The organism is Bartonella sp. MM73XJBT.G (genome assembly GCF_028618435.1).
Classification (GTDB): domain Bacteria; phylum Pseudomonadota; class Alphaproteobacteria; order Rhizobiales; family Rhizobiaceae; genus Bartonella.
This window is the reverse complement of the sequence record NZ_JAQISW010000015.1, coordinates 1-47,345: the sequence shown is the minus strand read 5'-3', so window position 1 is coordinate 47,345 and position 47,345 is coordinate 1. Positions and strand designations below refer to the sequence as shown.

Genomic DNA, 47,345 nt, shown 5'->3' with positions numbered 1-47,345 from the left:
TATTTGTAATTGTAACAAAAATGAGTGTTCAGATTTTTCTGAACACACTCAAATTAACGACATGACCTACGGTCATGAAAAAATAGCTTATGAAAAAACAGAGAAAAGCAAAACTGAAACCACTTTACCTCCAAAAAAGAATAAATCGCTTCAAATCAAACCAGAATTTTTAACTGAAGCATTGCCTAATGTTGCTATGTTTATGAAATATGGGCTGCAATCTGAAAGAGATTTAATTGGTTCTATGGAGTTTTTAGCTAAAATGAAGGGGATTTCTTCTCATGCTATTAAAGAAGCTAAAAAGCAAAAAAGTGCTTTCTTTGTATGATAAAAGAAAGCACTTCGGGGGGGGGGTAGGATCACAGCTTTACATATTTTCATCTAAAAAGCGGTCTTTTTTATCTTTTTTCCACAGAAAATACGTTGCTAGTCCGAGAATCGGTACACCCAATTTGACAAAAGGAAGATGTTGACTGAGAACAGCAAGGCTGGAAATAGTCGCATCTGTCATTAGTTTGTGGTTTTGTTCTTCGGTCTTTTTTTGTTGGTCATAGCGTTGATAAACTTTCAGAACCCTGTTGATTATAAACGCTAATCCTGCAAGAAAAAACCAAATTAAAAACATGGTACTGGCGGCAAAAAGTGGCTTCATAACAGTACATAACGCAAGAAAACCAATGATACATAAAAAAAGCAAAGCCATAAATAATGAAATGCCAATAAACCCACAGCAAATTGCTTGAAGGCGCATTTGCTTGACAGTGCTTTTTAGCCCTCCACCGACCAGATGGTTTAAAAGAGGAGCGATAAATTTATGCATGGCTTAACGACGCAGTAATTGAGAAAGAATAAAACCAACGCCTGCTGCAAACAAAACGCTTTTGCCAGGATTTTTGCGAATACATTGATTCATGGTTTGTTCAAGATCACTGATTTTATCTTTTGCTTGAGACATGATGTCTTCACTGTTTTCTTTCGCTGAGTGATACAGTTTTTCCGCTTTGTCTTTGACCTCATTGAATTTTTTTGCACCAAGATCTGTCAGTGTTGAGGTCATCCCTGAAACTTCATGACGTAACGTTTCAAGTTGTCCCTGGAGCTCGTTTTGTGGGTCTTTTTCTCCAGTTGTTTTATTTTTTTTTGTGTTTTTATTATTGTCCATGATGGTCTTTCCTTCTCTTGTATAGTTTTGTTGGTGTGTTCATCGTAATCATTTGCATTGGAGTGAAAACTTTTACTGCTTTTGTAACGCCAAAAGTTTTTTTTGGTTCCTTGTCTTTTTGTGCAATTTAAAATTGTTTTTGATAAAATAAATCTCATCGATCACTCAGCTTGTAAGAGGAGCTCTTGTCCTATTAAAGCATCTCCCTTTGGTGAAATTGCTTTTATGCCTTTGAACGCTTAAAGTATCTCCATGATCCTTTTGGCTTGTTTAAAAGAATGTGTCTCTTTTAATTATGAGAAGAGAATTTCAGAGCATTGTTTTTTAAGAGGAGAAGATCTTTTTCTTTAAGGGGTTCATTTTTGCTGTTTATCCCGAACAAATTATTCCATGCTGGCAAATATTTTATTGGGTTTATTCAAGAGCGGCTGAATTGAGATAAGCTTGCGAGATGAGGGGCTTATTCAACAGGAGTGATGATAAATTATTCTTATAAGTCAATGTGTTGTAAGTAGAAAAATAATGCGTTATTTTTATATTTTTATAAATTGAAACATCATGTGGGATATTTCTTATAAGTCTATCATTTTGCCAAATTTACGCAGTAAAGCGACTTAAGTTAAGATAAACTTGTGAAGGGGTATAAAAATTTCTTGAGTGATCTGGCTGGGGGAAAAGAGAATTTAGGAAATAAAACTATACTTGATTTATCAAGTTTTCTTTCTTAAGAAATGTGAAAGTGACGTTGAAGGGAAGTGGCAGTGTGGAATAGTGGTGCTCTGCGGATTGACGTTTCATCGCATAAAGAAGATTAAGACCACAAGAGTGTGAGACAGAAATGGAATCTGAAACAGTCCCTTTAGAGAGTCGTTCTGCTATATTGGTAGGACATGATTTTTCGCCTTTTTCTATGTTTATGGCTGCTGATTGGGTGGTGAAAGCTGTTATCATTTTGTTGTTACTTTCTTCTCTTGTGTCTTGGACAATTGCTTTTGTGAAAATTGTTGAGATCACTGTGGCAAAACGACGCGTGCGTCATGAACTCCGATTGGTTCTGAACGCTCAGACTCTCACGCGTTTGGCTGCGAGCTTGAAAGAAAGCAAAGGGGCTGGAATGTTTTTTCTCAAAGAAGTCCTTAAAGAGGTCTATCTTTCAACACAAGAGGTTCATTTTACTGCTTTCGAAGAGGTCAGTGAAAGCGCCGCTGAGAGAACCAATCCAAGGAAAAGTGCACAAACGCTTGAAGATATTCTCTTTTATGAGGAAAATAAGCAATATGGAGACGTTTCTCGCGATGTTTATGTTCGCGATGTTCATGAAGGTTTAAAAGAAAGGGTTCATTCGCTTTTGTCGCGTTGTTTGTTGGCTGCAACACGTCGTATTGCGTGTGGAAATGCTGTTCTTGCAACCATTGGCGCTATTGCGCCCTTTGTGGGGCTTTTTGCAACGGTTTGGGGAATTATGAATTCTTTTATTGGGATTGCTCAATCGCAAACAACGCGGCTTGATGTGGTTGCTCCTGGAATTGCTGAAGCCTTATTTGCAACGGCGATTGGGCTTTTTGTAGCGATCCCCGCCGTTGTTATGTATAATAGCCTTATGCGTGCTTTGAATGCTTATCGCAGTGATTTAGGTGATATTGCTGCTGCTCTTGAAAGGCTTTTGAGTCGTGAACTGGATCGACAAAAACAACAGAAAAGTCATAAAAAATGAAAGCAAGCTTTAATGATGATTTTGATTTCGATGAGAGTGGGTTGCACAGCGAAATCAATGTGACCCCTTTTATTGATGTTGTGTTGGTATTGCTGATTGTTTTTATGGTTGCTGCACCTTTGGCAACATCTGTCATTCCTGTTCAGCTTCCTTCGATAACGCAAGCACCTTCCGTGGTTCAACCAGATGAGCCTCTTTATGTCACTTTGCAAAAAGATCATTCTCTTTACATTGGCAATCATCTTATAGAACAAGCAGTTTTGAGGGAAACTTTGTTGAGGGAGACCAAGCAAAATTTAGAGACAAAAATTTTAATCAAAGCTGATAGTGAAATTGATTATGGCATTGTCATCGATTTATTAAATCAAATACGCATGGTTGGGTATAGTAAAATCGGTCTTGTCGGATTGCAAAACGCTTCCAATTTTGCCGCAAGAGATGGGGAAAATCATAAAACAGCAGATGAAACAAAGGGACTTGTTGTGACAGAGGGTGCTATTGATGGAGTGGGGACTAACGTGGTGGGTCATGTGACAGGCGGAAACAATGAGTGATACTGTTAAGGCTCATATTTCTGGAATGGCTTCTATCCCCATGATAAAAAAATAACTGATAAAAAAAATAGCTTTGTTGAAGGACGTAAAGCAACTTCATCAAAGTTATATCAAAGTCATAGAATGAAATTGATGAGGGGACTATCGTTGATTGATTCAACCAAAGGCGTATGCACTAGAAGCGTAAAATTGGTTTGATCGGATTGCAAAACGCTCTCAATCTTGCTGCAAGAGGGGCTCTATAAAGCAGCCGTGGTCATTGTTCTTTTTGTCTGAGTAGAGGTAAAGCTACGGCGTCCATGAATAAATGGTCATGTTTTTATAAAATAAGAATAAAAAAATCTATTGAGTGTTCCCATTTTAATGCCTTATAAAAGAGATCTTTATACTCTTCCAATGTTGCGGTCGCCCTTGGCACATGTGTTCATTATAATTATAGGCATTTTTAGTCTTTTTTTCGTCTTTATTTGTACGGACAACAGCGCTTGTAATGGATAAGAGACGTAGGTTATGATGGCTGTAAAAACAAATTGGCCGTGAGAAAATCTTATGGCATTTGGATCATTCATTTTACAAGACAATGAAGACAATGAATTTTACTCAAATCCTCTCAAGAGGATGTGTCTTCTAGATCATCGTAACCAATTGTTTTAGGGGGTTAGCGGGTATGTGAGGGGGGCGTTATGGAGAGGCTTTGTGCGTTTCAAGTGAAAAGCGTGGAAGAATGCGTGCTTTAAAAGCTCCAAGGGATCAAGAAAAGACATATTAGGAAAGACGTATTAGGGTATGTGAGAGGTTTTTGCTTCTCTTTAGGGGACATTATCAATCAAGGATCGCAGAACTTGCTTTTGCTTAGTGAGAAAGTTCTAAACCTTGTCCGTGAGCAAGATGCTGAATGAATAAAGTCGTGGGGTTGTGAAGATTTTGAAGAGATATAAGGAGAGGACGGATACAAGGCTTGTGCGTTTGATTACAAGGTGAGAGCCTTGGGCATAAATGGGCGCTGCTTTTCTTTAAAAGCTTAAGATGCCTCAAAAATTAAGGGTTCTGAAATAAGAATACATCAAATCAATTTTTCAAGCTGTTACGGTATCAGTATTATGATGACGTACTACGTAAAGAATTTCTCTAGATTTCAAAGGATTCCAAAACGTTAAGGGATCCCCCAAAGTTAAGAAATCCGGAAATGAAAGAATCTTTGAAATAAGCTCGTGTCGCTTTAGACTGTCCTTATTGTAATTTAAGTATGCCCTGTTGAACCAAAACCTCCTGTTCCACGGCTCTCTGCATGACTTTGACTGTCTTCTTGCGCTGGTTCAATGGCACAAACATTCACTTGAGTCACAGGGGCGATGACGGTTTGAGCAATGCGCATGCCTCGTTCAATAGAAAAGTCTTCCTGACCACAATTGATGAGAAGGACTTTGACTTCACCACGGTAATCACTATCAATCGTTCCTGGGGTATTAAGGCATGTGATGCCGTGTTTTAAAGCTAAACCAGAGCGTGGGCGTATTTGTGCTTCAAGCCCAGGTGATAAATGAAAAATAAGACCCGTTGGAATAAGAGCACGTTGTCCTGGCGAAAGGACGAGCGTTTCTTCTTCTCCAATGGCGGCCCGTAGATCAAGACCCGCAGAACCCGCTGTTGCGTAGTGAGGAAGTTCTAAGCCTTGTCCGTGTGCAAGACGCTGAACGAATAAAGTCACGGGGTGTGAAGATTTTGAAGAAACACAATTTTCTTGGTTGTTTAGTGGTGTTTTGGTTTCAGTATGCGGCATGATCAAGGCATTTCCAAAATATGAGATCTAGAAAAAAATGATACTTTAACAAAAGATATCCATAAAACAAGTCGATAAAGGTTTTTTGATACAGGTTGTCCCCAGAGCTTGGTTATTATCTTTTGTTAATCCACAAGACGCCAAAGCTCCATCAGCAGCATTTTCCAATAATGGTATCAGCAATGATATCAGCAAGAATGGCTTATGCCTATAAAGGAACACGGGCTTATTTAAAACTAAATGATTTGTTACAGGTGAGATTTTTTAGATACTACCGATAAGATTATCAAAGCATTAGTAAGAGCCTCTTTCAATAAAGGGATTGTCAATGATGATTTGATGTTCCGTTAAAAGGGGACGACCTATGAGATAGGCAAAATTATATGCGATAAGCGAAATTATGGAGACGTGTTTTTTTTAAATACTGCCGATAATAATCCCTGTAGCAAAAACCAAAGCCCCCCCAATGATGACTTGTAAAGAGGCGCGCCAAAAAGGGGTTGACATGTATTTGTTCTGGATCCAGACGATGGCGCCTAGTTCGAAAAAAACAATGATACAGGCAATTACTGTTGCAACATAAAAAGAATTGATCAAATAAGGAAGCGTATGACCTAAGCCGCCCAATGTTGTCATAATGCCGCTGGCAAGACCTCTTTTCAAAGGAGAACCACGCCCTGATAACTTCCCATCATCATGGGCTGCTTCTGTAAACCCCATTGAAAGTCCCGCCCCAATGGAAGCTGAGAGACCAATCAAAAAGGTTTGATGCGTTTCTCCTGTGGCAAATGCTGCGGCAAAAATGGGGGCAAGGGTGGAGACAGAGCCATCCATTAACCCAGCAAGACCTGGTTGAATCCATGTCAAAAGTGTTTGTTTTTGCGCTTTCGAGGTTTTTTTTATGGTGTGATTTGCTGCTGTTTTTTTAGGAGAGGGTTGGTTCCCCTTGTTTTTTATAAAAGAAGTTTGCTCACATAATCTATCCGCCGTGTGGGAACGGTTATGGCAAGAAAGACACAAAAGTTGCTTATAATTTTCAAGCTCTTTAAGCCCCATGGCGGTAAAAACCGCCGCTTCTTTAGAGGAATAAGGCTCTAGAGCTTTTGCATATTTTAAATAGAGTGCAGTCTGTTGTTCTTTTACTTTGAGCGCTTGAAGGAGAGTTTTTTGTGCTGAACGAAAGAACAGAGCCTTACGCCGTACAAATGAAAAAAACGATTTCAACATTCTCTGTTCCTTTACACTTTAGAATAATTCTAAAAGATTAATCAAAATAAACTGGAAGTCAACCTAAAAGTTACAAACTGAAAAAGTGCAAAAAGGTTGCGCTGAAAAAAAAAGAATGTGGTGCCACCATGAAAATAAAGCTGGAAAATCAAGTCAATAAAGGAGATTTATCCAAGGGTGTTGAGAGGAGCGCCCGTGAAAAAATTGAGAAAAAATATATTTTATTTTGTTAAAAGGAACATTTGAATGAAGCATTCTCATGGATTTAGACTTAAGAATGGATGAAAAGAAATAAGCCAGCACCATCATTTAGTTGATGCGTTCAAAAGACGATAGAAAAAGACGATAACACCTTTTTGAATTTTGAAATCGTTCTTTAAAAAAAGACCTTGTCTCAAGGGTAAAAGAGATTGATTTATAATGATAATTCATTGTTTGTACATTGAATGAGAGTCTCGAATAATGTAAGATTTTCTTATTCTAGACCTCTCTCCTGTTGAATTAATCAAAATCACTCGCTTGTACGTCAAAAGTGGGATGAATCTGTGGATAAAATTTGTATAAGATAAGGATTAACAATGACTCTTATTGAACCACCTTAATGTAAGGTCTGTCACAAAATCCACGAGCTAGCAAATATAATGATGGTGCCGGCGTGTTCTTTTATGAAGCGTAAAGATGGGGGCATTCAAGGATCTAAGCCCCTTTTCGCGAAAGTTCTTGTGAAGGGAAGAGCAGTAAGGCGCCCATGAAATAGTATAAATTTCCCCCGTGAAAGAATAAAGATCTCTTGAGTCTTCTCATTTTGATGCTTCTAAAAGAGCATGCCGGTACCATGACAACATCTTCGTTCCCACTGTTTGCGACAGTCTTTAGCACTATTCATTATAGGCATTTTAATTGGATCGTTTTACAGCCCGCATCCCATTTTAAGTGTAAGCTAGTCCTCTTATGATATTAGCATTGAGGTGGATTTATTGGCGTCTAACAAATTATCTTTTGTGCTGTGATTGGGATTGGTTTTAAAGGTTGGGGTGCAAAAGATATTATCATAGCAAATTAGTTTGATCACGTATGAAAATTGATGCTTTATGAAGGGTCATTTATCGCCTTGCAATGCGCCTTATATCTTGCATGAAAGCCCTAAATTCAGTAGGATTCTCTCGCTTCAAAACTTCTTATATCAAAATCATTTCCTTGTGAATCACAAGAAGGGAAATGTTGTAAACCACTTAAAAAGTGTAATAAATTCGGGAGGAAGTGCATAATCTCTCTGTGTAGTGAAGGAGATTGTTCTTAGCATTTTGAAAAAAACGTTCAGTTTTGTAGAAAAAAGCGGGAAAATATATGGAAATTGATAAAGGTTTAGAATTATGGCGACTTCTTAAAAAACTAACATTATCGCAGGCAGCACTTTTAATAGCTGGATTAAATCCAGGAAAATGTCGGTTTGTCAACAAAATAGAACCAGAAAAGGGTGATATTTACGAAGGTAATGTTCTTTTATCATTAGAAAATACTGCTAATTTCCGAGCAGTTTATCATGCCATCGTTCAAGCAGGAAAAGACTACCAGTTAACGATAGAATGGTCGTACTATAATTTTCAGGATTTTATAGATGCAGATTCCTCACATGTCCTCGTTGAAGATTTAAAAGAATGGCTTTTATCATATGGTCATCGCCCTGCATTTTTCTTTTCCGAGGGTGGTGCTGGTGAAGTGAAGGATCAAAAATATGCGTTTCAAGATCCAAATCATCCACGTTATGCTCCAAAGCTTGCTGCAGCTGTGGCGGTGTGGGAAGCAGTGAGCGAGGCTGCACTAGGTACAAGTGTTAAAGCAACGCTTGCGGAATGGCTGCAAGAGAATGGTAAAAAATATGTAAAGAAAAATGGTGAAGTAACAAAGGAGTTCATTGAGCAGGCTTCAAGTGTTGCCAATTGGGAAACTCGTGGTGGGGCTCCTTCGAAAAAAAACTAAGGTTTTTTTATCAGCAAAAAAAGAAAAAGATCACTAAAATTACGTCATTTTTTTTAATAATTTTGAGAATGTTTTCCTATTTAGGGGGGAGGTTTTTGTCTTTCTCCCCTAAGTTATAAGCAATTGTTTTTACATAAGAATAATTTTTATCGTATTTCAATGACTGTTTAGAGGGGGAAAAATAGACATTGTTGGGCAGTAAAACTTCCCCTCTCGTTTTCATAACTTAACCCTCTATTTTTATTATATTTTTTTTGGCATTGTTCAATTCGAATCAATTGAAATGAAGTTAAAAATGCACTGGAGTTTACAATGCTAAAAAAAATATTGTCTTTTTTTACAGGGCGCAAAAGCGCAAAAAAACCTCAAGGAAATATACCGATGAATGAATCGATATTGGAGCAGCCTGTGGCGGATGAGGTGGTGCGCAAATCATTTAGAATAGGTGTATTATCGTTTTGGTTAAAATTTGAACTTATTATTGTGATGGAAAAGATCAAAGCGTGACACCATGTGCGCGCTATAAGGAAAACTTCTTTTCTATTGCGGTTTAAGATTTTTCTTGAAAAATTTGCGCCATAGTAAAACCCGCTCTATGGCATTCCCTTAAAAAGATAGCTTATGCTTTATCATGATGAAAATACAAAAAAACGGCTGTATGGCTTGGTCACTCTGGAAGAATCTGTCGCTCATACAGATGATGAGCGATATTTTATCTTTTGCCTATTTATTTCTTACCAATGAAAAGTGATGAGCAAGCTTTTGTTCTATGGTGATGATGGTTAATGTTGAGGAATGATAATAGGGAATGGCCACTTGGGAATGAAGAGCTTTTAAGGCGATAGGGCAAAGGAGAATATATTCCGCTAAAGGGATGCGTTTCTTGAAAATAAAGTTGACCATTAAAATTACTTTTTTAAAATTTTTTTTGTCTATTCTTTATAGATGGTGAAAAAAGAGGCTTTGAGAGCATCAGAAATTTGGCAGTAAAGAAAATCAATTCAGTAGTTTGGCATAGTTTTTTATTTGAATAAAGCCATGGAGAGCTTTCTGTTTTGGAAGCTTTCTGCTTTTATGAGAAATATCCCCAGTTATCCAGAATTTTTCTGACTGTTATGGTTTTGTTTAGGTGAAGTCTTTTGCTTTTCATTGAAGTTTTTTGCAAAAAAAGGGGGATGAAAGGCAAAGAAATAATTTGAGGGCTGAAAATTTATTTGCTTTGTTGAAAGCTATGAGAGATGGGGTCGAGCATTGAAGTTTGAGGCAAATAGACAATATGATGTTCTTATATGGGGGAAACAGGTGGTGTGCTGATTTTTTCTTGGTGAGAGAAAGATGTGCTTCTCTCATTTTTTCTCTCTTGTGGAATGATATAGTTCCTAAACTTAAGCAGATGTTTGCGGTAGAAGGCGCGGGTGGAGGGCATAAAGCCTATTGATCAATAGACTTCTTTTTTGTGTCGTGCGTGATTGATATTTTTTAACACCTAAGGATTAGTTTTAATGATCTGTTGCTTTCTCGAAGGATATAGGCAACCATGTTAGGAGAATATACGCTGTTTATTGTGAAACAGTTTTCTAAAGGGAGAAGTGAAGGAGGTTATGAGCTTTACTGATTGGGTAAGTCTCTTTGTTTTAAGTTTGTGATCTTTACTTTTATGTGATGGTGGTTATGCTCTTATTGGATCGTTTAAATCAAAGGGGGAACTTAAATGACGAAAGGTGTGGTTTTCCACTCCTGCGTTCTCTCCTTGCGGAGAAGCGGATACCGTTACGGATGTCCGTATATGTTTTCCTATATATGCTTATTTTTTAAAAAGCCAAAGGTGTAAAGGGGGTAAATGTTTAAGCATAAGAGCAACAACCTTATGAAATTCTTCCTCTGATAACCTTGGGATGCCATGTGAGCGAACTAAGATGGTTTACCGAAACGGTTGTCGCATAATTGCAGAGAATCCATGCTTTTTTATGTTCTATCAGAGATTGTAAGGCATAAGCCGCAGGATTATTCGGTTGCGATTTTGTAAAAAATGGCAAAACCGTACCATTCCCGTAGCGTTTTTCCTTCTTAGAGAACCCTAAAATAGGACGTTTTTTTTCTGTTCTGGTAAGATTAAATCATGCGGAAAATCGCACCAAAAACTTGTCGAATGCGTGGTACTGATTTGAGCCGATGTTTTATATGAGGGGGATAAAGCGCATTGAGATCTCAAAATGACTCATGTTCTCATCATGCGCTATGATCGTGTTCCATCGCACTATGCGGTTCTTTAAGGTGATAGATCTTCTGAAAGAGTGAACGGGGAAGGCGTTGTGTTTTTATTTTCAGGCATGGTTGACCATTCAATATTGAATGGTTCCCTTACTTAATCCTCTGATCGCTTTTCTGCCGCCAGCTTCTATCAAGATACTGCTGATAATACAGAGAAGCAAAACGATAAAATACAGGTATCTGTTGTTTCTCTTCCCTTTTTAAGAGGAGGATATTGATAATAACATTAAATCTGCAAAGGCATGAAAAAGAAAACAGAGGGAGATTTTACAAACAAAAGATTGTTTCATCCTCTTTAATGTTTAAGGAGAAGTTTGATGAGAAGATGATATTTGTGGACGTGTGTTAAGGGGACGATTTTTCCTGTTCTGACTCTTTGTGTTAACGCGTTCTTTTGCAGTGAAGACCTACGCGCTATACGGTTTTTTTTAAAGAGCACGTATGCTGTGCTGCGTGGGGGGATTTTTTATGTCTTGTAGCCTGAAAGAATGCCTTTTGATGTAATATAGAGGCTCATAAGGGTGAAAAGGAGGCTTGCAACCACATTCCAACCGGCAAATGAAAGAAAAAGAAAATGTGTGGGCGCTTCTGAACAAGAAGGAGGGTGAATGTTGTTTAATTGATTAAGAAGCTGGTTAATATCTGAGGTTTTTCGCGCAGCATTTAAACCACAACTGAGAGGAGCTTCCCAAAAGCCATATTCAACACCGGCATGATAAATGGCTAAAACAAGGCTGATGCTCATTAAGACAAAAACACATAAAAATAAAAGTTGTATCCAAGAAGACATGCGAAAAAACCATGCTCCAAAACCTGCTAAGAGCAAAAATGGTATGGCACCGTAATAGGGAAAACGCTCGATTAGACATAAATCGCAAGGAAGATACCCATCAAAATGTTCAAAACCAAGGGCGAGACCTACGGTAGCAGACAAGCAAAAGGCTAGAAAAAAAGCCCATAAACTTTGCTCTTTTCTGCTAGGTTCTAGATGAAGATGCTTGTTTAAAAGGGAATGGGAAGACAAAACACATGCCATTGGGTCTGTTCCTTATAAAAGCTGTTTGTTAAAAAAAGCTATGAAAATCCCATAAATTAAAAGGAGACTAACACATCCCATAAAGATAATCCATTTGAAATGCTGTCTTAGAAAATTCATTGCTTTTTGTCCAAAATGTTTAATCAGCCACGCAAGAAGATAAAAACGAGCGCCTCGGGAAAAAATACAAATGAGAATGAAAAGTTCAAGATGTACATTCATCACACCTGCCAAAATTGTGACAATTTTGATGGGGGGAAGGTGAAAAAAACCTGATGTTATCAGTAAAATAATCAGAAATTGCAGGGTTGCATGGTTTTTTAGAGATTCAAAACTTTCAACTTTACCGTAAAATTCTAAAATGGGTTTGGCAAGGGTGTCATAGGCAAAATATCCGATAAACCAACCGGCAATCCCTCCTAAAACAGAACAAATCGTTGCAATCAAAGCATAGCGATAAACCCGCTTTTGACGGATAAGCAGCAGTGGGATATATAAAATATCTACGGGAATTGGAAAAAAAGAACTTTCAAGAAAGGCAATGAAACCAAGCCAATGTGGTGCTGTACGCCGATTTGCTAGAGAAATCGTCCAAAGCTTTAATTTATTTAATATCATGCGTTTTTTATAAATTTAAGTGGTAAAAACTTTACAAATGAGTTTGCTATAAATGAAATTGCTATAAATCCGATAAAAAATATTCCATTAAATAGAGAAGAAAAGGAGAGGAATTCTTAAAAAATCAGAAGTCTGCTGTTGACGAATCTATCCTTCTTCATATAGTGCAAAGAAATAATCGACAAGTCTGTCTTTATAGACCTGTCTTTTATAACACAAGTGCGGGTGTGGTGGAACTGGTAGACGCGCCAGACTCAAAATCTGGTTCCGAAAGGAGTGTCGGTTCGAGTCCGACCACCCGCACCACTTGGATAAAGATTTCCTTTATCAATCAACACTTCCGCTTTATTCTGTCATCGTGCATCATATCGATTTGTAAAATATTGCGATTTATCAATATTCATTCTTTTGCCTGTTGAATGAACGACCTTGAAGATTAGAGGGGGCTCTTATTTTTTAATCTGTTGATCACCAATCAACCAAAATCATGTCTCTTGCACATTTATCGTGCACGCGTATCGTGTTATCGGGCGCGTGTATCGTGTGTGCGTGTGGGGCCGTATCAGCCAGATGCGCTCGTGTGGTATAAAATTGTACAAGAAAATATGCCTTTTCATGAATCTTATTAGGTGTGAAGGGCTATCCTTGGAGGGGGAAAAAGTATAGGAAGCTTCCAGCATGCTCTTTGATGAAGAGTAAAGAGGGCGCCATTTTATTTTTAGATTTTATTTTTTATAGGCGTTGTGGTGAAATGGGTTTAAGGATTCAATATTTTTTGAAAATACACGCGCAAATGAGCAGGTGTATTGTGTGTGTGAAGCAGGCTTTGGTTGGGAGCGTTCTCCTATGACATGAGAGCTGTGAGCCCAAAATGGGTTGAGAAACAAAAGCGTGAGGCGATGTGAAGCACCACTCTTTAAAAAGATACTGTTTGATTTTTGCTTGCTAAAGCAAACGTCAAAGGAGAGAGGGAAGCTGGAAAATGAGTTGCTACAAATGCTTTTTTCATCTTTACAATTTCATATTCTTCCCCAATGCGTTCTTCTCCAATCAGATTATCTCTTTTGTTTCAGGTATGACACCAACAGAGAGAGGCAATATCCTTGTTCCATTCTGGCAATAGAAGAGTTGTAAATAGCGTCATCTAAAGTGGGGTGATAGAAGGTAAGCCGTTTCACTATTGTTTTCAGTGTGTCTTGAATATTCAGGTGAGGGTTTGCTCATTGTTTTTTAAAGTTTAAGTGGAACCCATGAAGTGGGAAGTCAAGAGAAATTCACCCTAGAGTTGTTGTTTCTTTATAAACCGACATGAGGTTTAAAGGAAGGGAAAGATCTTTGTTTTTTCAAAGATGGGGCGAGAAATAAATTCCAGTGATCCTATCAAGTGATTTTACTTTAAGACAAAGAGATGATCGGTGAATTGATACTGAAAAAACGGATTATTTGTCGATGAAGAAGCATGCTTTTGAGAGGGGTGAAGAAGAGGTTGAAAAATGAACATACCAGCTTCTTTTATGCTGCTGTTAGGTTACCATCAATTGCTGCTTTTGATGCGCAGTATGTATCTTTGTTTTAAAGAAATATCAGTGCTCTTATTTATTTCATGCAATAGTCGTGCAGGTAAAGCTCTTATGTTTTTAATGCATCCTCTAAAGGGGATATGCGAGAAGAACTTGCAAAAAGTTGCACTGTTTTGCGTTCCTTTGTTGTTTTTGTAATCCTTTGTTGACAGTTGAGCACTGCTTTTTTTAAAGTCTTCGTCTTTTTTAAAGGGGGGAGAGTCATAAAAAAAACCCTGTTTTAAACAGGGTTTTTAAAACGTTTCTTTTTCTATAAGACATTAGAATTTATAAGCGATGCCAAGGCGAAAATTATGCGCTTGATCGCTTATTTTAAGTTCATCATTTGCAAATTTCTTTTTAAAAAAATCTGTATAACGATATTCTGTACGCATGATAATGTCATCGGTCATGGCAAGATCAAAGCCACCACCAAGAGTATAACCAATCATTACTTTTGTTTTATCAAACACATTGCCAGAAGCAAATACTGTCGAATCTTCATGTGATTTTGTTAAAAGTGATAGGATATATTGCATCTGTGTGTAGGCAATACCCCCTGCAATATAAGGCATAAGACGATGGGAAGCAAAACCAATGCGCGCGCGCAAAGCTCCTCCCCATTTTTCTTTCAATGTTACACTGCTCACAACAATATCATCAATGTTGGGTATCGTTTCATCCTGAGCTGCAGGTTTTATAATAGGAATCCCGGCTTCTTGAAAGACAGCGTTAAGAGTGTCTAATTTATCGAGAATTTTCTTGCCATTATCCGTTTGGGTGTCTTTCCAACCAGACCAGATCATATCCGTATCAACACTGACAATAAGGTTATTTCCTAGGTCAATATTAGAACCTACATAAAAACCGCTGACAAATCCTGATGGTTTTGCTGATAAATCTCTATTGACCAAAGCCCATTTTCCGCTCTTTTCTTCGGGCGTGTAATTTAAATTGCTCTTATTGGAAACATATCCAGTTTGTCCCCCAAAATAAAAACCAGACCAAGAAAAAGGCGTAGAAAAAGTCACTGGCGCAATCTTTGGGGCTAAACCACTTGATGCTGAAATATTCGGTGTTGATGGCTGAAACATTACCGTATCAGCTGCTTGCGCTGTTGAAGTAGTCATAAAAGTCAAAAGAGAAAGTGCAATTAAACATTTTGTATTCATAAAACGTCCCCAATTTATTTCAATTACATAATGTATTATGCATAAATCAGTTAAAAAAATCTATACATAATTTCATTATGAAAAAATAAAATACACTCAAAATCCATAATTTTTCAGAGTTAAGCATTTTAAAAAAATGTATTTATCTTGCTCTTTTCCCATAAAAAATATTAATTTTCAAAGCTCTTCTAGGGTTATAGTCTTTCAGTGCTCTCTGTATTGTATAAAACATTATGGCGTAATAAATAAAATTTTATCTTGTTGAAAAATATTATTTCTCAAACTTAAAAACACTTTTTTTGTTATTTATATATAAATACGTTATACATAACGATTTTTATTTTTGTGCTTAATATATATGCTGAATATCCATATCCTCGTCTTAAAAAGGGCAGAGGGGCCTTTCCTATTTTCAATATTGTGTGTGCTTTTGCATGACGATAGCCTTGGGGAATGATAGCTTTAGGGATTTGAGAAAAAGAGCCCCTTTTTTCAATTGTTTTTTATTGGTATGCCATGCTTACTTATGACGATCCAAGTGCATCATTTGGATTGATTCAATGAAATATTAAAGAGGGGTGAATATTAAAAAGGAGAGGATATGAACAATAACAGGGGGGTGAAGGGGGAGCGTATTTTTCCGGTTTCCTTTCATGTAAATTTTCATTCAGGAAAAATCATGAACCATTTTTCTCGTTCGTTTCAGCCAGAACAGGGATGAGATTCTAAAAATCAAATGTCATTGGCAATTTTTTAATGAGAGCAGTAGGGATCAGCGTATGGAGTTAGGCATTCGAGGAAATGGAGATGGGTGCCATGATGCGCGAGCACTTCAAATTGATTGCGCACTGTTTTAAAGGTTATTACTATATTCTTGAAGGGGGGGTGATTGTTTTGAGTAAAGGTAAGGTCAAAACCTTGTGAGACATTGCGTTTTGTTCTGATAGATGTTGCTTCTATTGAGCATTCCCACCATTACTCTTCATAAAATAAAAAGGGCAAGCTGGTTTCATCATATATTTGGATTTATTCTAAAATTGGGGTATGTTCTAAAATGTTGTGGACCATCCTTTAGCTCTTCTCGACGGTTTATTAGAGGCATTTTAAGTCTTTTCTTACGATAATTTTATGTCATACATGCATCTCGATTATGAGGCGCAAGAAACATGGTTTGGGTTGATTTAATATAAATGGCTTTAAAATGAGAAAATCTTACAGGTATTTAGGACGCGCATTCAAGTTGAATAAAGAGATATTATCATTATAAATCAATATACTATATATTTTCATCAGAGCTAAAATGGAGATGAGAGCCTAAAATAAACACTGTGAGCAACGCTCATCGGGGTGACACACCCCGATGACTTTGAGGGATAAGGTTGAAGAAGTTTGCCTGTTCTTTATTGGCTTCTTTTATTGAGGAGCGATCATCTTTTTTAAGATCAACCAGCCGGTCATAATCTTCTCCTAAAAACGCTTGGCTTTGAGGGCTTGAGTGCGCAAAGTTGTATCATTTTTATGCGCTGCTTTGGCAATTCTAGCTGCTTTTTCATCGCCAATTTTGGGAGTAAGCGTTTCTTTGGATAAGGCTAAAATGGAGATGAGAGCCTAAAATAAACAGAGCCTAAAATAAACACTGTGAACAACGTTCATCGGGGTGAGACACCCCGATGACTTTGAGGGATAAGGTTGAAGAAGTTTTCCTGTTCTTTATTGGCTTCTTTATTGAGGAGCGATCATCTTTTTGGGATCAACCAGCCGGTCATAATCTTCTACAGAAACACCTGCTTTGAGGGCTTCAGTGCGCAAAGTTGTATCATTTTTATGTGCTGCTTTGGCAATTTCAGCGGCTTTTTCATAGCCAATTTCTGGAGCAAGAGCTGTGACTAACATGAGCGAGCGCTCCATGAGGGCGTGAATATGAACGCGATTGGCGCGTAATCCTTGAATGCAATGCATATCAAAAGAACGCATGCAATCCCCAAGAAGGGTTATCGATTGTAAAACGTTATAGCCAATAACAGGTTTATAGACGTTGAGTTCAAAATGCCCTTGACTAGCGGCAAAAGTTACGCTGGTATGATTGCCAAAAACTTGGGTTGCAACCATGGTCATGGCTTCACACTGGGTGGGGTTAACCTTGCCAGGCATAATAGAGGAACCGGGTTCATTTTCAGGTAAGTTGAGTTCGCCTAAGCCGGAACGGGGACCAGAACCTAAAAACCGAATGTCATTGGCAATTTTAAAGAGATCCGCGGCTAAGGCATTCAAGCTGCCATGGAAATGCGCAAGAGCACCATGATGTGCAAGCGCTTCAAATTTATTGTGTGCCGTCTTAAAGGGTATTCCTGTGAGGGTGCTGATTGTTTGTGCAAAGGCAACGTCAAAGCCTTTCGGGGCGTTGAGCCCTGTTCCCACAGCTGTTCCGCCTTGAGCAAGCATTTGAACATCAGCAAGGGCTGTTTCAATACGATGAAGATTGGCTTCCAGCGCGACCCGATAACCTGAAAATTCTTGTGCAAGCGTTAAGGGAGTGGCATCTTGTGTATGGGTGCGTCCAATTTTGATGATGTCGGCAAATTCTTCTTCTTTTTTCTTGAAAGTGGTAATGAGCGCTTCAAGAATAGGAAAAAGATGTTGGCGTGTTTGCAGCGTGGTGGCAATGTGAAGTGCCGTGGGAAAGGAATCGTTGGAGGATTGACTCATATTGACATGGTCATTGGGATGAACGGGCTTTTTGCTTCCCAGTTTTCCCCCCAAAAGCATGCTGGCATGGTTGGCGATCACTTCATTGACATTCATATTGCTTTGTGTCCCTGAGCCTGTTTGCCAAACAGAAAGGGGAAAATGCTCATCAAAAGCACCAGAGAGAACTTCATCAGCCGCTGTGACAATCGCTTTGCCGATCTTGGGAGAAAGTTTGCCTTTGTCCATATTGACAAGGGCGGCTGCTTTTTTCACAAGGCTTAGGGCGTAAATGATGGTAAGAGGCTGCTTTTCACTGCCAATATTAAAATTATGCAGAGAACGTTCAGTTTGTGCTCCCCAATAACGATCTTGGCGTACCGAAATCGTTCCAAAGCTATCCGTTTCCTGACGTGTTTCAACCATGATATAAGATCCTTTATTTGTTTACGGGTTCTTAAAAAAGCTAGATAACGCCAAATAGCAAGAAGAAGCAAGACGTGGAAGTTTTATTTATAGAGAAATTATTTTATGACTATCCTTGACATTGAGAAAGGCCGATTTTATATCTTGGATAGTGTTAGCACTCACACTTAGAGAGTGCTAGCAAGAACTTTCTAAGATTAATGCAATTATGTTCAGTTTTAAGGATTTAAAACATGGCTAATATACAATTCCGCCCACTTCACGATCGTGTCGTTGTTCGTCGGGTTGAATCTGAAAATAAAACCGCTGGTGGGATTATCATTCCTGATACAGCAAAAGAAAAACCACAAGAAGGCGAAGTGATCGCTGTTGGCAATGGCGCTCTGGATGATAACGGAAAGCGCGTGCCTTTAGAAGTCAAAACAGGGGACCGTATTTTGTTTGGAAAATGGTCTGGAACTGAAGTCAAGATTAATGGGGAAGACCTTTTAATCATGAAAGAATCTGACATTATGGGAATTATGGGCTAATTGAGAGTCCCTCAATTTTTCATTGTGTACTATTTTGAAAAAACTCCAAGGAGAAATTAAATGGCTGCTAAAGAAGTCAAATTTGGCCGTGAAGCGCGTGAGCGTTTGTTGCGCGGTGTCGACATCCTTGCTAATGCGGTTAAGGTGACACTCGGCCCTAAAGGGCGCAATGTGGTGATTGATAAATCATTTGGTGCTCCACGTATCACAAAAGACGGTGTGTCCGTTGCAAAGGAAATCGAACTGGAAGACAAGTTCGAAAATATGGGTGCGCAAATGTTGCGCGAGGTTGCTTCTAAAACCAATGATATTGCTGGGGATGGAACAACAACGGCAACTGTTTTGGGACAAGCGATTGTGCAAGAAGGCGTTAAGGCTGTTGCTGCAGGCATGAACCCTATGGATCTTAAACGCGGGATTGATGCGGCTGTGGATGAAGTGGTGGCTAATCTTTTCAAAAAAGCCAAAAAGATCCAAACTTCAGCAGAAATCGCACAAGTTGGAACCATTTCTGCCAATGGTGCTGAAGAAATTGGTAAAATGATTGCAAATGCCATGGAAAAAGTGGGCAATGAAGGCGTCATTACCGTGGAAGAAGCTAAAACAGCTGAAACGGAATTGGAAGTTGTGGAAGGAATGCAGTTTGATCGTGGCTATCTTTCCCCTTACTTTGTTACCAATGCTGAGAAAATGGTTGCGGATCTTGATGATCCTTACATTCTCATTCACGAAAAGAAACTATCTAACTTGCAATCCTTACTCCCAGTTTTAGAAGCGGTTGTGCAGTCTGGAAAACCCCTTCTTATCATCGCTGAAGATGTGGAAGGTGAAGCTTTGGCAACGCTCGTGGTCAACAAGTTGCGTGGTGGTTTGAAAATTGCTGCTGTAAAAGCGCCTGGCTTTGGTGATCGCCGTAAAGCAATGCTTGAAGATATCGCTATCTTGACATCTGGACAGGTGATTTCTGAAGATGTGGGCATTAAGCTTGAAAATGTCACTTTGGATATGCTTGGTCGTGCAAAGAAAGTGAATATTTCTAAAGAAAACACCACCATTATTGATGGTGCTGGACAAAAGGCTGAAATTACTGCACGCGTTAATCAGATTAAAGCGCAGATTGAAGAAACAACTTCTGACTATGACCGTGAGAAATTGCAAGAAAGATTGGCTAAACTCGCTGGTGGTGTTGCTGTTATCCGTGTGGGTGGTGCAACAGAAGTTGAAGTGAAAGAAAAGAAAGACCGTGTGGATGATGCGTTGAATGCAACACGGGCGGCTGTGGAAGAAGGTATTGTTGCTGGTGGTGGTACCGCATTGTTGCGTGCAGCAAATGCATTGACCGTTAAGGGAAGCAATCCTGACCAAGAAGCTGGTATTCATATCGTTCGTCGTGCTCTTCAAGCACCTGCGCGTCAAATCGCAACCAATGCCGGTGAAGAAGCAGCTATTATCGTTGGCAAAGTGTTGGAAAATAATGCTGATACATTTGGTTACAACACCGCAACGGGTGAATTTGGTGATTTGATTGCGTTGGGAATTGTTGATCCTGTGAAAGTGGTCCGTTCTGCTCTTCAGAATGCAGCTTCAATTGCAAGTCTTCTGATTACAACAGAAGCAATGGTAGCTGAAATGCCAAAGAAAGAAACTCCAATGCCTCCAATGCCTGCTGGCGGAATGGGTGGTATGGGCGGAATGGATTTCTAAGCTTTTTCCCCTAGAGAGAATGAAGAAACGGGTCTTTTCGGCCCGTTTTTTTTAAATGCTTTTTCACGTTTTGCAACCGGTGAATTTGGTGATTTGATTGCTTTCAAGAATTGTTGATCCAGTGAAAGTTGTGCGTTCTGCTCTCCAGAATGCGGCTTCAATTGCTAGCCTGCTGATTACAACAGAAGCAATGGTTGCTGAAGTTCCAAAGAAAGATACACCAATGCCTCCAATGCTTAGGTGGCGGAATGGGTGGAATGGGCGGAATGGATTTCTAAGCTCTTATTCCATAGAAGTAATAAAGAAACGGGCTTTCTATGCTCGTTTTTTTTAATGCTTTTTTACGTTTCGTACAGTTTTTCCTTTTATGATAGTGATCTTATAGCATTTTGTTATTTTTCATTGGTTGATGTATCGCCATTGTGAATAGATCTCTCTCTTTTTCATGACTTTTTCTCTTGCATTTATGAGATGTTTTTATTGTGCGGGGATCGTGATTTTCTTTGAAAATATTTTATTGATAAAAATACAACTTTTTGATTTATAGTCATTTCTTTCTTATACAGTTCTATTTTTTCATTTTAAGTTTATGCATGCACCATTAAAAAAATCCTGTGTTTGCGCTTTAGAAGGGCGAATGGTTTTTATGAACCAATGCAAGGGTTCGTACCCATTGAAAGTTGAAGAGAGAAAGTTGGACAGAGCATGTTGGGTCTTGTTTGTTTTTTTTATGAATAAGATGCTGGTGTTTAAGCTTTTCTCTGTTAAAGGGCTTTTGTATACTGGGACAAGCATATCTCTGTTTGGTTAATCTCTGCAATAGAAAGACAACCTCATTGAGAAAGAATGTAAAGGTATATAAGCACGCGTCTTGTCATCATCTTTTTGCTTTATGACTTTTAAAGGTATTTATAGTAATATCTTATTAAATAATGAAGATGATGCCTCAAACTTTTGTTGCTTGCGTATCTTTTTTTGTGAAATTTCGTCATTATGTAGCACTTGCACAAAACCAATGTTTATTAGTGATTTGTGTTATTTATTACCCTTAGCTCTATTATGAGTTTTGCATAACATTTCACAATTAGCCTTGTCGGTTGCTCCCCCTTTACTCCAAGCGGTCACATGGTCTGCATCCATGTCGGCAAGTTTCCAAATTTTATTTTTATTGACATTGTCACTGATTGCACATAGCGGGCAGTTTGAAATACCATTCACTTCGGCATTGGCGGTTTGTTTGGCATAGGCTGATTTTTTGGTAGCTTCATCAAATACTCTTACATTAAGTAATTTTTTATCCATCATACCACCTAGCACATATTCAAAAGTTCCTTTACGGTCTTTGACATAAGGGTCTGCATATAGGGTTTTTACTTGCTCACTAATGGTTTGCGGATTGTAAGGCTTGGATTTGTAGGTTTCATATAGTCGTCCCCATTCTACCCCCTGCATTTCTTTCTCAACAGTAGTAAAAATCCCTGATACCCAGTCAATTACGGTATTAAAATAGGTTTTTAGTTCGCTAATGTTGTCATCATGACGGTGACGGCTCATGTAGTCGCCTACATTGTTACGGCTGACCCATTCAAGGGCGGTGGCTAAAAAGTCTTGGCGTAAAGCTGATCCTCGCACAAACTCGCCCATTTGTTAATATTGGCGTTTTGGCTGTTGCTAAATTCGGCTTTTGCTAGGGTTACAAATTTGCCTGAATAGACAGCATTTAATAATTCTTGTTCATTGAGTGGTACGCCTGCAATGTTGATGGTTTTAAACCAGTTTTTAATTTCGATTTCCTCACCGTCACACACATATACTAAAAGATTGGTTTTATTAATCAAATCTTGCTGTTCAGGTGGTAGTGAGTTGAAATATTGCGGGGTCTTATTGTTATCCATGATGGCAAATTTATTGGTAACAAATCGCCCGATACTGGTAATGCGTTGCTGTCCGTCTAAAACCTCATAGATACCATCCCCTGTTTGGTTAAAATACAACAAACCCAATGGGTAGCCCTTTAGGATAGATTCGATAACGGCAACATCACGTTTACCATCAGCATAGATATAATTGCGTTGGTATTCAGGTTGAATGGTAAGTTTGCCAGATAAGCCAAATAAGCCTTTGCCTTCAAATTCGTTGTAGGTGAATCCATGACAGATATCGGCAATGGTATAGGTCTTAAGCGTGGTTTTCATAAATTATTCTTATTTCCCGTTAGATGCTTCGTCAGCGACAACATTTAACATTAGTTGGATTATAGAAATACAATCAAGGGCATTTTTAATTTTTAATTTTCGATATTTTGCGGTGCTAGACTTATTGAAATTATTTGACTGCATAGAGCCATAATATGATATCGTGTCATCAAGCATCATTTCTTTGGTAGCCCCACCGACAAAATAGACAACCAAATCTCGTTTCAAAAATAAATTATCATCGAAATACTGTTCATTTAAAAACTTAACTGTAGTCGCACTATAATCTATACCGCCTTTATTATTTTTAACGAACTGCCCGTTACTGTAATCAATACTAAAAAGAAAACGCAAATAGAAATCCCTATCCATTTCTATAGTTTTAACATGGTTAGTATAAGTCCCTAATATATCAAAATCTTTTATTATAGCCTCTGCTATTGGCTTAAATGGAAAAGAGGAGCGTATCTCTACTGTTTTTATGGCTTGATGTTCAATGTCTGACTGGTCTTTCCATCTTTTGATAATCTTTATATCAACTTGATTGATAGAATTATTTGACCTATCTATTTGTATAGAAACATTTTTACTTGTATTGTAGTGATTAAGCATAGTAAAGCATAATTGCTCAATGATAAGACCACACAAGCCTTTTAACTGAATTTCTCTTAAATTTCTTGTATCACCTGACGAATTGGCTGAATTAAAATTTATATTGCTTAAACGCTTTTTTGCAATCTCAACGATATTTTGAGTGTTTTGATTATCAGGTGTAAGCACTATACGCTGTATTCTAAATGGTAGATTGTTGAAATAATCACATCGGATCATGTGATTATTGTCAAACAGCATTTGCCCATCATTATAATCTATATATTCAATGTACATATTAGGCACTCTCATTATTCTGCTTGTATGAGGATTCGTGAGTACATTCGATTACCCTTAATGTAAGCACGGTCTAACTTACCATTCCAATCAGCAACAGCTAAATCACTTAATAATCCATTTTTGACATCTAAATCCATACCAATAATTTTAAATTGTTCAGGGTTGTGTTTGTCTAAAAAGCTAATAGGAACACCCATAATACCTTTATAATCGCTTGGTGTGGCGATAGTTACGGGGACCTCAATGGCGTTGTAATTATCGTATTTTTGATAAGCATTTTTCCCTTGAATTTTCTTATTAAATTTAAGATTTTCTGCCATTGTCATCAGTTGCAAGGGTTGATGTCGTCTGCCATGGTCGATATTTGTAAACCAACGAACGCCTTTTACACGAATATATTTATTCCCCTCGTCATCAATTCTAAATCCTGCTGCTTCAAGTGGGTAGCTTTCAGGTACTCTAAACTCTCTATCACCACTATTAATGGTCGCACCTAACCATGCTTCATTGTTTTTAATGAGTGAAAATATGTCTTTACAGGTAATGGCGTTCATATTTCCAATAATGGAAAATTGTTTATCCGCTTCCACTATCCATGCCAAAAATTCACGAAATAGCGAAAAGGGTGGATTGGTGATAATCATATCCGCTTCATCTCGCAAGGCTTTGATTTCATCTGTTTTAAAATCCCCTGTGCCATTAAGGTAATGCCATTGCAAATCCTTAATATCGACTTTGCCGTCATGGTTATTGTCTTTATCAAGGATGAATATTTTACCCTGTTTTACCGATTTATCTTTGTCATAATTCGGGCTTTGAGTTTCAAATAAAGACGGCTGATAATCAGCTTGTAAATCTTTACTGGTATGTGCGTAACTGGTGCTAATGAGTTTTTTCAAGCCAAATCGTTCAAAGTTTTGAGCGAAATACTTGGTAAAATTACTCCAATCGGGGTCGTCACATGGTAAAAAGACAATTTTACCTCGAAAAACGTTAGCGTCATAGTCAAGGTAGGATTGCATTTCCTTTTCAATATCGTTGTATTGCGTGTAAAACTCATCCTTTTTGGCACTTTTGGCTTTAGATAAGCCACTATTTTTACTTTCAAGATGTGCATCATTATTAAACATATTAAAATCTTCTCAATAAGACCAACTCAAAACTATCGTTTATAAAAAATGTTATTAAATCAAACGAATTTTATTGCACCCAATTGCAGTTAAAACCTGCAACATAAAGTCCGCCCCAAAAGCTCCGCGAGAAATCTTATTGCTAAGGTTTTGTGGGGTTTCCTCAATACCTAAGTCTTTTAACTTTTCTGCCACATCAGCATAGCTAAGGTTTCTAAGGACAATTTCCGCTTTAACAATGCCCTTGGCTTTATTTCGCCATTCATTGCTCTTTGAGTGTTTCATGTCGTATTTTCTCACTATTTAAAACATATAATCATTATAAACGATTATAAATCTATTGTCAAAATTTGTTATAAGGCGTATAATCATCTCAAACGATGATTAACAGGCTTAAATTATGACAAAACACCTCTTACTAACAGCCCATGCTCGTAGTGTGTCGTCACTAGGCATTGTTCGGTTAAGTGATGACAAGTGCCATGCTATGCTGTGTAAATTGCGTTGGGGTAGTACAGAAATCGTGGTTTGTCCGAAATGCCAAGTACAAAATAAAGCCTATTACATTACCAGTCGTAAACAATGATAATGTGAGCATTGCAAACATCGCTTTAGTGTAACATCAAGCATTTTCTTATACCTCACAAGTGGAGGGAGCTAGGGTAAAATACTTAAAGAAAATAAAAATGCCTCTCATGAATATTTTCAAATAGTCAGTTTTTTATAAACAGAGTTTTTATAAATGGGGGTTTTTATAAATATTGGGGATTAGTAATGCGTAGGGTGGTGTCTGATTGCTCTTTTTTTTAAAGTGTAAAGAAAGGGGATTTTAGGCAAGTTAATACTTTTTGCGTTGTTTACTTATGCAATTATTAAAAAAATATCTCTAAATATTTTTAAATTTTTTCGCGATGGTATCTTCCCGATGGGATTTGTGAAGAATGTAAAATATTTTTTATTATCAATATGTTATTTAAAAATGTACGTTGGTATGATCATTTTCTTATGTGAGCAAAGTCGTTGACTCACGCGTTTGTTAAAAATCTCTTTTCATGCCGGTAGAATTAATGTCGCTATAATGCCTGAAAATTCATTGTATAATAGCGTTTGTGAAGCGTGAAAATTCTCCATGAGACGTGAAAAATTATGCATAAAAGCTTCCCGTGTATTCAAAATAACGGGTGTTTTTGAAGATTGAACACGTCTCATGTTTCGTGGTTTACTTTAGAGTTGAATATTTGATTTTTGTGTAAAAATACTTGCCAAGGCATCCATGATGCGTGAAAAATCAAGCGCTAATAGAAAAATGATGAATATAACCCACTTCGTATAGCGTGACATCACTTTTATACTTTTATAAGTCATGATGATTTCTTGAAGAATTTCTTTTTCCTTTTCTGTAAGTTCTGTTTGTTTTCTAGCCATGTTTCCACCCACACAAGCCTTCCCCTTGTTTGTTATGCTTTAAAATATCTCTGGCGAGATTTGAACTGATGTTCGTAAGATCTTTTTGGCCTAAATAAATGGGCATCCAACCAATGCAGGCTGAAGGCTCATTGATTGTTTTTATCGCGCAACCAGTTGTTAAGAGCAGCGCGCACATCAGCATCACTTTTTTGATTAATTTCATTTTCCACCTCGAGCCGTGTTGTTGATGACTTTAGCATTTTTTCTGTTTGCTTTTGCTGTTCAATCTTTTTTCCAAGCCTAAAAGCTTTTGTTAAAGCGATAAAAAAAGCGCTCAGAGCCGCTCCTGTAATCATCAAATTTTTTTTCATCCAGCCCATCATAAGCGTTGCTCCCGAAAGCGTTTTGCGACAAAGAAAATGCCAAAACAGGCGGCTAAAACCATGATGGTTGCCAAAGCCCATTGCACTGGACCATTGCCTGCCAATAAGCCTCCAAGTCCAGAAAAAGAACCAATAATGGGTGTTAGCGCTTCTGCTTTAAAAAAACCCATGGGTTCTTTTGTTTCAACAGTTTGATAATTGGGAGAAACATAAGCTCCTTTTGCCCATAAGCCCGCCTCTGCTGCACGACGATGCACAAGACCGTGAAGACGTTTTCCACCCGCTTTCGTCCATTTTTGTAATTCAGCAGGGACGGCTTCATATTCGTTGTTATTGAGTTTTTTAAGCAGGGTTGATTTGCAAAAAGCCACTATTCCTACATTATAGCAAAACGATACGAGTGCAGCGAATTGTTCATCTGTTAAGGAAACCGTCACATTTTTTGCAACAGCATTTTCAAATTGTCTTAAATCTCGAGAAAGAATTTCTTCGGCTTGTTTTTCCGTGATGATCATACCCTTGTGAACAAATGGTTTGCCAGCCGTACTGGTATGGCCATAGCCAATTGTCCATACCCCAATGGTATCTTTATAGGCTTCTAAACGCAACCCTTCCCATTGTTTAATGAGTGCAAGCCCTTCTGACGATATTTTTCTCATTTGCTTCTCCATAAAATAAAGCCTCACATTCATGTGAGGCTGGTTGACAGATTAAAAATGAATTTTTTCACGCTTCAAGAATAGAAAAGGCGTAAAATTTTGATGAAATCAAAAGGTTGGTCATGACATTTCTAGGGGATATTTCCAGTGGACCTTCCAAAAGGGATACAAGGGGATATTCCAAGGGGGATATTCCAAGGGGGGGGAATGCTTGGTTGGGGTCGATGTACGCTCATAGCTATTCGCAGGGGGCTGTGCACAAGGGGAGTGAGTGTAGAGAGAGCTTGTATGGAACGCTAGAAGCTATTGCTCGTGCGGTAGGGTTGGTATTGATAACATGGGGCATGTGGAGAGTGTTGAGGGAGAGGTGCTGGTGTGGGTGGTGATGCGGGTTAGGGGCTCAAACTTTTTGAGGGATATGGCGTGTCATATTTTGCTCTTTTGAGAAAAGGATAGTGGTGCAAAAGAGTAAGGTGTTTTGTGAAGGAGAAGAGGGGGTGTTTTTCTTTGGTTGATGGTGAGGATTAGTTTTGAGATTTCCTCTGTGGGCTGGTTTTTTTAAGGGTGTCTTGTTGGTGGGAGCTGTTGATTGAGCTACGATAAGCGTACTCCGTTGCGGTTATTTGATCCGATGGCATGAAAGTGCTTGAGAGGAAGCGATATTCTTAGAAAAATAAGCGTGGGTATAGGCTTTGATTGAAGACGAAAGCATTCAATATTTTACTCGTTTAGCGTTTTGTCTATCGACATCAAGGATTATTGCGAACAAGAGCTTTGGGGAGAATAAGAGCTTTGGAATTTTTATACAGTTTTAAAAGAGGCTGGTTTTGAGAGAAAATTTGATAGGATAACAGCCTTTTGCTTTTAACAGACAAGTTGTTTGCTATTTTTGCTTTATGAATGAATGGAAAAGCCGCTTTTCTTATTGCAATCTTAGCCATAAAAAAGCAGTGTTTTGTACTTGATGAAGAGGGAATAGGGGAAAAGACTTAAAATTACATCATCAAAGATTTGTATTCCGTAATCCTTTTTTTGTGGGGGGAAACAGACATGGTTTTTTCCCCTTTTTCCGTTAAGTTTTTTTCAAACCTCTCAGTTAGAGTTTCCCCTTTTTTGTTGACTTTTTCATGGGCGGCTTCTGGATTGGTTTTGAGATAGTGTTCAAGACGTCTTTTTCCTTGCGCATGTTTATAAAAAGTGGTTGGAAGATAGGAATCTAACTTTTCAGCGGGTAAAGGTGTCTTGGGTTCACATAATACACCCTTAACATTATCCTTGTGCATTCTTGTTAATTTATCAGATTCAAGATGAAGCTTTTTGGCAAGGTTTAAACTGAACATCCCGCATTCAGCAGCGCTTCGCTGAATATCCATTTCGGCCATGGCAAAAGAATAAGGAGGGAGTGGAAGACTTGCAAGGGTTTGATTTATTTTTATTCCTAGTTTCCAAGCACTGATATTATTGAATGTTGTAGGTTCAAACATGATCAAAGATATTTTATCATCAATAATTTTATAATCCATCGCCGCAAAATGGATTCTGCTTCCCATATTGACGATAAATTGGGAAGATTTTGCGCCACTTTCGATTGTTTCTTTGAGTGCGTGGGTAAGTTTTTCAGCTGTAAGAGCTAATTTCAGATTCATCCCTGGATATTTCCTGTTGGCTTTTTCGACGAGAGCCGGCATCAGTCTAATATCGGTATCTTCATAATTAGCAAAAATCCAATGGCCTGTAACGAGATCATCTTCTAAGTCTGCAATAATTGCTTTTAATTCTTCAGAGCTAGGGGGTACATTTTCTTCTTCTAGGGCGTTTTTTTGTAAACGGGCAATAAGGCTTTCTAAGGATTCATCGGGGCTTGGATCTTCTTGTGCATGCCCACTTTCTTGCGCACTTGCCCCTTCTTGTGTGGGGAATGAATGAGGAGGAGATGAATCTTGTGGTTTCATATGATTAATCTTATCTCTTGATAATTGATCGGCAATATTATTTTCTTACATTCTGGCCAAATGATGTTTTGAAAAAAAGCACTTGTCTCTTGAAGATTAAAAGAAAAAATCATTTTTGTGATCTTTTTATAAGAAAACGTTTAAAGAGAGAAGCTTTCTTCGTTTAAAAAAATCTGTGTGTTTTTTACAGCTGTAAAATCTGTAAAAATTGGAGGGAATTTGCAGGTGTTTGCAACGCTATTTTTATATTTTAAGTTTTTTCTATTGCCGGGCTCATTTCCATGAAGAGAGGACAGTTTTTTTTCAACAGTTCCTTCGTGTGAAAAAATGATATCATCCAAAAGAGCCATTGAGCCAACAATGGCTATTTTTTCAACAAATATTCCCTGAAATATTCCCTGTGGATTTTTTCCGCAAAAAAGATCATTTTCATCCTCTGCGATCAAATTATCCTGCTATGCTCGTAAAACACTGTCCTTTGAGGGTATCTGTTTCTTAAAGATTGGTTATGATATGTTTTTTAAAGGTGTGGGGACTCTAGGCTGGTTTGTTGTGCTTTAAGCCCCCGCAAATCGGCTGAAAGGGGGAAGCGCTTTCTGTGGATCTCAAGTGTTCCTTGGCTTGAAAGGCTTTGTTTCTTTACAAAGCAATGTGGGTTTACCTTAATCCTTTGAGATGTCGGGCTTTGCAGTGTGGGGTGGCTCAAAATATACTGTGCAGCAACAGAGATCGCTGTGTTCAGCTTATTGCTGTTCATGTTCTTGTTCAGCGTTTTTGTGATCTCTTGTATTGGTGGTTTTAGTTTTTTTTAAGGGGGCGGGTGCTTTATGGGAAGGGGTGTGGAGCCAGTTTGCTTTGAAGATCTCGAAAGACTGGTATGCGTGCGATAAAACAAAGGCAATTAAAAAGACAGAAATTAAAAAAGACAGAAGGTATTCCCAAACAGTCAATTTTTAACGCTTCAAACAGTTACCTCCCTAAACAGTAAAACTTTTTTACAACGCTAGGATATTGTTTCTATTTTATGTATTGCTCCTATACATTGTTGCAAAACATACTGTTTTATAACAAATTTCATTAACAGCCTCTCACAACACAAAAATTTAATGGTGATTTAGTGGATTTAACGGTGATTTAGTGATGAAATTTAGACACAAAAACCCTTTTACCGCATCTGTCATTAAATACGATTTTTCATCTTCTGTCAACAAAAAACAATGATTTTTCCTTTTTTATCCTGGAAATAAAGCTATACGAAAAAAGCGCACTCATTAGTTGTTTCTGGGGGTTGTATTTGGGGGTTGGAAAATATATTGCCTTATATGGGGAAGTTTTTTTGATACGGCTTTTTACAACAGAGAGGTTTTTTGAAGAGAGGGACGGGTTGCTCGTAAAACACTGCCCTTTGAGGGCGTCTGTTTCTTAAAGATCAATTGTGATGTGTTTTTTTTAAGGTGTGGGGGCTCTAGACGGGTTTGTTGTGCTTTAAGCTCGCAACTCCTATTAACAAGGGAAAGCCCTGTTGTTTTCACGTGCAATTGAGGTTTATTTTTTTAACGGGCGTGGGTTTTTAGATGCTTTAGCCTTTGTGAGGGGGGGAAATGAAGGGTGTTTCTTAGTGAATGTTCTTTTGGCTAGAACAGTCAAAATGTTTATAAAGGGCATCAAGAATAAGGCGTAGTGAGTCAACAAACGTTGGTAGGGGCTGATCTTCACTCACAAGATATTGTAAGGCCGCATGAAAGTTGTGTTGACGATGCAGATTTTGTGCTTCTTTAATCACTTCTTGCATCGCTTCATAGCGTTGCGTTGCTTTTTCAACCCATTGATTTTTTGCTTTCTCATCAGAGGCGTTATGCTTAAAGCCGTCATAATAGCCGTTTGGTAAACCTTTGGCACATAAATAGTCGTTTCTGGTTTGTAAATATTGTTGCGCCGTGTCATATTGCTCTTGACTGATGCCGGATGAATCCCCTTTATAGCCAAGCAAACAAAGACGCCCAATATAGGTGCCCACAAGCGGATTTTTGGCTTCTTGTAAGCTTAAACCAAAGTGTTTCGCACGCATTTCAATGGCTGATTGGAGCGCTGATTGAGAGGCCGATTTTCGAAGGCCTTTGGCGCGTGAAATACGGCCATTGGGTTCTCTGAGTTTACCTGTTATTTTCGGTCTACCGCGTTTTTTACCTATTTTCATGAATTTACCATTTGAATGAAAAAACTGTCTGTTGGTGGGGGACAGGGATTGTAAAAAGCACTTGAAGAAAATAATGGAGGAAGAAAATACTGAGGAAATATAAGCCATTGTAGCGCAAAGGAGACGGAAGTCTTTAAGTGTAGAAGTAATGTTATGGGGTAGCAAAAATCATCTTTAAGATATTTTCTATCATTTTTATTCCACCCCCATCATGCTTATCTTTTTAGCAGAGATCGCAGATGATTTGCTTTCTACAGATTTCTCAACGGCTCGAGAAAAAAGTGAAAAATTTTTCTCATATGTGAATGAAAAGTCATATGTGAGTGAAAAAATAAAATTCCACGAGGCTTTCTCCCTTAATTTTTCTCATACAGTCCTTATCTCATAAGGCTTTATTTCTTCTCATAAAATTATTGGGGGATTCTTTGGGCTGATTGGGCTTTTTTCTTGATGAGCACTTTGCGAAAACTTTTCAATTATCTCCTTATGATAAAGGCATTCATTTGCTCTTAGGGTTTTGCTCTTTATAGGGTTCTTTATCGATATAATCCTTTATAGAGGATATTTTTCGGATAACGAAGGGGGAGAGAACGCTTGTAAAACAGATTTATTCATGTACGTTATTATAACATAAGATGTCCTATACTTTCAAATAAAATAATTATTTATCGGTTTAAAATAAATGCTCAAGAATCAAGCGACTGGGTTTGGTGATGTTCTTTTTATCTCCTTTATAGAGGCTATAAGTTTTCTTTTGCTCCTTTGAGTCTGGGCATAAGAAGGGGTCCTGTCGTTTAAAGGGGGGTGATGCCCTATCCAAAAAACTGAAGATCGCCAGAGAAAAGCGATATTTAAGAGAAAAGCGATATTTAAGAGAAATGTGGTTTTTAAAAAGAAAAGGGGCGTTTATAAAACTTGGGGTATAAAGCTGGGGACTTGTGAGAGACAAAACTTTTCTTGTTAATGTTAAAAGAAGGGCTTTTTAATTGAAGAAATTTGAAAGATGTTGTCGGGGTATTTGGGCTTATAAGCATTGAGAGAAAGTGTATTGTTGTCCCGTATTCAAGGCGTTTTAAAAAGAAAGTAAAAAAGTTTAAAAGAAAGTATTAGCGCTTGCGTCATGATGAGAAGAGTGCTAGAGAGCTCCATCACGCTGTTTCGTGTGTTATCAAATATTGAAGCGTGAGTATTTTAGATATGGGGGTGATCCATATGATGAGAGATCAATCACAACAGAAACCTGCCCGTGAGGGGACAGCTTTTATCTCACAGTCCGTGTTAGAACAGTCAGCAGCTTTTAAAAAGGGCATGGTTCTCTCCACAAAAGATTATGTCATCATTTGTTGCTTGGCTATCCTCTTATTGGTGCTTTTTGTCACTTCTCTCTCTATGAAGCCTTGGGAATTTTTTGACATTTCTAAAGAACAGCTTCAAGCAATGGAGTCCCAAAGTTTTCAAGAAATGACTCAAAACTCTTTTAAAAATCCTATCATTGAAAATCTGCGTGATGCGGGGTGGAAGGGTGTTTGGGCTTTTTTATGTTTTATACCGTCAATAATTTTGAGTTCTCTTGTTATTTTTTTTCCACTCTTTTTTATTCTCCTCGCCATTTTTAAACGGGACGTGAAGGAAATGATGCAGCTGTGGGAAACAGTGTCAGAGCAGCAACCTTTAGACAACCAATCTCTCGACACAAGATTATAGGGGGAACATGTGAACGCTTCTTTCATCATTGGATGGTTGATTGGCGCTGGGACAACAATCTTTATTTGTGGTGCATGTTTCTTGGTACTCTTTTCTACCGCGAAGATCGTTTTGGCACTTTATTATTCTTTGATAAAACGGACAATCTTGTTATTGAAAATGCGATGGAAATTAAACAAGAGTCCAGCGCAGAATTTGAGGCATGATCAGACAGAGAGAAGGGGACAGACAGCCCTTGCGACACAATTGAGTGCTCTTTCTTTTAAAGAATCTTTGGAACTTTCAAGAGAAGAGTCTCGAATACTCTTTTCGATCATTTTCGTTATGTTGGTGCTTTTCGTTGGTTTTATCGTTTTTGCAGCCTTTCTGCCAAAATCTGCGATTTGTTTGCACAATCATACGCCTATACTGCTTTACGTTATTGACTTTGTCATGGGGCTGCTGTTTTGGGTCTGGTCGTGTATTGTGGTGGCTTTGCCTATCATTTTAATTCTCTATAGTCTCCTTCAGTGGGGCGTGGAAAAAACAGTCAAGAAATTAGAAACATTTGCTTGAGCAGAGAATGGAAATAATGATTTCCATCTCAAGGCGATAAAGAAAAAAGGCGATAGAGAAAAAAGGGGAACGTTATGATAAAATATTTGGTTCTTTTAGGGGGCCTCATTATTGTCATTTTAATATTTATGGTCTTTGTTAGGTTTCCTTACCGGTTGATCAAGCACATGAGGGTGTCCTTTAAACTTGCTCGAGAATTGAAAAAGAATACGACGCAACAAAAGCAAGCCATACAACGCTTGTGTAATGACTGGGAAGAAATGAAAAGACAGAATCTCACGCATAAGACCCTTGAGGAAAAAATGCGCTTGCTTAATTTCAAAGAATCTCTGCCTCTTTATGCAAAAGAATGTAAAATAATCTTTTCTATCCTTATTCTTATTTTTCTTCTAGAACTTACTGTCTCTACCACGAATTTCGTATGGTGGAAGAGTGATCGTGTTGCCTTTATCATGCTGATCTGGACCCCTATATGGGTAGGAACTCTGCTCGTTGTTCCCATCATTGGGGTCATGGGTATAAAATTAACCAGAAAATTAAGAGAAACGCTTCTAAAATTGGACGAAGCCATAGAACAGCGCGATCAGGCAATTCGTGTGCAGAATGCGCAAAGTGAAAAAGAGCAAGGGGGAACAAAATGACCAGTAGTCTTATAACATTAGCAGTCTGTTCTATTCTGTTATTTACGCTCTTAAATGCTTTAATATGGGTGCCCATTGTTGTCATTTATTATCTGTTTATCAAGCGTGCGCGGCTCTATTGTCGTGTGAAAAAAGAGCTAAAATGTGTGCTCAATGAACGTGATAGCGCCTTACAACAGATCGCTCAAAAGTGAAAAAGTGAAAAAATGAAAAAATGAAAAACAGCAGCCTGTTTGATCAGAAAAAGCTTTCGCTTGTTTGGACCGACTATAAAAAAATATTCACTCTTTCGACCGTCATGGTGACACTTCCGACAATTATAATGGTTATCGTGAAGGTATGGAGAAGGAAGGACTTTTTTTCTATGAGTGTCTTAGAGCCATTGGTATGGGTATTTGCCGGTGCTTTTTTATTCTTACCCATTGTTTTTATAATGCTTTTTATCGTTACCCATCAGTTGAAGAAAATGATAGGGCAATTGGAAGAAGAGGTTGAGCAGAAAAAAACACCGATGATCATCTATCATGAACTCTCTCATAAAATCGAGGGGGAAAAGTGAAGGAAAAGAAGAAAATAAAGCATTCTGCTCTTTTTCTAGCATCTTGGGGCTTTCGCGCTTTAAGGGGCGGTGGTGAGATCCTTTGAGTACAAAAGCTTTTATGAGCTTTTAGAGGCTTTAAGACAAGCATAAAATCCATTTCCACCACGCTTTGGTGATGGTTTAAGGGTAGGCTTTGGTGATCGCTTGGTGGACTCCAAGCTGTTCTCAAGACAAAGCAACGCACGGCTGATTTTCTTGAACTGTTTTGCTTTTCTTGTAAAAAGTACTTCTCTTGGAAAAAAATACCACTTAAGAACTTTAGAACCAGAGACTGAAAAAATCTGCAAGCGTGAAGGAGAAAGTGTACAATTCTGCAATAGAGAGATGGCTTTTATAAAAAAGTGGGTTGAGGAGACAAAATAGGTATTTAGACAACGAGGAAATAAGAGAAAAGAAAGATATATGATGCGCAGAGAAAATATGCCTTTGAAGTTAAAAGAAAAAATGCTTTCCTCCTATTGTTTTCATAAAAGATGAGAAAAGATAAGATAAAGACAAGTGTAATTGATCTCAAAGCCATTCATGGTGATGAATTGTATTCATTATCAGGAATAAAGTTTCGCTTTATGCAAATAGCTTAAAATTTTAGATAAATGAGGGTAAAAAATGAGACATAATGGGGGGAATTTAAGATCAGATAGGGGGAGAAATTCAAGATCAGATCAGGAATTATCAGATCAGGAATTGCGGTCTTTTTCTTTAGAAGAAATGTTGCTGACACGCAAAAATTATAAAATTATCTTTTGCTTTGCTTTTATTCTTGAGGCTTTTAAAGGGGTACTTGTACTGTTATTTAAGTGGGATTTGACAGATTGGTGGAATTATAGTCTTTTCATTCTCATATTAATATTGTTTGTTCTATCCGTGCTTCTTTTTTTATTGATCCCTGTTGCTTTTGTCGTCCGTGTTATTTTTACGCATTTGTTGAAAAAAAAGATTGCTCAGTTAGAGAAAGTTATTGGTCAAGCGGAGAAAAATTCCTTCTTAATAAAGTAAATGCGTGAAGAGGAGGGCAAAATGAATACACAAATCTTTCTATCTTTTCATGCTTTCTAGGAGTACTTTTATGGGCGTGATGTTTGATCAAGGGAAAAAATGAGTGGTTGATCTCAAAGCGGTTGATCGTACTAAATTGAATTCATTGTAAGGATAAAAGCGTCGTTTCATGAAAATAGCTTTAAAATTTTAGACAAATTTTAGACAAATGAGGGATAAAAAATGAGGCACCATGAAAAAAATGCAGCATTGGATGGAAACCCACGGGTTTTTTCGTTGGAAGAAGCGTTTTTGACACGCAAAAATTATAAAGTCATCTTTTGCATGACTTTCACTCTTTCAGCTTTGAGAACGGCTCTCTTTTTACCAGCATTGCTTGAGGTGAAGTTGACAGAGTGGGAAGGTAGTGTTGCGGCTATTCTCTTGCTTATCATGCTGTTTATATTAGATTTAGTTTTTATATTGATCCCTGTTGCTTTTGTCGTCCGTATCACTTTTACCTATTTGTTGAAAAAAAAGATTGCTCAGTTAGAGCAGGTAATCTGGAAGCGGATAGCGGCGACATATCGGCAAACGAGTGCGTGAAGGGGAGAGCAAAATGAGAGGTATCGATATCGTTGTCCTATTTTCATGGGGTGTGGGCGTGACGCTTTTTACACTGATTTCTGCTGTGGTCATGATGTTTATTTGGGCATTGTATTATTCTGCTTTTAAGCGGGTGAGATTATATTGCCAAGTGAGGAAAGAATTAAGATATGTGCTTAAACAACCGGTCTCTTTTGAACCGCTGAGTGGAGAAATACCGATGATGAAGCCATCATTTGAGGAAAAAGAATACAAGGATTTTTCTCTTGCTGATGAGGAAATTCTCACGATGGAAAGTGCAACGGCGCTTTTAAAGAGTTTGGGGGGAAGGATAGAAATTGAAGGAAAAGGGGATCATTTGGCAACCTTCTTTTTACCAGATCGTGAAGTGCAGTTTCTTTATAATGCTGAGAAGGGGTATCCGCAATTTGATTGTGCCATTGCGGTGGTTTCTGGTATCCATGCGGCGGCTTGCCAAACGATCGATCCTTATAATTCTGGAAGCTTGATTTCTCTCGAATTGAGTTTTGATCTGAAGGGATTGGAAATTTTTGAAGAAAAGATCAGTGCGGGGTGTTTACGCCATGCGCTTGAGAAAGCTTTAGAAAAGGCTATGGCCGAGGTTGATCTTGGCAACATGCTCCGTTCTCAATATCACATTCTTCCGTGGGAACACAAAGTTGTGGACCTTAAGTTTTCATCTTATTCGCTGCGTTATCTTGCGGCTCTCGCTTTGATAGGGGATGTTGAAACTTTAGACTCCTATCACAAAAGCTTTATGAAAGGTGAGAGATTGGGCTTTGAGACAAGCATTCAAGAAGAGCATCTGGAACGCGCGATAGCGATTGCTAAGGCGGTAGAAGAGACAAAACAGCCCAGTTATGATCTGCTTCAACAGACGGCAAAGAGTTTTTCTATGGAGGTGGAGAGTTATGACTATTTTAGGATCAAAGATCCAAATTTTTGCAATAGAAGACGCTCTGGTTACGAAAATTTGCTCGAGGAAAAAAGAGAAGAATTAAGGCAACAGGGATATATAGTATACGAAAAGGACACGATTTGTGAGGTTGATGGGAAAAAAGCGCGTCCCCATATTCTTTACATGAAGGATGGAGAAGTAGAATATATGGATGTAAAATTTAAGATTGATAAAAAAATTATTGAGAAGAATAAAGAATTTAGATAAATCACATAAAACTCAAATCTTAAAATAGCGTATAAGAATGAGAAAAACAGAGGGGATCAATGCAGGAGAAAAACGCAATATTGGGAGAGTCTTTCTTTTCATGCAAAAAATTTATGCTCTCTTTAGTGGCGGGCTGTAAGGGGGGGGAAAGGGATCAAATGATCGGGCGCTCCTTTTACACAATGTTTTACACAATGTTTTATACGGGCCTTATCATGATGGCTTTAGAAGTTCCTGCGGGTGCAAAAGCTCTGATAGAGCCAGAGCAGTGGACAAGATGGAAGGGAATCGGGTCTCTTATTTTTCTCTTACCGGTGTTGATTTGGTTTTGTCTTCTCACGCCTCTTCCAATCCTTTGGGGGATTCGTCGCGTTAAAGAGCGCAAATTGGAAAAAAATAAGGCAAAAGCTGAAAGAAGAAACAAAGCTGTCAAAGATCGATTGATGAGATGATCGCCATGAAGAGGGAGATTATTGTCCTTTTTATTTTTTTTCTGCCATTTGGTTGTTTTCTTCTCGAGGCTGTGACGGTCTTTGCTCTTTTTGTCATGATGATGATTATGGTGCCTTATTATTCTTTAATCAAGCGTTTGAGGCTCTATTTCAGAGTAAAAGAACAAAGACGTTTGATGAAAGAACAGCCGCAGCGTTTTTGTTTCTCTAAAAAAAGCCTTAAAGAGATCGTGCAGCAAAATTTAGCACCGAACACAGAAATAAGTTCTCATGCGTTTAAAAAATGGTTCTCTTTTTCCAATAAAGATTATGTTATCCACGCGTGCCTCTCTTTTATCGTTATGGTTTTCAAAGTTTATGTCTATGTGACTTTCTATACAGAGGTAAATTTTTTGAATGATGAGGAGAGATTTATCTCTATGATTATTTTCTTTTTTTACTTTGTTGTTTGCTCGGCATGTATTTTTGCAACGGTTCCTGTTATTATAATCCTTCGTGAAATTTTAACCTCTCGGCTAAAAAAGAAGATTCAGCAATTGGAAGAAGTGACTAAAGCCCCCCCAATCAATTAATTTATAAAGGGAAGAGGCAATTAATTTATAAAGGGAAGAGGTGAAAATGCATAATGAGATGGCGGCGGCTTATACGATCGCTTTTATGACTCTGCTGGGGGGGCTTTTGGATTTGTTCTTAATGGTCCCCATTGTGGCACTGTATATTTCTTTTATCAAACGTTTGATATCCTATTATAAGGTTACACGGCAATTAAATGCAGCGCTGAAAAAGCGCCTGTAGTTCTCAATGACGTAGAGGAATCCTTTTAGATCGTGCCCTTGCTTCATGGTCTTGAGGGGGCATAGAGGCTATGATGCACACCGTTGTTTCTTTCATTTTACATTTGCTTTTGCTTTTGCTTTTACTTTTACTTTTGTGTGAAGGGGGCTGATACCAATCAATTGGCTAATAGGTTTGAGATGGTATTGGCTTTCTACGGTTTTCTGTAAATAAGAAAAATCGTAAAAACGTGGAACTGTAAGCATAAGGGGCTTTTATCAAGAGTATGAGCAATTGGGGATGATTGGGTGAAGAGGGCGTGAATGGAGGTGTAGGAGCCAATGGAGAGGCTGGAAAAGTACAGAAGAAAGGTGGAATTGGTATGGGGAAATTAGGAAAAGTTTTGTTTGGAGAATGGGGGAAAGGTTGAATTGCTGGGGATTTGAGGGCTGGGAAAGCTGTTATGTGGAGCATGTGGTTTGAGGAAGGTGTGGGGGCACTGAAAGGCTAAGGAAGATGAGAAACACGTGTGGTGTTCTCTGCTTCTTTTATCAAATGTTTTTTTACCATAAGGTCACAGGATCATGAGATTCAGCGCTGAAAAAGCGCGTGTAGTTCTTAATGACGTAGAGGAATCCTTTTAGATCATGCCCTTGCTTCATGGTCTTGAGGGGGCATAGGGGATGATGCACACCATTGTTTCTTTCATATTACATTTACTTTTGTTTGAAAGGGGGGCTGATACCAATTAATTGGCTAATAGGTTTGAGATGGTATTGGCTCTCTACGGTTTTCTGTGAATGAGTACAATCGTAAAAGCGTGGAACTGTAAGTACAAGGGGCTTTTATCAAGAGTATGAGGGATTGGGGATGATTGGGTGAAGAAGGCATGAATGGAGGAGTAGGGGGGGGTAAATGGAGGTGCCGGAAAAGCACAGGGGAAGGGTTGAATTGGTGGGAGGAGTTGGGGAAAGTTTTTTGGGAAGATGGGGTTTTAGAAGGGTGCGGGGAGGTGTTTTGTACCACTTTATTGAAAGATTTGGCTTTTAAAACTATCGACTTTATTGTCTTCTCAAGATTGCTATGGAGACGTGTTTATTCTCAATGCCCATGATTTTGAGAGAGTGTCGTTTAAGAGAAAGTTCGCAGCACAGCGTTTGGAGGGCGCTTGCTTGTTCAAGAAAAGCAAAAGGAGGGATTGAATTACAAGTTTTGTTTCTTCAGATGATTTTTTATGACATCGAGGATCTGTTGACTTATCTCCTGATGGGTCAGCCAGCGTGAACCTTTGGATGTTTTCTTTTGTCCTAATTGAATAGAGATGAAATCAACCTTATTTTTGCGTGCGCACTCAGTGATCATTTGATCATGAAGGTTGGAACCAAAAACATGAAGAATACACGGTGGTTTAGGCAAAAGCGCTAACTGTTCAATTAACGCGCAAGAAAAGGCAAAGGCGGATGAATGAATCCATAATATGCAATATTTTAAACCATGCCATTGCTTCACGGCTTCTAAAAATTGTGTTCGTGATGGTGCATAATCATAATCCAACGGGATACACAACTGCTGTTTTTGTAATGCCTCAAGCTGAACTTTGGGGGAAAGAAAGCGTGCGGCGATAATGGCTTCTTTTGGCTTAAGAGATTGACAAAAAGGAGAAAGCATTTCTGTGCCCCCTACGACTAAATAACGATATTGCGTATCTTCTTTTTTCATGTCTCCCCCTTTTGCTTTAAATGCGTTGCTTTAAAACTGTACACATTTCATCAGAAAGTTGTTTACAACGTGTTTGTATCTCTGTGTTTGTATCTCTTTCCTTATAAACTTGCCAAGGAAAACCTTTACCCTCTAAAGAAAAATCCTTGTCTAAAAGAGGTTATTTGTCATCGCGCGTCATCCATAAAGTGAACGCACGGACCTGCTATCAATGTGCAGATGGTGGTGCGCATTTGGGGGGGGTGCACTCTCATGAGAGATAAGCACAACGGGTTTATTTCAAAAGGCATTATAAGCGCAAGAATCAAGCGTATTTTTTTAAACACACAACTATGAGCCTTAAAAAAGGGCATTTGAGATCCCTCGCACCACTGCAATGGTTTTTACAAACAAGCCGACCACAGCACTTGAATGAGCCTCACTTTGATGATGATTGGGATCGACATTCAGGCAAGAGGGGGTGCTTTGTCATTCAATCCAATGAAGTGGGGTCCTCTGTTTTACAAAGCAATCCGCTAAATAACTGGTTCGTTGTTATTCATGAGAGGTGATGCGCAGACCACAAAATATTGCTCTCTTCAAGAGGATTTTTTCCCTGAAAGGTCTCACGGCAAGGCTTAAGGTTTATCAGTAAGAATGCTCAATATCCCTTATGCTGTCATAAAGAGCAATTGTGATTGTATTCCATGGTCATGGAATCAATAAACCAAGTATTGTTGAAAAAACATTCCTTAAAATGTGGAAGAGAACGTTCGCACTTTCATTTATGCTGAAACATTCTATCTCAAAAATAGCTGCGATCTCAGATGGATATTGCTGAATATATTTTTCATTATTGGTTTGTAAGCCCCCCAATGAAAAGTAGAAAAGCTCTCCTTTGAGCGATTATTGATCCTTCGTTGAATGAGCGTGCATTAAGATTTTTCATGGTCCATTTTTTTAGGTTGAATTTTTTAGATTGCATCAATCACTTTCTTTAAAATCATGAAGATGGGTTAGAGAGAAATGATTGAGAAAAAATGCTTTTTATGAACCTTCTCAAAAGGGCTGGTGCGGGCGTGGGCGTGTGAGGGGGTGCAGGAGGGGCTGTAAGGGAGGGTGTGGGCGGGGGGCTGGTTTGTGGCGGTGGATCGGGAGCTGTGGGCGGCTGGTGTGCGTGTGTGTGGGTGAGTGGTGGGGGTGCAGGGGGGTGATGGAATGAGGTGCTGAATTTTTATAGATTTATCAGAGTGTTATTGCGATACCATTCATGGGGAGCTATGAAATGGGGGTGATAAGCCTTGGTTTGGAAGTGTTCAGGCGTGTGCTTCTTTACAACAAAACCGTGAAGAGGCGGTCTTTAATGGTTGGCATTATCAAGATTGAGGGGATCCGTGTATGGGGGCAAGATTGAGGATATCTTGCTCTCTTTGAGGATTTCTATTGGGTGAGAATGCGTTTTACTTAAGAGATGGTTTGTGTCAAGAAAGAAAAAAGAGTTTTGCCAATAAGGGAATTTTGTAAATAAGGGAAGAGCAAATGAAGGGGAAAAATTTAATAGGGGGTAAAGGAGCGCGCTCTTTTGCTCTTGAAGAGTCCTTTCTTTCCTATAAAGAGCATAGTATCATTTTTCTTATTTCTGTGATCGTGGCGCTGTGTGGGTGGTTTTTTTTGATATTCTTAGAATTCAAAAAGCCGTTGACTATTGCTCAAGAGAACACGCGTTTTGCCTTCTTTGTGCTGCGTGAAGTCATCATGGTCTGTGTGTTTGCTTTGATGCCTGTTTTCTTGGTGCTTTATCTCATCTTAACGCATGTGTTGAAGAAAAAGATTCAGCAGTTGAATGAAATACTTTTGCAACGGGGGCAAACAACCAATCAACAAAATCATTCTGAAAAAATCGATAGAGAAAATATAAGCCGTTTTTTTATCGCATTCCTTTGTTTTATCATTTTGCTTGAAATGTCTTTTACGGCAGGCGTTGTCATGCTGATTTTGGAATTCTATTCTTTTTTCTTTAAGCGCGTGAGATTGTATTGTAACGTGAAACGCGAATTAAAACATGTCAAGAGCCAAGGGCTCTCACCATTATCTTGAGGGGGAAGAAGCCATGTTCAGCCATTCTCGTGATACAACGCGTGACATAAGAAGAGGAGAGGGGTGAAGAATCATCAGAGAGGGTGATGACGCCCATGTCGTTTGTGAGGAGGAAAATGCTCTTAACGTCATTTGGAGGGTAAGAGCGTTTTTAAAAAAAGAGCGTTTTTTTAAAATCTCTGGGAGATTGATTCGAAAATAAGAAAAGAGCCATGGAGAGAAAAACCATGTGTTGCACTTTATCATGGGGCTTAAAAGAGGGGGGGCTTAAAAGAGGGGGCGTGAAAAAGAAATGCGCTTATATAATAAAGGGAAGAGCAAATGAAGGGGAAAAAATCAGTATTTTATAACGAACTGCTCAATTTTTTTGAGAAAGAGTTTTCTTCTGTGCGAGAGTATTTTGTCATGAGTCTCCTCTCACTCATGATTGAGCTTTAGAAACAGAATCTTCTTTCTACCCTTGTTAGAGTCCCAAAAACCATTGACAGGGGAGCAGGCTAGTTCTCTTTTTCACACTGTATGTGCGCTCTGGACAGTTATTGGTGTGGGTGTTGTGGTTTTGATCCCCGTTATGGTGATCCTCTACATCATATTGTGGTGTTTGTTGCTTAAAAAGGCGCGCATATTGAACAAAATAAATGAGCAACGGGGGAAAATAACCCCTCAGCAAAAACAGCGCGATAAAAAGGGTGTGAGCGTAAAAATGGACGAGCTTCTTGTGACAATATTGGGTCTTGTACTTATATTCGTGACAATTTGGTTTGCAATTGTTCCCATGATGATTTTGCAACTTTATTACGGTGTCTTTAAGTTGGCGAGAAGATATGGCTTTTTAAAAAAAGAACTAAAAAGCCTGTTGAAAGAACAGGATTCAGCCTTTGAAAAATCATGAGCGAAGGGAAATTTTTTTGAGAAAATGCTGAGAAATTGAAGATTGATGGGGAGTGCTCTCGATAACATTTTACCTTTAAAGTTTTGAGAGGGGCTTGAGGGGCGGCCATACAACATTGCTTTAATAACATTGCTCTCATAACATTGCTCTAAAGGAATGGGGAGGGTGAATGGCATTTTTTTGGGAAAAAAGCGCAAATTGTAGACGGTCATTGAGTAAGGGCTGTGTGGGAGTAAGGGCTGTGTGGGAGTAAGGGCTGTGTGGGGTGAGAGGTGTGTGTGGAGCTTAGAATGGAAGCTTTGGGCTTATTTCATCATTTGAGTGGAGAGGATCGGTAAAAGAGCCGTTTTGAGTAGGCGATTGCGGTCTTTAAGGGCTGGTTCCTTATTCTTCAGCGCCTTGTTTATAGAGGTTTTGAGATGAATTTTATAGCGTGAGAGCTCGGAAATTTTCTTGACAAAAGGGGAGCTTTTGGGGAAAGAAAAAGCGCGGATTGGAACTTATGTGTTTTAAAGATTGGCGCGGGTTGAAAATCTTCACTGTTTGAGGAAGGAAAGCGGGGAAAGATCCCACAAATATTATTATTTTTATATTATTATTTTTTATGATTTTATACATGAGGCAAGCCATGAACCGCCTGTGCTCTTTTTTTGAGTCTGGATTTTACCTGCATGCCTCAGTTGCAAAAAAATCCAGAAATGAGAAGAAGCGCTCTTGTGTATGAGAGCTCATAAACTCTCTCTCGCATAGGCTTTAGCAAAGAATAAGAGGGGGGCTTTGTTAAAGAGTGAGAGGGAATAAATGAAAGAGCAAAATTGGAAATCAGAGAAAGAAACGCATAAAAGTACCCATTCTTTTGCGTTCCAGCAAGCGTTGCTCTCACCAAGGGATTATAAAGTTATCTTCGCTCTTGCTGTTCTCATTATCCTTTGGAGAATGATTCTAGAAACACCAGATGTCTTAAATTGGCAGCTGACAGGGTGGCAATATGCGGTGCATCTCGTGATCTTTAAGGCGACGAACTTCATTATGGGCTGTGCCATTCTTTTTATTCCGGTGATGTTCCGGATTCGTCGCAGCGTGACGGGGCAATTGCAAGAAAATATTCAAAAATTAGAAGAAGCATTCTCTGTACGAGAGCTCATAAACTCTCTCTCGCATAGGCTTTAGCCAAGAATAAGAGGGGGCTTTAGCCAAGAATGAGAGGGAAAAATGAACAGTAATCCTATCGTCGTACGTCTCTTGGATCCTGAGTTCTGGGTGATGATTGTTGTTTTCATGGTCATTATCATGCTGGTTTTGGCTCTTTATATTTCTGTCTTCAAACGGATGAAAATGAATTTCAAAGTGAAAGGCGCGCTGGAACGCGTACTGAAAGAAAATGATCTGGCAACACAGCAGTTTTGGAAAGACGAAGCTGTGGTGCTGGAGAGGCGTTTGCAACAAGAGGGAAAAGAGTTCTTGATCGATGATGATGAAATTCTCACCATGGAAAGTGCAACAGCGCTGTTAAAAAGCTTGGGGTGGTCTGTAGAATTGATGAGAAAAGGTGATCATGTGGCAATGCTCTTTTTGCGCTCTTTTTGCCTGATCGCGAAGTGCAGTTTCTCTATAACGAGAAACACATAGAAGAATTTTCACCCTTTGATCGCGGACTTCTCGTGATGAGCGGTATTTTTGCGGCGGCTTGTTATACCATTAATCCTCTTAATTCTGGGGTTTTGCCAACGGTATTTATAAATTTTGTCCCCAATGGATTGGAAATTTTTGAAGAAAAAGTAAGTGCGCAGCGTTTAAAGAAAGAACTTGATAAAACTTTAGCATGGATCATGGAAGAGGATTCTTTGCATGAAATGCTTTGCTCTCAATATCGTATTCCACCTTGGGAAAGAGACTCTTTAGTATGGTCAACCGTTGAAGCAGAGGCAGCTCCTTATGCGCTGTTGCATCTTGGTGCTCTTGCCTTGCTGGGGGATGTTGAGACTTTAGGTTCTTATGATGCAAGTTTTTCGCGAGGTGAGAAGCTTGGTTTTGATGAAACCATTGAAAAAATCCATCTGGAACGCGCAATGGTGATGGCTCAAGAGGTGAAAAGGGTAGGAAATTTTAGTTACGATTTGCTGGAACAGGTGGCAAAGATCTGCGCCATAGACGTGGAAGATTATCAACTTTTCAGAATGAGAGATCCGAATGCGTGCAATAAAAAACGAGATTTTCATCAAAAAATAGTCGAGGAGAAAAAACAAGAATTAAAGGAACAAGGATACGTTGTGAGTGATGAACCTCTCATCGTAGAAGCTGAGGGGGTCAAACATGCGCCTGATATTACTTATATCAAAGAGGGTGAGCCTGCATTTATGGATATAAAAATTGATTAGTAGGCACATTTGTTAAAAAATCCCTCCTATTTTAAAGAACAAGCGTGCTTGTTGAAAGAAGTATAAGCACCATGATTGAAAGATTTTTACCCCAAAGCAATACAAGAAAAATACAAGGGGTAAAATACACAATAAAAGCAAAATATAAGGGCTGAAAAAAATCAAAAAGTACAGCAGGTTTTAAAAAAGTAAGCTGAAAATGTTTTCTTATTCAAGATGAGGGGCGGACAAATGAGGGTCAATTTGTTCCTTTCTTGTTTTTTTAAAGATCTCTTCCTTTTTTTAAGAAAAGCCGTTTTTTATGTGAAAAAAAGCACGCTAGATATGAGAAAATATTTAAGCTTAAGTGAAAAAAACATCATTATTGATTGCGTAAAAAACTCTTCTTTCCGGTGAGGGGATATGGGTATGAAATCTAGGGAATATGGTACTTTGTTTATTGAGGCTTAGTTTATTGAGGCTGAAAAGTGAATTTTCGCAAGCCACACTGCCCACGCGCATTTTCTTGAAAGAAGAGAAGAATTGACTGCAAAACGGCAAAATTATGGTTTATCTTTGACTAAAGCCGTATGAGCTCTAGAGCTTAAGGGCTAGAGCCTGAGAACCCTTCAAAAGGAGGAACGATTAAATCAAGTGCTGTTTTTGAGAAGCTGATTTTTGGTCCATAGAAATACAATACAAATTAAAACAAAAGCCCTTTTTTAAAAGGGCTTTTATTTCATTTTATGTTATATACAAAATGTATAAAACTTTATTTTAAGAACTTTTTTATCTTATACTTTTGCAGAAACCATTTGCATAAAATATATCAATATTGAGACTAAAAAACTAGCAATGGCATTTAATAAACTTTTTCCTTTTTCATAGATAGCATCTATTGATGCTTGTTCTGATTCAGTTCTATTCGCTGTTCTCAGTATATTCAATGTATCCAATGGGCTCATTACTTGTTTAAAAAGATGTAAATGTGTCTTTTTAACAGTATAAGGAGCAACAATAGGAGAGGGCTCTTGATTGACTATACGATCAGACTTTTGAATTGCAAGAGCTAAACCGCTTGTAATTGCCCCCGCTATAAAAAAATATCTGATATTCATAGTTTTTCTCCTATATTTATTTATAGAAATAAATATCGATACGTATCATATATAAATTCACTTTAAATGACCATAGTAAAAAATACAAAAGTCATAAAAAAGAATAAACTTTGTCTATATTTTGACAAAATTTACCCTTAATTGGCTAAACAAAATCCTTTATGATTCTATTTTACGGATATTTTAAAAAAGCTCGAAAGCTTTGTCCGGAAGTGGAATCCCGTAAGATGGGTGGCAAAAGAACTTCTGTAAAAGTTCTTTTTGTACCATTGACCAAAGATTTATAAAATGAGGGTTCATTAAAATTAAAATGAGACGTGATGAAAATTGAGTCAAACTCGTAAAGGGAAGGATACACTCTTTTTTTAAGGCTAGAGTGTACCCTTTATAAGACTTGGATATATGCCATGAGGGTTAGGCATATATCCCTTGAGGGGAAGGATGCACTCTTTTGAGG

At 38.4% G+C, this 47,345-nt stretch carries 48 protein-coding genes, 1 tRNA gene and 4 pseudogenes; 28 read left to right on the top strand and 25 right to left on the bottom strand.

All coding sequences use genetic code 11. The features are described 5' to 3' along the window. Nucleotides 1-328: pseudogene (locus PVV59_RS07870) on the top strand (replication protein C); the annotation flags it as partial. A gap of 39 nt (nucleotides 329-367) precedes the next feature. Here PVV59_RS07870 and PVV59_RS07865 read toward each other — a convergent pair. Continuing rightward, on the bottom strand, nucleotides 368-820 hold the full coding sequence (locus PVV59_RS07865) for a hypothetical protein (protein WP_273755588.1): 453 nt from the start codon (nucleotides 818-820) through the stop codon (nucleotides 368-370). A gap of 3 nt (nucleotides 821-823) precedes the next feature. Then, nucleotides 824-1,162 carry a YqjD family protein gene (locus PVV59_RS07860; RefSeq protein ID WP_273755587.1) on the bottom strand — a complete coding sequence of 113 codons (339 nt, stop codon included), beginning with the start codon at nucleotides 1,160-1,162 and terminating at the stop codon, nucleotides 824-826. Nucleotides 1,163-2,000: 838 nt separating this feature from the next. Here PVV59_RS07860 and PVV59_RS07855 point away from each other — a divergent pair. Next, nucleotides 2,001-2,876 (top strand): MotA/TolQ/ExbB proton channel family protein, encoded by an 876-nt coding sequence (locus PVV59_RS07855; RefSeq protein WP_273755586.1) that lies wholly within the window; start codon nucleotides 2,001-2,003, stop codon nucleotides 2,874-2,876. Beyond that, complete coding sequence (locus PVV59_RS07850) at nucleotides 2,873-3,430, top strand: biopolymer transporter ExbD (protein ID WP_273755585.1); 558 nt, start codon at nucleotides 2,873-2,875, stop codon at nucleotides 3,428-3,430. The genes PVV59_RS07855 and PVV59_RS07850 overlap by 4 nt, the downstream gene beginning before the upstream one ends. 1,240 nt (nucleotides 3,431-4,670) lie before the next feature. On the opposite strand, the gene dut is transcribed toward PVV59_RS07850, so the two are convergent. Then, a complete protein-coding gene (gene dut, locus PVV59_RS07845) occupies nucleotides 4,671-5,210 on the bottom strand; it encodes a dUTP diphosphatase (protein ID WP_273755584.1) in 540 nt (179 codons plus the stop codon). A gap of 417 nt (nucleotides 5,211-5,627) precedes the next feature. Beyond that, a complete protein-coding gene (locus tag PVV59_RS07840) occupies nucleotides 5,628-6,437 on the bottom strand; it encodes a VIT1/CCC1 transporter family protein (RefSeq protein ID WP_273755583.1) in 810 nt (269 codons plus the stop codon). A gap of 1,347 nt (nucleotides 6,438-7,784) precedes the next feature. Between PVV59_RS07840 and PVV59_RS07835 the strand changes: the two genes are divergently transcribed. Next, entirely contained in the window at nucleotides 7,785-8,417 is a 633-nt protein-coding gene (locus tag PVV59_RS07835; RefSeq protein ID WP_273755582.1) for a hypothetical protein, read from the top strand. A 312-nt stretch (nucleotides 8,418-8,729) separates the two neighbouring features. Then, nucleotides 8,730-8,924 carry a hypothetical protein gene (locus tag PVV59_RS07830; RefSeq protein WP_273755581.1) on the top strand — a complete coding sequence of 65 codons (195 nt, stop codon included), beginning with the start codon at nucleotides 8,730-8,732 and terminating at the stop codon, nucleotides 8,922-8,924. 1,297 nt (nucleotides 8,925-10,221) lie between these two features. On the opposite strand, the pseudogene PVV59_RS07825 reads toward PVV59_RS07830, so the two are convergent. From PVV59_RS07825 to PVV59_RS07815, 3 genes and pseudogenes are all read right to left on the bottom strand, one after another. After that, nucleotides 10,222-10,749: pseudogene (locus PVV59_RS07825) on the bottom strand (type II toxin-antitoxin system PemK/MazF family toxin). Nucleotides 10,750-11,154: 405 nt separating this feature from the next. After that, nucleotides 11,155-11,724, bottom strand: coding sequence for a disulfide bond formation protein B (locus PVV59_RS07820; protein WP_273755580.1), 570 nt, complete (start codon nucleotides 11,722-11,724; stop codon nucleotides 11,155-11,157). A gap of 12 nt (nucleotides 11,725-11,736) precedes the next feature. After that, nucleotides 11,737-12,342: a YqaA family protein gene (locus PVV59_RS07815; protein ID WP_273755579.1), complete on the bottom strand. Its 606-nt coding sequence runs from the start codon at nucleotides 12,340-12,342 to the stop codon at nucleotides 11,737-11,739. A 221-nt stretch (nucleotides 12,343-12,563) separates the two neighbouring features. On the opposite strand from PVV59_RS07815, the gene PVV59_RS07810 reads away from it, so the two are divergent. After that, nucleotides 12,564-12,648, top strand: a tRNA-Leu gene (locus PVV59_RS07810). Between the two features lie 1,534 nt (nucleotides 12,649-14,182). Here PVV59_RS07810 and PVV59_RS07805 read toward each other — a convergent pair. From PVV59_RS07805 to fumC, 3 genes and pseudogenes are all read right to left on the bottom strand, one after another. Continuing rightward, nucleotides 14,183-15,073 (bottom strand): outer membrane protein, encoded by an 891-nt coding sequence (locus PVV59_RS07805; protein WP_273755578.1) that lies wholly within the window; start codon nucleotides 15,071-15,073, stop codon nucleotides 14,183-14,185. 1,432 nt (nucleotides 15,074-16,505) lie between these two features. Next, a pseudogene (locus PVV59_RS09930) lies at nucleotides 16,506-16,645 on the bottom strand (hypothetical protein); the annotation flags it as partial. 150 nt (nucleotides 16,646-16,795) lie between these two features. After that, entirely contained in the window at nucleotides 16,796-18,184 is a 1,389-nt protein-coding gene (gene fumC, locus PVV59_RS07795) for a class II fumarate hydratase (protein ID WP_273755577.1), read from the bottom strand. A 233-nt stretch (nucleotides 18,185-18,417) separates the two neighbouring features. Between fumC and groES the strand changes: the two genes are divergently transcribed. The 3 genes and pseudogenes from groES to groEL all read left to right on the top strand — a co-directional run. Continuing rightward, the gene (groES, locus tag PVV59_RS07790; protein ID WP_005774667.1) at nucleotides 18,418-18,714 is read left to right on the top strand and encodes a co-chaperone GroES; all 297 of its coding nucleotides are present in this window, start codon (nucleotides 18,418-18,420) and stop codon (nucleotides 18,712-18,714) included. Nucleotides 18,715-18,774: 60 nt separating this feature from the next. Next, complete coding sequence (gene groL, locus PVV59_RS07785; protein ID WP_273755576.1) at nucleotides 18,775-20,418, top strand: chaperonin GroEL; 1,644 nt, start codon at nucleotides 18,775-18,777, stop codon at nucleotides 20,416-20,418. 109 nt (nucleotides 20,419-20,527) lie between these two features. Further along, nucleotides 20,528-20,696: pseudogene (gene groEL, locus PVV59_RS07780) on the top strand (chaperonin GroEL); the annotation flags it as partial. Nucleotides 20,697-21,453: 757 nt separating this feature from the next. Here groEL and PVV59_RS07775 read toward each other — a convergent pair. The 5 genes from PVV59_RS07775 to PVV59_RS07755 form a co-directional block, all read right to left on the bottom strand. Then, nucleotides 21,454-21,972 (bottom strand): HNH endonuclease, encoded by a 519-nt coding sequence (locus PVV59_RS07775; RefSeq protein WP_273755575.1) that lies wholly within the window; start codon nucleotides 21,970-21,972, stop codon nucleotides 21,454-21,456. Nucleotides 21,973-22,016: 44 nt separating this feature from the next. Further along, nucleotides 22,017-22,613, bottom strand: a complete 597-nt coding sequence (locus tag PVV59_RS07770; RefSeq protein WP_273755574.1) for a DUF262 domain-containing protein — start codon at nucleotides 22,611-22,613, stop codon at nucleotides 22,017-22,019. A 9-nt stretch (nucleotides 22,614-22,622) separates the two neighbouring features. Further along, complete coding sequence (locus PVV59_RS07765) at nucleotides 22,623-23,393, bottom strand: hypothetical protein (protein WP_273755573.1); 771 nt, start codon at nucleotides 23,391-23,393, stop codon at nucleotides 22,623-22,625. Between the two features lie 122 nt (nucleotides 23,394-23,515). Then, on the bottom strand, nucleotides 23,516-24,634 hold the full coding sequence (locus PVV59_RS07760) for an adenine-specific methyltransferase EcoRI family protein (RefSeq protein WP_273755572.1): 1,119 nt from the start codon (nucleotides 24,632-24,634) through the stop codon (nucleotides 23,516-23,518). A 54-nt stretch (nucleotides 24,635-24,688) separates the two neighbouring features. Next, the gene (locus PVV59_RS07755; RefSeq protein ID WP_273755571.1) at nucleotides 24,689-24,919 is read right to left on the bottom strand and encodes a DUF6471 domain-containing protein; all 231 of its coding nucleotides are present in this window, start codon (nucleotides 24,917-24,919) and stop codon (nucleotides 24,689-24,691) included. 115 nt (nucleotides 24,920-25,034) lie between these two features. Here PVV59_RS07755 and PVV59_RS07750 point away from each other — a divergent pair, with 115 nt between their 5' ends. Then, complete coding sequence (locus PVV59_RS07750; RefSeq protein ID WP_273755570.1) at nucleotides 25,035-25,220, top strand: transposase; 186 nt, start codon at nucleotides 25,035-25,037, stop codon at nucleotides 25,218-25,220. 638 nt (nucleotides 25,221-25,858) lie between these two features. On the opposite strand, the gene PVV59_RS07745 is transcribed toward PVV59_RS07750, so the two are convergent. From PVV59_RS07745 to PVV59_RS07710, 7 genes are all read right to left on the bottom strand, one after another. After that, the gene (locus tag PVV59_RS07745; protein WP_273755569.1) at nucleotides 25,859-26,059 is read right to left on the bottom strand and encodes a hypothetical protein; all 201 of its coding nucleotides are present in this window, start codon (nucleotides 26,057-26,059) and stop codon (nucleotides 25,859-25,861) included. Between the two features lie 128 nt (nucleotides 26,060-26,187). Then, on the bottom strand, nucleotides 26,188-26,424 hold the full coding sequence (locus PVV59_RS07735) for a hypothetical protein (protein ID WP_273755567.1): 237 nt from the start codon (nucleotides 26,422-26,424) through the stop codon (nucleotides 26,188-26,190). Continuing rightward, a complete protein-coding gene (locus PVV59_RS07730; protein WP_273755566.1) occupies nucleotides 26,421-27,083 on the bottom strand; it encodes a lysozyme in 663 nt (220 codons plus the stop codon). The genes PVV59_RS07735 and PVV59_RS07730 overlap by 4 nt, the downstream gene beginning before the upstream one ends. A gap of 995 nt (nucleotides 27,084-28,078) precedes the next feature. Further along, on the bottom strand, nucleotides 28,079-29,035 hold the full coding sequence (locus PVV59_RS07725) for a YopJ/AvrA family T3SS effector serine/threonine acetyltransferase (protein WP_273755565.1): 957 nt from the start codon (nucleotides 29,033-29,035) through the stop codon (nucleotides 28,079-28,081). Nucleotides 29,036-29,175: 140 nt separating this feature from the next. Further along, nucleotides 29,176-29,481: a hypothetical protein gene (locus PVV59_RS07720; protein ID WP_273755564.1), complete on the bottom strand. Its 306-nt coding sequence runs from the start codon at nucleotides 29,479-29,481 to the stop codon at nucleotides 29,176-29,178. Nucleotides 29,482-29,555: 74 nt separating this feature from the next. Then, nucleotides 29,556-29,792: a hypothetical protein gene (locus tag PVV59_RS07715; RefSeq protein WP_273755563.1), complete on the bottom strand. Its 237-nt coding sequence runs from the start codon at nucleotides 29,790-29,792 to the stop codon at nucleotides 29,556-29,558. An 858-nt stretch (nucleotides 29,793-30,650) separates the two neighbouring features. Next, a complete protein-coding gene (locus tag PVV59_RS07710; protein WP_273755562.1) occupies nucleotides 30,651-31,232 on the bottom strand; it encodes a hypothetical protein in 582 nt (193 codons plus the stop codon). 1,212 nt (nucleotides 31,233-32,444) lie between these two features. Here PVV59_RS07710 and PVV59_RS07705 point away from each other — a divergent pair. The 11 genes from PVV59_RS07705 (at nucleotide 32,445) to PVV59_RS07655 (ending at nucleotide 38,747) form a co-directional block, all read left to right on the top strand. Continuing rightward, a complete protein-coding gene (locus PVV59_RS07705; RefSeq protein WP_273755561.1) occupies nucleotides 32,445-32,936 on the top strand; it encodes a hypothetical protein in 492 nt (163 codons plus the stop codon). Nucleotides 32,937-32,945: 9 nt separating this feature from the next. Continuing rightward, nucleotides 32,946-33,491 (top strand): hypothetical protein, encoded by a 546-nt coding sequence (locus PVV59_RS07700; RefSeq protein ID WP_273755560.1) that lies wholly within the window; start codon nucleotides 32,946-32,948, stop codon nucleotides 33,489-33,491. A gap of 74 nt (nucleotides 33,492-33,565) precedes the next feature. Continuing rightward, nucleotides 33,566-34,132 (top strand): hypothetical protein, encoded by a 567-nt coding sequence (locus PVV59_RS07695; RefSeq protein WP_273755559.1) that lies wholly within the window; start codon nucleotides 33,566-33,568, stop codon nucleotides 34,130-34,132. Further along, nucleotides 34,129-34,326, top strand: a complete 198-nt coding sequence (locus PVV59_RS07690; RefSeq protein WP_273755558.1) for a hypothetical protein — start codon at nucleotides 34,129-34,131, stop codon at nucleotides 34,324-34,326. Before PVV59_RS07695 ends, PVV59_RS07690 begins: the two co-directional genes overlap by 4 nt. Nucleotides 34,327-34,346: 20 nt before the next feature. After that, nucleotides 34,347-34,691: a hypothetical protein gene (locus PVV59_RS07685; protein WP_273755557.1), complete on the top strand. Its 345-nt coding sequence runs from the start codon at nucleotides 34,347-34,349 to the stop codon at nucleotides 34,689-34,691. A gap of 648 nt (nucleotides 34,692-35,339) precedes the next feature. Continuing rightward, entirely contained in the window at nucleotides 35,340-35,729 is a 390-nt protein-coding gene (locus tag PVV59_RS07680) for a hypothetical protein (protein ID WP_273755556.1), read from the top strand. 222 nt (nucleotides 35,730-35,951) lie between these two features. Beyond that, nucleotides 35,952-36,314 carry a hypothetical protein gene (locus PVV59_RS07675; RefSeq protein ID WP_273755555.1) on the top strand — a complete coding sequence of 121 codons (363 nt, stop codon included), beginning with the start codon at nucleotides 35,952-35,954 and terminating at the stop codon, nucleotides 36,312-36,314. Nucleotides 36,315-36,327: 13 nt separating this feature from the next. After that, a complete protein-coding gene (locus PVV59_RS07670) occupies nucleotides 36,328-37,500 on the top strand; it encodes a DUF6990 domain-containing protein (protein WP_273755554.1) in 1,173 nt (390 codons plus the stop codon). 158 nt (nucleotides 37,501-37,658) lie between these two features. After that, the gene (locus tag PVV59_RS07665) at nucleotides 37,659-37,952 is read left to right on the top strand and encodes a hypothetical protein (protein WP_273755553.1); all 294 of its coding nucleotides are present in this window, start codon (nucleotides 37,659-37,661) and stop codon (nucleotides 37,950-37,952) included. 5 nt (nucleotides 37,953-37,957) lie between these two features. Further along, entirely contained in the window at nucleotides 37,958-38,524 is a 567-nt protein-coding gene (locus tag PVV59_RS07660; protein WP_273755552.1) for a hypothetical protein, read from the top strand. A gap of 46 nt (nucleotides 38,525-38,570) precedes the next feature. After that, nucleotides 38,571-38,747 (top strand): hypothetical protein, encoded by a 177-nt coding sequence (locus PVV59_RS07655; protein ID WP_273755551.1) that lies wholly within the window; start codon nucleotides 38,571-38,573, stop codon nucleotides 38,745-38,747. Between the two features lie 92 nt (nucleotides 38,748-38,839). On the opposite strand, the gene PVV59_RS07650 is transcribed toward PVV59_RS07655, so the two are convergent. Beyond that, nucleotides 38,840-38,992 carry a hypothetical protein gene (locus tag PVV59_RS07650; protein WP_273755550.1) on the bottom strand — a complete coding sequence of 51 codons (153 nt, stop codon included), beginning with the start codon at nucleotides 38,990-38,992 and terminating at the stop codon, nucleotides 38,840-38,842. 38 nt (nucleotides 38,993-39,030) lie between these two features. Here PVV59_RS07650 and PVV59_RS07645 point away from each other — a divergent pair, with 38 nt between their 5' ends. Next, on the top strand, nucleotides 39,031-39,156 hold the full coding sequence (locus tag PVV59_RS07645; protein ID WP_273755549.1) for a hypothetical protein: 126 nt from the start codon (nucleotides 39,031-39,033) through the stop codon (nucleotides 39,154-39,156). A gap of 773 nt (nucleotides 39,157-39,929) precedes the next feature. Here PVV59_RS07645 and PVV59_RS07640 read toward each other — a convergent pair. Beyond that, nucleotides 39,930-40,445 carry a short-chain dehydrogenase gene (locus tag PVV59_RS07640; RefSeq protein ID WP_273755548.1) on the bottom strand — a complete coding sequence of 172 codons (516 nt, stop codon included), beginning with the start codon at nucleotides 40,443-40,445 and terminating at the stop codon, nucleotides 39,930-39,932. 1,264 nt (nucleotides 40,446-41,709) lie between these two features. Here PVV59_RS07640 and PVV59_RS07635 point away from each other — a divergent pair. The 6 genes from PVV59_RS07635 (at nucleotide 41,710) to PVV59_RS07610 (ending at nucleotide 45,791) form a co-directional block, all read left to right on the top strand. Continuing rightward, nucleotides 41,710-41,838 carry a hypothetical protein gene (locus tag PVV59_RS07635; RefSeq protein WP_273755547.1) on the top strand — a complete coding sequence of 43 codons (129 nt, stop codon included), beginning with the start codon at nucleotides 41,710-41,712 and terminating at the stop codon, nucleotides 41,836-41,838. 125 nt (nucleotides 41,839-41,963) lie between these two features. After that, nucleotides 41,964-42,521 (top strand): hypothetical protein, encoded by a 558-nt coding sequence (locus PVV59_RS07630; RefSeq protein ID WP_273755546.1) that lies wholly within the window; start codon nucleotides 41,964-41,966, stop codon nucleotides 42,519-42,521. A gap of 625 nt (nucleotides 42,522-43,146) precedes the next feature. Then, nucleotides 43,147-43,413 (top strand): hypothetical protein, encoded by a 267-nt coding sequence (locus PVV59_RS07625; protein WP_273755545.1) that lies wholly within the window; start codon nucleotides 43,147-43,149, stop codon nucleotides 43,411-43,413. 801 nt (nucleotides 43,414-44,214) lie between these two features. Then, nucleotides 44,215-44,583: a hypothetical protein gene (locus PVV59_RS07620; protein ID WP_273755544.1), complete on the top strand. Its 369-nt coding sequence runs from the start codon at nucleotides 44,215-44,217 to the stop codon at nucleotides 44,581-44,583. Nucleotides 44,584-44,625: 42 nt separating this feature from the next. After that, a complete protein-coding gene (locus PVV59_RS07615) occupies nucleotides 44,626-45,042 on the top strand; it encodes a hypothetical protein (RefSeq protein WP_273755543.1) in 417 nt (138 codons plus the stop codon). Beyond that, entirely contained in the window at nucleotides 44,997-45,791 is a 795-nt protein-coding gene (locus PVV59_RS07610; RefSeq protein WP_273755542.1) for a DUF6990 domain-containing protein, read from the top strand. Before PVV59_RS07615 ends, PVV59_RS07610 begins: the two co-directional genes overlap by 46 nt. A 773-nt stretch (nucleotides 45,792-46,564) precedes the next feature. Here the strand turns inward: PVV59_RS07610 and PVV59_RS07605 are convergent. Further along, entirely contained in the window at nucleotides 46,565-46,888 is a 324-nt protein-coding gene (locus PVV59_RS07605) for a hypothetical protein (protein WP_273755541.1), read from the bottom strand. Nucleotides 46,889-47,345: the final 457 nt, after the last annotated feature.

Excerpts from the sequence above, each read along its gene's own strand:
- PVV59_RS07850 (WP_273755585.1), top strand. The coding sequence starts at position 2,873 with ATGAAAGCAAGCTTTAATGATGATTTTGATTTCGATGAGAGTGGGTTG.
- PVV59_RS07690 (WP_273755558.1), top strand. The coding sequence starts at position 34,129 with ATGACCAGTAGTCTTATAACATTAGCAGTCTGTTCTATTCTGTTATTT.
- PVV59_RS07755 (WP_273755571.1), bottom strand. The coding sequence starts at position 24,919 with ATGAAACACTCAAAGAGCAATGAATGGCGAAATAAAGCCAAGGGCATT.
- PVV59_RS07865 (WP_273755588.1), bottom strand. The coding sequence starts at position 820 with ATGCATAAATTTATCGCTCCTCTTTTAAACCATCTGGTCGGTGGAGGG.
- PVV59_RS07705 (WP_273755561.1), top strand. The coding sequence starts at position 32,445 with ATGATGAGAGATCAATCACAACAGAAACCTGCCCGTGAGGGGACAGCT.
- PVV59_RS07630 (WP_273755546.1), top strand. The coding sequence starts at position 41,964 with ATGAAGGGGAAAAATTTAATAGGGGGTAAAGGAGCGCGCTCTTTTGCT.
- PVV59_RS07695 (WP_273755559.1), top strand. The coding sequence starts at position 33,566 with ATGATAAAATATTTGGTTCTTTTAGGGGGCCTCATTATTGTCATTTTA.
- PVV59_RS07725 (WP_273755565.1), bottom strand. The coding sequence starts at position 29,035 with ATGAAACCACAAGATTCATCTCCTCCTCATTCATTCCCCACACAAGAA.
- PVV59_RS07750 (WP_273755570.1), top strand. The coding sequence starts at position 25,035 with ATGACAAAACACCTCTTACTAACAGCCCATGCTCGTAGTGTGTCGTCA.
- PVV59_RS07745 (WP_273755569.1), bottom strand. The coding sequence starts at position 26,059 with ATGGCTAGAAAACAAACAGAACTTACAGAAAAGGAAAAAGAAATTCTT.
- PVV59_RS07675 (WP_273755555.1), top strand. The coding sequence starts at position 35,952 with ATGAGGCACCATGAAAAAAATGCAGCATTGGATGGAAACCCACGGGTT.
- PVV59_RS07770 (WP_273755574.1), bottom strand. The coding sequence starts at position 22,613 with ATGAAAACCACGCTTAAGACCTATACCATTGCCGATATCTGTCATGGA.
- PVV59_RS07615 (WP_273755543.1), top strand. The coding sequence starts at position 44,626 with ATGAACAGTAATCCTATCGTCGTACGTCTCTTGGATCCTGAGTTCTGG.
- PVV59_RS07815 (WP_273755579.1), bottom strand. The coding sequence starts at position 12,342 with ATGATATTAAATAAATTAAAGCTTTGGACGATTTCTCTAGCAAATCGG.
- PVV59_RS07735 (WP_273755567.1), bottom strand. The coding sequence starts at position 26,424 with ATGATGGGCTGGATGAAAAAAAATTTGATGATTACAGGAGCGGCTCTG.
- PVV59_RS07760 (WP_273755572.1), bottom strand. The coding sequence starts at position 24,634 with ATGTTTAATAATGATGCACATCTTGAAAGTAAAAATAGTGGCTTATCT.
- PVV59_RS07620 (WP_273755544.1), top strand. The coding sequence starts at position 44,215 with ATGAAAGAGCAAAATTGGAAATCAGAGAAAGAAACGCATAAAAGTACC.
- PVV59_RS07860 (WP_273755587.1), bottom strand. The coding sequence starts at position 1,162 with ATGGACAATAATAAAAACACAAAAAAAAATAAAACAACTGGAGAAAAA.
- PVV59_RS07805 (WP_273755578.1), bottom strand. The coding sequence starts at position 15,073 with ATGAATACAAAATGTTTAATTGCACTTTCTCTTTTGACTTTTATGACT.
- PVV59_RS07670 (WP_273755554.1), top strand. The coding sequence starts at position 36,328 with ATGAGAGGTATCGATATCGTTGTCCTATTTTCATGGGGTGTGGGCGTG.
- PVV59_RS07710 (WP_273755562.1), bottom strand. The coding sequence starts at position 31,232 with ATGAAAATAGGTAAAAAACGCGGTAGACCGAAAATAACAGGTAAACTC.
- PVV59_RS07685 (WP_273755557.1), top strand. The coding sequence starts at position 34,347 with ATGAAAAACAGCAGCCTGTTTGATCAGAAAAAGCTTTCGCTTGTTTGG.
- PVV59_RS07775 (WP_273755575.1), bottom strand. The coding sequence starts at position 21,972 with ATGAGCCGTCACCGTCATGATGACAACATTAGCGAACTAAAAACCTAT.
- PVV59_RS07660 (WP_273755552.1), top strand. The coding sequence starts at position 37,958 with ATGAAGAGGGAGATTATTGTCCTTTTTATTTTTTTTCTGCCATTTGGT.
- PVV59_RS07730 (WP_273755566.1), bottom strand. The coding sequence starts at position 27,083 with ATGAGAAAAATATCGTCAGAAGGGCTTGCACTCATTAAACAATGGGAA.
- PVV59_RS07650 (WP_273755550.1), bottom strand. The coding sequence starts at position 38,992 with ATGCTTACAGTTCCACGTTTTTACGATTTTTCTTATTTACAGAAAACC.
- PVV59_RS07830 (WP_273755581.1), top strand. The coding sequence starts at position 8,730 with ATGCTAAAAAAAATATTGTCTTTTTTTACAGGGCGCAAAAGCGCAAAA.
- PVV59_RS07655 (WP_273755551.1), top strand. The coding sequence starts at position 38,571 with ATGCATAATGAGATGGCGGCGGCTTATACGATCGCTTTTATGACTCTG.
- dut (WP_273755584.1), bottom strand. The coding sequence starts at position 5,210 with ATGCCGCATACTGAAACCAAAACACCACTAAACAACCAAGAAAATTGT.
- PVV59_RS07840 (WP_273755583.1), bottom strand. The coding sequence starts at position 6,437 with ATGTTGAAATCGTTTTTTTCATTTGTACGGCGTAAGGCTCTGTTCTTT.
- PVV59_RS07855 (WP_273755586.1), top strand. The coding sequence starts at position 2,001 with ATGGAATCTGAAACAGTCCCTTTAGAGAGTCGTTCTGCTATATTGGTA.
- PVV59_RS07635 (WP_273755547.1), top strand. The coding sequence starts at position 41,710 with ATGGGGGTGATAAGCCTTGGTTTGGAAGTGTTCAGGCGTGTGCTTCTT.
- PVV59_RS07715 (WP_273755563.1), bottom strand. The coding sequence starts at position 29,792 with ATGAACAGCAATAAGCTGAACACAGCGATCTCTGTTGCTGCACAGTAT.
- fumC (WP_273755577.1), bottom strand. The coding sequence starts at position 18,184 with ATGGTTGAAACACGTCAGGAAACGGATAGCTTTGGAACGATTTCGGTA.
- PVV59_RS07835 (WP_273755582.1), top strand. The coding sequence starts at position 7,785 with ATGGAAATTGATAAAGGTTTAGAATTATGGCGACTTCTTAAAAAACTA.
- groL (WP_273755576.1), top strand. The coding sequence starts at position 18,775 with ATGGCTGCTAAAGAAGTCAAATTTGGCCGTGAAGCGCGTGAGCGTTTG.
- PVV59_RS07820 (WP_273755580.1), bottom strand. The coding sequence starts at position 11,724 with ATGGCATGTGTTTTGTCTTCCCATTCCCTTTTAAACAAGCATCTTCAT.
- groES (WP_005774667.1), top strand. The coding sequence starts at position 18,418 with ATGGCTAATATACAATTCCGCCCACTTCACGATCGTGTCGTTGTTCGT.
- PVV59_RS07665 (WP_273755553.1), top strand. The coding sequence starts at position 37,659 with ATGATCGGGCGCTCCTTTTACACAATGTTTTACACAATGTTTTATACG.
- PVV59_RS07605 (WP_273755541.1), bottom strand. The coding sequence starts at position 46,888 with ATGAATATCAGATATTTTTTTATAGCGGGGGCAATTACAAGCGGTTTA.
- PVV59_RS07640 (WP_273755548.1), bottom strand. The coding sequence starts at position 40,445 with ATGAAAAAAGAAGATACGCAATATCGTTATTTAGTCGTAGGGGGCACA.
- PVV59_RS07680 (WP_273755556.1), top strand. The coding sequence starts at position 35,340 with ATGAGACATAATGGGGGGAATTTAAGATCAGATAGGGGGAGAAATTCA.